The sequence below is a fragment of the Clostridioides sp. ZZV15-6598 genome, from assembly GCF_020657705.1.
GTDB classification, from domain to species: Bacteria; Bacillota; Clostridia; order Peptostreptococcales; family Peptostreptococcaceae; genus Clostridioides; species Clostridioides difficile_F.
Window position 1 is genome coordinate 1 of the sequence record NZ_JAGWCS010000029.1, and the last position, 40755, is coordinate 40755.

A 40755-nucleotide genomic window follows, 5' to 3' on the forward strand; every position below is an offset into this window, starting at 1 on the left:
ATATAAGGAGCAATTATTGTGCAGAAGTTAAATCGGTTTAACTTGAAGGGATATAAAAATGGATAATATAATAAGTATATTGAATGATGTTGTTTTTTTAGATATAGAAGTTAGTGGATTAGACTATTTAAATTCAGAAATTTTAGAAGTTGGAGCTGTTAAAATTAAAGATTGGAAAGCTGAGACATATCAATCATTAATAAAAAATAAAGCTGAAGTGCCAATAGAAGTATTTTCGCTATGTGATAATCTTAAAAAAAATGATTTAGAAGACGCCTTTAATCTAGAAATGGTAGAAGAAGAGTTAAGAAATTTTGTAGGAGATAGTCTGATTATATGTCATGATTTAAGTTTTAAAAGAAAGTTTTTTGAGTACTATATGCCAAAGCTAAAAAATAAATTTATTGATTCAATTGAGTTGGCAGTCATTTTAGAGCCATATCATAAGGATTACAGTTTAGGATATTTAAAAAGTATTTTAACTAGCGATAAATCTGAGACCAAGAATAGAGCTTTATCAGATGCTATTGATACTATAAATATTGTAAATTCTCTTTTAATAAGGTTTAATAATCATGAGAAAACTAATTTGGAACCATTAAGTTTTAAAATAAATTCATATCTAAATAAGTTTAATCTTGGAAAATGGGAATGGAGTAAATTTTTAGAAGAGGCAAACTATGATTTATCTCATGATGTAAGTATTATAAAAAAATATGAGGAGTTTAATCCAAAAGAAGAAAATGTAAAAGAGAAAGAAACTTTAAAAATTTTACGTGAGCAAGAAAAGAAATATGAAGAATTATTGAAATATAAGCATATCTGGGAGAGTAAAGAAGGATTTACATATGAATATAGACCTGGTCAGTATGAGCTTACTAAGGCAATACGAGAATTGTTTAGAAATAGTGAAGATGACGAAAAAATTGCGTGTATAGAGGCACCAACAGGAATAGGAAAAAGTGTCGGATACTTATTGCCAGCTATATTAGAAGCTAGAATTAACAAAAAAAGATTACTAATTTCTACTGATACAAAAGAATTGCAGATACAATTGATAAATAAAGATATTCCAAATGTGTTAAATTCTTTAGGGTTAAATGGTAAAGTAAGTTATGGATATATAAAGGGAAAAAACAACTATATATGTATAGATAGATTAGAAGCATATATAGCAGATTATGAGTCTCAAGAACCCACTAAAGAAGAAATATTATCTTTAATATTTTTAGAAAGATTAGTTGAAGGTGGTAAATATGGAGATATAGAAGAAATAAATTATTGGGTGCTAGATAACTTCAAGGAAATAAATACTCACTTAAGAAATATAAGTTGTGACCCAAATATGTGTAAACCTAAAAAATGTAAAAAAGATTGTCTATATAAAAACAGGACAGAAGAGTTAAAAGATGAACATATAACAGTAATAAACCACTCTTTATTAGCTAAATGGCCATATAAAGATGAAAAGCCTTTAGAAAACATAATAGTAGATGAGGCACATAATTTAACTGAAAAAGGGTATGATTTTTTTTCAAGTATCATAAATTCAAAGTCTTTAAGATACTTATTACAAGAAATTTATCCTTATGAATTTATACAAGATAGCAGTTTTATGTATAAAAAGTCTAATAGAAACATGAAGAAAATAAAGGCTTTTGATAAGTTTTATCATATATTAAAAATTGAAAGAAAAGATAAACAAAAGATTGCTAGGAGCATAAATCTTATTCTTGAAGAAATAGATTCAATATTAGCATTTGGAAATTGTAGTGAATATGGTAATATAAGCAATTATAATCTAAGATGGGAGTTAAATTTACAAATAGATGAAGTTGCAGGGAAAGTAAAAAAAGATGATATAGATACTGAAGTTAGCTATAGATTGTATAGTGAAAAGATAAAACTAAGTTGTGAAAAAATAATAAAAAATTTAGTTTCAATAATAATTGTAATTTATAGGAATATTGATGATGATAGTATAGATAAAGAAGCAGATATATATAAGTTTGGAAAAGCAAAGACAAGAGATTTAGAGGATATAAAAATTGTTTTTGAAATTTTCTTGGAGTATGATGAGAATGACGATTATGCAAGAATAGTTGAAATTGAAAAGAATTATAATGATTTTGAATTTAGAGTAGTTCCATTAAAAATAGCAGATTTGTTTGAAGAAAATATTTTATCTCAGTTAGAGAAAGGAATATTTTTATCAGCAACCTTAAGTTTATCTCAAAATATGTCTTATTTTAAAAATACATTGGGAATAGATAGGGTTAAGAATATAGAAAAAATTATAGAACCAATTTTTGATTATAAGAATATGGTTTCTGTAGTCGCATTTTCTGATATTTGTGAGTATAAAAATACTGAATTTCCAAATGAAATAAGTAAAATTATATCGAATATATCACGTATTACAGAAGGACATACATTAGCTCTTTTTAATAGTAAAAATAGACAAGAAAAAACTTATGAGATATTAAAAAAATACTTGCATGGTTTAAATTTAGAAATTTATGCTAATAAAAAAGGTGTTCGACATCTTAATGATTTGAATAGAAAGTGTGTAGTACTTGGTTCAAAAGGATGTTTTGAAGGCGTAGATATTCCAGGCGATGGTTTGGTATGTGTAACTTTGGACAAGCTTCCTAATTTAAACCCTAAAGACCCTTTGTATTATACTATAATGAAGAAGTATGATATAGATTATTATAGTATAAATTATCCGCAGATGACTATAAAAGTAAAGCAAGCTATGGGAAGACTTTTAAGAAGTAAATATGATTATGGATGCTTTGTGATTTTTGATGTTGGTACTAATATAAGCACATTAAAAAGGCTAGAGCAAGATTTGCATGGTTGTAAAATTTTAAAGATGAATAGTAATGATTTTTATAATTATGCAAAACAACACTTAAATAAATCTAGAAGTCGAATACTAAAATCTGTTATATTTGATACTATCAAAGCATTACAGGTCAATACTAAAATAGATAATGATGAAGTTGATAAAAATACTATAAAAAAAGATATCAATGAAAATATAAGGCAAAGAGCCGTAAAAGGAGAGGTATATCATATAGATATTGAAAATAAAGATATGAAAGTAAAATATTTTGATAAAAATTACCTGATAAATCTAGATGTATTTATGAGAGAAAAACATAAAAACTAATGGTGGGAGTGATATATTTGGCAAAACAAAAGTTTTATGCTGTAAAAAAGGGCAAAAAAAATGGAATATATGATACATGGGATGAGTGTAAAAAACAAGTAAATGGATTTTCAGGAGCTGAATACAAGAGTTTTGCTACATTACAGGAAGCAAAAGAGTATGTTTATGGGGTAACAAAACCAATATTTAAGGAAGATGAAGAATTTATAGAGGCATATGTTGATGGTAGTTATGAGCATTCCATAAAGATGTATGGTTCAGGTGTTGTAATTCTAAAGAATAATGAAGTTATAAAAACTTATAGTAAAAAGGGAGAAGAACAAACTCTAGTAGGTATGAGAAATGTGGCTGGTGAGATAGAAGCTTCTAAAATTGCAATGCAGTACTGTATTGATAATAATATTCAAAACCTGATTTTATATTTTGATTATGAAGGTATTGAAAAGTGGTGCACTGGAGTTTGGAAAACAAACAAAGAAGGAACTATAGCATATAAAAACTTTTATGATAGTATCAAAACTGAGTTAAATGTCAAATTTATGAAAGTTAAAGCCCATTCTGGAAATAAATACAATGAAGAAGCTGATAAGTTGGCCAAAAAAGCTATTGGTCTATAATTATAAATTAGTATACAGTTAAAAAATTGTTTACTTATAATAAAAAAAGCAAGATTGTATTATAATAAGATAAGTTTCTGATTTCAAAATAATTGATATTATTATCAATTAAATACAGCTCATTTAATATAATGCAATCTGCTTTTTTATAGGGCAAAATTATAAAGTTTTATATTATATCTAATTAGAATTGACCGTAAATACCTTCAAGTTCTTCTTTTAACAATTCAGGGTCATTTATACCAATAGACATAGTTCTAGCTAATATATTTGCCTGGTCATAAGTTGATGTCCAAGAGAATACACCACCTAAACAGTTTTTAAGCACATATTGAGTTTTTAAGAATATAGATAATGAATCATCATATGACATTGCAAATTCTCCATCTTTAACTAAATATGGAACCTGAGCAACTCTATCAAATCTATATTCATATCCATTTTTATTTATATAATCTTTTCTAAGTTCATCATAAGTTCTTGTTATAGTAGCACCTAATCTTCCGTAAAATGGAAGACCAAGAAGGATTTTTTCAGAAGGCATTCCAGCATTTTCAAGGTTTCTAACCATCGCATCAACACTATATCCTGGTAAGGATAGGTCTGAATCAAAAAGGTTTGCTTGATGTTTTCTACCATTTGGTCCTGTTTCACCTGCTGTGAAATCATAACTCATAAGATTAAAATAATCTATTATTGGAGCTATTTTATCTATTTCAGCACTTGAGTTTATATATCCCATATCTCCTGTTCCAGCTACACTAAGCCATTTCTCATCTCCTATAACATCTCTTATAGCTGTTAGTAAAAGTGTGAAATTTTCTCTATCTTGAGGTCTTGACTTTATACCAGCTGCACTACTTCCAGGATATTCCCAGTCTATATCAACTCCATCTAAAGCATATTCATTTATCATTTGATTGACTTGTCTTGCAAAGTTATATCTAGATGTAGGAGTCAAAGCTGCATCAGAGAATCCCTCAGCTCCCCAACCACCAATGGCTACAATTACTTTTAAGCTAGGTTTTTCAGCTTTAAGTGCAAGTAATTGGTTTAAGAATCTAGGATAAGGAATAAATAAATTACCATATTGGTCTATTTCAGCAAATGCGAAAATAACTGCATCTAATAACTGTGCGTCTACATTAGTTGGATTACCAAGAACATATTCCATTACAATTGGATTTATATCTGGACAATTTATATTTTCAACTATTGGATTATATGGGTCATTTATTTGTGGTCTAACTAATTTCTTTGAGTCTTTTAATGTTTTCATAGCTATTTTTTTAGAATTTTTTTCACTTGTATAATCATAATTTTTGTAATTTTGTTTATAGAAATCTTCATAGCTATTGTCTTCTTTATCGCATTTATCATAGCTATTATCCTCTTTACTACATTTATCATATTTGTATTTTATTTCATCGCAGGATTTATCTTTAAGTTTATCTTGTTTGGAGTTATGAATTTTGTTAGTATTTTTAGTATGTTTTTGTTCACAATTACAACTATCTTTAACATCCTTATTGCATTCTTGTTTGTGGTCATGAGTTTTGTTTATACATTTAATATTTTCTTGTTCGTAATCATTTTCAATATTTTTAGTATGTTCTTTTTTACAACCATAAGTATCCTCAATATTTTTAGTATATTCTTCATCTGTGTAATTATCTGGAACAAAACATAAATACCAATCCATACATGAATACTTTTTATTACAACTATTTACCCTGTTTTTTAACTCTTTATAGTTTTTAGGATATGGTAAAATAACAGGCATTCCAGGGAACCAGTTTGCGGGAGTAACTACATTATCTCTATCACTAGTTTGAAGAGCATCTACTATTCTAAGTATTTCTGGTATATTTCTGCCTGTAGTCAATGGATAATAAAGAATAGTTCTTAATATTTGATTATTATCTATAATAAATACAGAACGAATAGTAGATGTATCACTCATTGGTTTTGATATCATGCCATATAATTTGGCAATTCTCATATCTCTATCTTCTATGATAGGGAATGGGATTTCTACACCTGTAAGTAAAAACATATTGTACATCCAAGCTAAATGAGAACTATTGCTATCAACACTTAGGCCGATTAATTCCGTATTTCTCTTCTTAAATTCATCATAATATTTAGCAAAGCATAAAAATTCAGTAGTACAAACTGGTGTAAAATCACCAGGATGTGAAAATAAAACAACCCAATTACCTTTGTAATCAGACAGTCTAATAGGGCCATCTGTTGTGTTGGCTTTAAAATCAGGAGCCTTGGATCCTAAACTTGGCAAATTTGGCATGTAAATCACCCCTCAATAAATTATCATTTATTTCATTCTATTAATTAGCACAGATTAGTGTTACTATTTTATTAAAATGAAGGAATACTAATGTCAAAAAAAGATATTTATTAAAAATATTTAATATTTTCGTAATATAAATGACAATAATAATTGCTATTTTTTTACTAATTTGGTATAGTAATGGATAAGGGGTAGTGTCAATATTAGTGATTATACGAGGTGATTGAATTGAAAAAAATTCTAAGAATTTTAGTTATCTCCATGATGATATGTTTTGCAATGACTTTTGCATTAGTATTAATAAATTCAGTTATGGGAGTACATGTAGGATTGGATTATTATTTTTTAATGGCGAGTGTGCTTACAGTATGCTTAACTACAGGAATTGTTTTATGCAATGCTAGAAAAATATTTGCTAACAAAACTATACATACAACAAGAATGAAAAATGTCAGTGCTAATAAAAAACAAAAAAGTCATTCTAGGGATATAAAAAGAAAGATATCATAATTTATGTAAAGGAAATATTTATGTATAAAATAATGATTGGTAGGTAAAATAAAAACACGATTTAACTTGTGTTTTTATTTTTTTTCAGGAATTATGATATAATAACCAATAAGAAATTTAGTTTATCATAAATATAAATATTGCTAAATAGAGAGGGAACTATAATGAATTTTAGAGATTTATTTGAAAAAACTGTAGATTTTATTGATGAAAAAAGAAAATCTATAGTAGCAGTTTCATTATCAGCATTAGGTGTACTTGTTTTAATCATAGTATTTTTCTTAAGTAGTAATGAATTCAGTGTAGGAAATGAAGCAAATGAGTTGTTAAAAATTGTAGAGAAAAGACAATACTCTATTGCTGTAGATTACTATGCAAGTGTAGATAAAAAGTTTTCTGATTCAAAAATGGAAAGGTTTAACAAATCCGTTTCTAAAAAAATAAATAAATTATTATTAAATAGTGGTGATAAATATTTAGATGGAGATATAAGTCAAGAAAGTTTTATTGGACTAATAAATACAGTAAAATCATTAGATAAAATAAATATAAATGTAGATGATTTAATAACTCAAGCTGATAGAGTTGGAGAAATGTATAAAGAAGAAAATATTACTTACAATGTGGCAATTGCTTACATAAATACTATTTCAATTTTAAATGGTATAGGTGGTAATTTAGATGTATACAAACAAAATGTAGAAACAATTAAGGAATCTAGAGATGTTTATGAATCTGCAGTAAAAGACCAAAAAATATATAAGTATTATGATGCTATTGAAAAATATAATAAAGTATTAAAAGAAGACGAAAAATATTACAACCTAGCTCAAAACGCTAAAAAGCAATGTGTTGAAGAAATGTATGATTACTATATAAGTAAAGCAGAAGAAGCAAACACTTCTGGTGATTATGAGAAAGCATTACAGTATATAGACTATCTAAAAGAAGACTATTCAGATGATGAAAAGATACAAAGTTTAGAGAAGAAATATAAAAAGAATTTATCATTGTATACTTTAACATCTGACGACATTATAAATATAATCTCTAAAAAAAGTGGGAAAGAAAAGGCAAATCTATCTATAAACTCACTTCCACAAATGGTAAAAAACGATAAATACTATTATGCTGAGGTATATGAGTATGATAAATTAATAAATGAGGTTTTAATAAGCGCAAAAACTAAAGATTTATATTCGTATAAAGATGGCAAAAAAGATTATAAGGTAGATTATGGAGAAGGATATTTTAGAATATTAGAAGATGGAAGTTATCAATTTGGTATTACTAAAGATAAAGCTAAATTTGTGTTGACTAATACTCTTGATGAAAAAGAAAATAAATATAAAAAGATTGATATATTGGATATAGAAAAAGCTGATAAATATGTGAAAAGTAAAAAAAGTTTAGAAGAATTGTTTGGAAAACAAAAAAATATTTATTATTATGCTGTAGTGAATAAAGGATTATTTAGAGGAAAAGAAGTTTATGCTATCAACATATACAATGAAAAAATATATTCTATATCAGAAAAAGGATTAAGTGAATATTAGTTATTTATATTGATAATGTTAAATTATTATATAATTAAAAAGTTTTTGGGTTTTTAAGGCGTATTATGTAGTAATATAATAGTAGGTGTATATATAAATAATTTTATTGTAAGGAGAAGTAAGGGATGATTAATGTGAACAAAAAGCTAGTTATAGCTATTGGAGCTGTAGCATTATTATTAGTAGTATTTGTAGGTATAATGTGCATGCAGTTCAAAGGGGAGAAAATAGCAAAAAACACATATGTTAATGGCATAAGTATTGGAGGATTAACTAAATCGCAGGCTAAGCAGGAGTTAGTTAAAAAATACAATTTAGATAATGTTGAATTTAACTACAACGATAGAAATTGGAAAGTTAAAAGTCAAGACTTAAATTTATCTGCTGATTTGGATAAAACTGTAGAAAATGCATATAATTTAAATAGAAAGAATGGTTTCTTTAGCAACCTATCAAAAACTATTTTAGCAAATTTTGGTAAAAAGAGTGATTTAGTAGTAGTAACAAATTATGATAAAAATAAGTTAAAAACAGAAATGGAAAAGATAGCTAAAGAAATAGATGTAGAGGTAAAAGATGCAACGATTGATATAAGTAGTGAAAAGGTAAAAGTTGTGCCAGATTCTGATGGACTTAAAATGGATATTTCTAAGAGTATGAATAGTTTTGATAGTCAAGTAAAAAAAGGGAAGTATACAAATAAGTTAGTAGTAAAAGCTACTCCAGCAAAAATAAAAAAAGAGCAACTTGCTAATATAGACACAAATTTAGGTAAATATGCAACAACATTTAAAACTTCTCAAGTAAATAGAAGTATAAATATAAAATTAGCAACAGATAGTATAAGTAATATTTTACTTATGCCAGGAGAAACTTTTTCGTTTAATGAACTTACAGGAAAAAGAAGCAAAGCAAATGGATATAAAAGTGCTCCTGTTATAGTAGAGGGAGAAATGGAAGAAGATTATGGTGGAGGAGTTTGTCAAGTTTCATCAACACTATATAATTCTGTTTTATATGCAGGCTTAGAAATTACTAATGTAAAAAATCATACAATACCATCAAGTTATGTTCCAAAAGGAAGAGATGCTACTGTTGCAGACAGCGGAATAGATTTCTTATTTAAAAACAATCTTAAGCATCCAATTTACATAAAAAATTACGTTTCAGGAAATCAAATTGTTTGCAATATATATGGAAGTGCAGAGGATAAACAAAATATAACAATATCAACAAAATTAGATGGCGTCTCACAAACTACAATGAAGAGAGTCAATGATTCTTCAATGCCTAAAGGAAAAGAAAAAGTAGATAAGAGTGGAAGAAATGCATACTCTGTATCAACATATAGAACATTTAATGATGCAAATGGCAAGAAAATTAAAACTGAAAAAATAGCTAATTCATATTATCCTAAGAAGGAAGGTATTATATTAGTTGGAACTATGGAACCAAAACCAGAAGAAAAGCCAAAGACAGATGAAAATAAAGATAATCAAAATACAAATAACCAAAATACGAATAATAAACCAAAACCAGAAACACCACCAACTGATAATAAACCTAGTGAGACACAACCACAACCACAAGCTTAAAGTTCTCAAGAATAGGATTTATGTAGAGTATTAAAAAATATAAATCTAAATAGGAGGGATTACTTTGAATTTAAATAATATAACTAATTACGTTCAAAGTATTTGCGAGAATATTTCTAATGTGTTAGATGTAGATGTTACTTTAGTTACAAAAGATTTGACTAGGATAGCAGGAACAGGAATATTCAGAGGTAAAATAGGAGAAACAATATCAGAGAAATCTGTGTATTCTCTTGTTTTAAAAGATGGAAAATCCTATGTTATAAATAAGGAAATAGAAGAGAACTGTAATAAATGTGCAAATAGAGAAAACTGTAAAGAGTTAGCAGATATATGTACTCCTGTTAAAATGGGAGAACACATACTTGGAATATTGGGTATAGCTGCATTTAATGAAGAGCAAAAAGAAAAGATACTTTCAAAAGATAAGGAGTTAACCGCTTTTGTAAGTAGTATGTCTGATTTAATATCTTTTAAATTGGATGAACTATATAAACAAGAGGTTAAGACTATGGATGACCTTGAAAGAGAAGCTATAGAAAATGCTATCAAAAAATATGGTAGTAATACAGAAGGAATGAAAAAAGTAGCAGAAGCATTGAATATAGGTATAGCTACACTTTATAGGAAAGTAAAAAAATTCAACATTAAAAGTTAGCAATATTGTAAAAAAGGTAACCTTTTCATAAAAAGAATTGGATTACCTTTTTTATTATGAGGATAATGGCAAAAAATGTATAGTTTTGACTTGACATATTAAATATGTTATCTTAAATATATATTTTGAAGTGGAGGTGAGTATTATTTTAGTGAAAGATATAAAACAAGATATAGAAAACATGCCTAGAAAAATTTTAGATATATCTTTGATAGAAGAAAATAAAAGCGATTTGACTTTTTTTAACATAGAAGAAGAAGATGGTGATGAGACACTAAAAGCATTAAAACAAAGTTATGTGACTACAAATTATAAAGAAGAGACACTTTTAAATTTACAAGGAGCTTTGAAGTCAAAGTCAGACACAACATCAAAGGAGTTAAAATTAGAATCATATAAGAGGTACAATAATGCATTGGATTTAGCATATAAAGACTATATAACTAGTGCTGTTAATATGGTAAATAAAGCTTTAGAAATAAATCCTAAAGATATTGATATATTAAATCTTAGAGGGCTTCTAAAGTTATTAAAATGCGACTTTGCTAAAGCATTTGAGAGTTTTTATACTGCTCTATGTTATGAAAATAATCATATATCAAGGAAATATGTTAATTTAATTTCATCTGAGGACTTTAAAACATTTTTAGGCAGATACAATCATTCTATAAGGTTTATAAATGAAGAAATGAATTATGAGTCAATACATATTTTGGAGAATATAGTAGAGGAAGAACCACAACTAATAGAACCATATGTAATTTTATCTTTATTGTATGATAAGCTAGGTAATGTAAAAAAAAGAGAAGGATATTTGGACAGACTCAAAGAGATAGATAAAGATAATCCAGTATTTGAAAAAGAAGAAGAAAAACAAGAAGATACAAGTAAAAAAGAAGAAGAAAAACGAGTTAAAAAGAAAAAGAAAAATAGATTACCATATATTGTAGTTGCTTGTATTGTAATTGCAATGGGTGTATATTTTATTCAAAGTAAAAAGAGAATAGAAACCTTGAATAATCAAATAAGTAAGAAAGATGAGAAGTTAAATGAAACTGACAAAAAACTGGGTGAAACAAATGAAGAATTGGAAAAAACAAGTAAAGAGTTAGATGAAGCTAAAAATAAGGAACCAGAAAAAGAAATAACTGTAGCTAATGAGGAAGATTTATACTATAAGGCTTTGGACTTAAAGAAAAATCAAGAGTATGAAAAAGCAATAGATAGTTTTAAAAGTATAGTTTCTTCAGGCAAAACTAAAAAGTATATTTCTGAATCAATATATCAATTAGCAATAACAAATAAAGCATTGGGAAATAAGGATGAAGCTATAAAGTATTATAAGAAGTATATAAATACTTATACTAAAAATGACCAGTACTATGATGACTCATACTATGAGTTAGGCATGCTTTATTATGATAATGGAGATTTAGAAAATGCAAAAAAAACTTTTTATAGTTTAAGAAGTGAAGTTCCAGACAGTATGTATAACAATTCAAAAATAAAAGAAATTTTAAGCAAAAAATAGATTTATATAATTAAGTTTTTTGAAACAACCAAGTATGTATTTTATTAAATTAAAATAAAAATAAATTTAAAGAGAGATTGTATTAAATCATAACTTTCTATTTGAAGAAAGATATTTGCTTGTTGATAAAACTACAAATATATGGTTTGAAACAATCTCTTTAGTTTTTGGAGGTGGAAAATGAAAGTTTTCAATCAATTAGTAATAATTTTATGTATATGGGTAATAGGAGAGTATATAAGCTCATTTATACAAGGTGCTATACTTATTCCTGGGAGTATAGTTGGCATGCTATTATTATTCCTATTGCTACAATTTAAAGTGTTGGATTTAAGTAGTATAGAAAATATAAGTGGATTTTTCCTTGATAATATGGCTGTATTTTTTATACCAGCAGGAGTATCACTTATAAAATCACTAGACCTAATAAAAGAAAATGTATTGGTACTTTTGTTAGTTATATGTCTAAGTACACTAGTTGTAATGTATACCACTGGAATTATAGTGGAAAAGATGATAAAAAAGAAGGAAGAAGGACAAAAGAATGTATAATGTATTACAAACGCCAGTATTTGGCATAATAATAACAATTGTATTTTTTAATTTAGGTAGATACATTCAGCGAAAAACAAATAATCCTATATGTAACCCTATGTTAATTGCGATTGTAGGAATCATATTATTTCTAAGCATAACAAAAATTCCGTATGAAAACTACAAGATAGGAGCAGATAGCATAAATTTCTTTTTAGGACCTGTTACAGTAGTGCTTGCAGTTCCACTTTATAAGCAGTTTGAATTATTTAAAAAGCATATGCTTGAGATTGTTATAGGAATAGGTTGTGGCATAATAATTTCTTTTGTATCTGTATTAGTAATTGGTAAAATAGCTAATTCAGATGTAAGTATAATAAATTCACTTATTCCAAAATCTATAACAACACCAATGGGAATATCTTTGGCAAATTCTTTAAATGGTGTAGAGTCAATAACAGTAGTAGCTATAATTTTTACAGGTATTTTTGGTGGTATGGTTGCTTCTACTGTATTTAAACTTGGAAATATAAATCATCCAGTTGCTAAAGGAATTGCACTTGGGACATCGGCACATGCTCTGGGGACAACTAAAGCTTTTGAACTTGGAGAAGTAGAAGGAGCGATGAGTGGAGTTTCTATTGGGGTTTCTGGTACAATTACAGTAATATTAATCCCAATTATAATGAATTTTATATAAAAATATAAAATAAAAATAGGTATCTTGAATACTTAAAACAAAATAAAATAAAAAAATTTAAAAATAAAAACTGAATGAAAAAAATGCAAATAATGAAATAAAAAAATCATGTGCTGAAATTATAAAAACAAAAATTTCATTTAAGAATTAATTGTGAATAAAGAATTATATGGTTAAGTTTACTAAAATACTATAAAAATAAATATTTAAGAAAAAATACTATAAATTTACTATATTGCAAGTTACATAATATATAGTATCATATTGTGCTAGAAGAATTTTAATTTTAAGCATAAATGAGAGAATTTAAGTACTTTGAAATTTTGGAATATGAAAAAATACACTAGACATATATATAAAAGGTACTATAATAGATGATGTAATAGATGACAGTTCAAGAAATTCTATGAAAAAATTTGCTTGAAATATTATCTATTACATCAGTAATAATATATATAAAAGTAAGTTTTTAAAATTCTAAAGATTTAGAAGGATTGAAGGGAGAAAGAAATGAGTGAAGTTAAGAATACCCTACAAAAACATCCAGCTTTAAGATATTTAACAATGCTACTGGGGATGTTGATGACATCTATAGGAATAAATGGGTTCTTAAGACCAGCACATCTATTAAGTGGAGGTGCTACAGGTATAGCAACATCTATAAACTATTTGACAAATATCAATGTGGGTCTATTAACATTTTTAATCAATATTCCAATATTTATTTTAGGTTTTATATACCTAGAAAAAGAATTTTGTATTTCAAGTTTATTAAATATGATTGTATTTTCATTATTATTAGGTGCAACTCAGGAAGTAAGTAATATCATACCTATCAATGATATATTACTTCAAAGTGTGTATGGAGGTATATTATCTGGTTTAGGAGTTGGTATTGTATTTAGAACTAGGTCTTCCCAAGGTGGTACAGACATCATAGCTGCAATACTAAAAATTAAGAAAAATATAGAGATGAAAGATACTGCTTTAGCAATAAATGGTTTAATAGTGCTTACAGGAAGTTTTTTATTTGGCTTGGATTTAGCATTATATACTCTCATAGGATTATTTCTAAATGCATATTCAATGACTTTTATTAAAGATGCAATGAATTATCAAAAATCTGTTATGGTAATGTCAACTGAAGTCGATTTGATAGCAGAAGACATAATGAAAAGTTTAGTTAGAGGTGTAACTTTCTTAGATGCAGAGGGTGCATACACTCATCAGAAAAAGAAGATTATATATACAATAGTTTCATCAAATGAGATACCAAAGATAAAGGATATAGCTTTAAAATATGATAAAAAAGCATTTATATCTGTAAATGATGTTACAGAGGTAAAAGGAAGAGGATTTAAAGCAAAAGACTTATAAACTATAAAAATATAAGCTGAGGATTTATAATATGTAAATTTATATATTATAGTTCTCAGCTTCCTTTATTTTAAAATATAATAAATTATGGCTTATTTACTATTTGTGTATCACTTTCAAAGATATTATTTTAAAATTAAAATTGAAAAAATTACTCAATATGTAGAAAACATGACCAATATTAGGATATAATAAATTTAATAGATTTAATAAAATATCTATGAATAACGTTGGAGGAATGGCATTATGAATTTATCTAAAGAATATGTTGATTTGTATGATAATTATTTAAAATATATAAATGAAGTAAATAAAGAGATTAAAAGCATAAAAAATATGAAAAAACGTGTTTTAAAAAAGGGCGATTTTGCATCAGAAAGTGAAGTTTTGGAATTAGAAGGAAAAACAATTCGTGATATAGACGATGTTGATACAAAAAAGCCAAAAAACAAAATATATAAATTTTCTAATGGAGATGTATATGTAGGAAAGTTTTTAGAAGGAAAGATGGAAGGGCAAGGCTCATATACCTTTTTTGTAGATGAAGGAACTGATATGGAGTACATAGGAGAATTTAAACAAGATAAAAAAAATGGAAAAGGAAATTTTGTATTTTCAAACGGTAATGAGTATATAGGTTATTTTGAGGAAGACATGATGAATGGTATTGGGAATATGCTCTATAATAGTAAAGATGAATACATTGGAACTTGGAAGAATGGTAAGAAAGATGGAAAAGGCATTTATAAGTGGAATGATGGGTGTATATATGCAGGAGAATTTAAAGGTGGGAAGATGGAGGGATATGGTATTTGCTATACTAGTGAAGGAGAAATACTTTATGAAGGAGAATGGAAAAATAATTTGATTCATGGAAAAGGAACTTACATATGGGAAAAGGGAAAGAAGTATGTAGGAGAGTTTATGCATGGTAAAAAACATGGCCAAGGTACTTTTTATCTAAATAATGAATTGGTTTATGAAGGAACTTGGAAATTTGATAAGCCATCTATCTTTGATAGAACTTTAGATGAAATATTTTCATTAAGATTGTAGCTTTATCTATTAATAGGTAAAGCTTTTTTATAATACTTATTAAATAAAAAAATATAAATATATGTTAATGGGATTTAATTAGTATATATTATCAGTATTAATACATGATAATGTATATATTAGAAATTTTTAGTAAAGCTTTTTAAAGGAGGAATATATTGAAAAAATTAATTGCTTTAGTATTAGTAATACTTATTGTTTTATTTTATAGTCCAGAATTATTGAGAGAAGTAGATGATTTGAAGGAAGAATTTTTTCAAAGTGAAATATGGAATGAGTTTTTAGACAAAATAAACTTAAGTGATAATTCAAAGAAAAAGGAAGATGATAAAAATCAAAACTCACAATTAGATAATAATGGAGAGCATAATTTAAACGAGACTAATATAAAAAATTTTGAAAAACTAAATTTAGGAGAAAACTTAAATCAAGTTTTAGCTAATATTGGTAAGCCAGGTAGAATTGATACTAGTGAATATGGATTTGACTGGTATATATACAATCAATATGGAAAAGATTTTGCAATGGTTGGTATTGAAAATGATGAAGTAGTTGCACTTTACAGCAACTCTATGGACTCAAGTGAAAATAAAGATATAAAAATAAATCAAGATAGACAGACAGTAAGAAACAAGATTACTCCATTAAAATATAAGAAAAAAGGAAATACTAGATATATAATAAATTCAGAAAATCAATATGATATAATAAATAAGGAAGGTAAATATATTACAATTTTCTACGATATTCATGAAAAAAATAGAGTTTGTTCATATTTAATAATTGATAAAAGCACAGAAGATGAGTTTAAAGAATTATATCCAACTGATAAAGAAGAACTTAAAAAATGTTTTGAATTTGAAATTATAGACCTTGTAAATAGTGTTAGAAATCAAAGAGGATTGAATTCACTAAGATACAGTGAACAAGCTACTTTGAGTTCAAGAAAACACAGTGAAGATATGAGAGATAATAATTTTTTTGACCATATAAATAAAAAAGATGAAACTCCATTTGATAGAATGAAAAGAGAAGGAATAATATATACTTCAGCAGGAGAAAACATAGCAGCAGGACAGATTAATGCAATATATGCACATGAAGCTTGGATGAATTCAGAAGGACATAGAAAAAATATTTTGGGGAATTATAATAATATTGGAGTTGGAGTAATATTTGGAGGAAGTTATAAAACGTACTACACTCAAAATTTTTATAAATAACTAAAATATTTGAAAGGAAGTTTAAAAATGACACCAGGGAAAAAAAAGACAATATTTAAGTGTTTAATAGCAGTAGTTTTGTTTTGTGGAATAATACTAATAGCTAATTTTAGTAAAGTTTCTGCTTTGATGACGGACACAAATGAAAATATTTTAATTAAACATGGTTCAAGGGAAAAGAAACTAATAGCAATTACCTTTGATGATGGACCTCATCCTAAAGAAACTGGTCAAGTTTTGGATGTGTTAAAGAAGTATAATGTAAAGGCTACATTCTTTATAGCTGGAAAACATGCGCAGTGGTATAAAGAACCATTGGTAAGAGCAAGTAAAGAAGGGCATGAAATAGGAAATCATACTTTTAATCATCCTGATATAAGCAATTTAACTTCTAGTCAAATTGAAGAGGAGATTGTTAAGTGTGAAGAAATTTTAAAGAAAGTTACTGGAAAGAAACCTACATTATTTAGACCACCATTTGGGAGTTACAGAGAAAAGGATTTAGTAGAAATTGCAAAAAAGCATGATTATAAAGTAGTCTTATGGACAGGAGTAGATGTGAGGGATTGGAAAAATCCTGGAGCTAATAGTATCGCAGATAAAATAATTAATAAGGTACAAAATGGAGATATAATACTTTTACATGATTATGCAACTGATGATACTGTTAAAGCTTTGGATATATTTATTCCAAAAATGATAGAAAAGGGATTTAAATTTGTAACAGTTTCTGAATTAATGAAATAATTTTTTTGGGGGGGAGATTTATAGTATGATTCTCATGATAGACAATTACGATTCTTTTGTGTATAACTTGGTGCAATACATAGAAGAATTGGGGGAAAGAGTTATAGTAAAAAGAAATAATGAAATAACATTAAGAGATATTGAAGAACTAAATCCAGAGGTAATTGTGTTATCTCCAGGTCCATGTTCTCCAAAAGAAGCTGGAATTTGTATAGATATTGTTGAATACTTTAAAGGTAAGAAGCCTATACTAGGAATTTGTTTAGGTCACCAAACTATTGGACATGTTTTTGGTGGTAATATCATAAAAGCACAACAGCCTGTTCATGGAAAGGTATACAGTATAAACCATGTTAATAAGGGAGTTTTTAGTGGCCTTAAAAATCCCTTAAATGTCACTAGGTATCATTCCCTTATAATTGATTCTAATACAGTTCCAGAAGAACTTGAAGTTACCGCAACAACAAATAAAGGTGAAATAATGGGAATTAGACATAAGGAGTATTTAATAGAAGGAGTACAATTTCATCCAGAGGCTATTTTATCAGAGTATGGTCATGAAATGCTGAAAAACTTTATAAAAGAAGCTAGGGAAAGGATACATAGATAAAATGATAAGAGAAATAAAAACTAAATTAAATTCTTTTGAGATATTTACTATTTTTAGAAATGAAAAGGATAGTTTTATATTAGATAGTGCTATGGACAAAGAAAAATTAGGAAGATATTCTTTTATAAGTAGCCAGCCATTTAAAGTGTTAAGATATAAAAATACTGATGAAAATCCATTAGAAAATTTGAAAAAAGAATTAGATAAATATAAAGTTACAAATGAAACTAACTTACCATTTATAGGTGGAGCTGTAGGATATTTGTCTTATGATTTGGGAAATTATATAGAAAAATTACCTAGAACTGCTATAGATGATATTGAGATGCCTGATATGTATTTTGGATTTTATAACCATGTTATAGTAATAGACCATTTAAAGGAAAAAACTTACATAGCCACTCCAGAGATAGATATAAAAGTAGAAGAAAAAATAATAACTGATATAGAAGAAAAAATATTGAGAGAAGAGAAAAAAGGAATAGATAATATATGTTATCAAGAAAAAGATATAAAACCTATTCAACTTAAATCGAACTTTACAAAGGAAGAATTTAAAAATGCAGTTCAAAATGTTAGAGAGTACATAAGACAAGGTGACATATATCAAGCTAATTTGACACAAAGGTTCAGCGGAGAAACAGAACTTACAAGTTTTGAGTTATATAGAGATTTAAGAAGATTTAGTCCAGCACCATTTGGAGCATTTTTAAATTTTGAAGAAGCACATATATTATCAAATTCTCCAGAGAGATTTATAAGATGTATTGATAAAAGAATAGAGGCAAGACCAATAAAAGGCACTCGACCAAGAGGTAAAAATAAGGAAGAAGATTTAAAGCTTCAAGAGGAACTTAAAAATAGTGAAAAAGATAGAGCAGAGCTACTTATGATAGTGGATTTAGAAAGAAATGATATTGGTAGAATCTCTAAAACTGGAAGTGTCAAAGTTCCAGAGTTGTTTGTAATTGAACCTTATGCAAATGTAAATCATTTGGTTTCAACAGTTGTAGGGGAACTAAAAGATGATAAGAGTGCTACGGATATAATAAAAGCAACTTTTCCAGGGGGTTCTATAACAGGAGCACCTAAAATTAGAGCAATGGAAATTATAGATGAACTGGAACCAACACAGAGAAATGTATATACTGGTTCAATTGGATATATAGGTTTTAATGGTGATATGGATTTTAATATAGCAATTAGAACTATAATAAAAAAAGATAAAAAAGTATACTTTCAAGTTGGAGGAGGTATGACTTGGGATTCTGACACAGATGAAGAATACCAAGAAACACTAGATAAAGCAAAATCTATAATGAAAGCCTTGAGGGGATATTATGAAGAATAATTTAAGCTTTAATAGTAGCTTGAGTAAATTTGGAATTGGGTTATTTGAGACTATTAAAATTAAAGATGGTATAGCTATAGATTTAAATACACATATAGATAGGATGCTCAATTCAATAACATGTTTGGATTTGAATATAAATTATGAAAAGAGATTCCTAATAGATGAAATTGTTAAATACATAAATAAAGAAAATATTATTAATAAAGCACTTAGGATTACAGTTTTTGATGAAGGTTACAATATATCTATTAGAGAAATTCCATATAATAAAGAAGTATATAATAAAGGTTTTAAATTGACTATATCACCCATAATTAGAGGTGATAGCTTAATCTATAGACATAAGACTACTAATTATTTTGAAAATATATATACTAAAAATATTGCAAATAAGAATGGATATAATGATGGGATATTTATAAATTCAGATGGTGTAATTTTGGAGTGTTCTATGAGCAATATATTTTTTATAAGAGGAAGTAAAGTATATACACCCAGTAGTAAATTACCAATTTTGAATGGAACAATTAAAAAAAGGATTATAAAGATTTGTGACGAATTACATATAGAGTTGGTGGAAAATGAAATTAACATATCAGAAATTAGTAGTTTTGATTTTGTTTTTGTCACAAATAGTCTTATGGGAGCGATGAAAGTTACAGAAATTGACAAGACAGAATTTGGCAAAGAAAATGTTGTTTTTAATAAAATAATAGAGTGTTTGTAATAAATTAAAATATTAACAATTTATTGGAGATAAGAGATGGTAAGTCATACTTATAAAGTATATAGTGAAAATATTAAAAAAATAATAGACAATCCAAATACGTTAGCAGTATTTTTAGTGGGTTCTAGTAAAGATGTAGATTTTAGTTTTTATGATGTAGAAATTAATGATATTGATGTATTTGTTTTTGTAAAAGAAGGGGAAAAACAAGAGCGAGTACTGTTTGAGCAAAAGGGAATAGAATTTGATATAAATTACTTTTCAAAAGAGGGTGTAAAAAAATTATTATCAGATAGAGAGTACTTCTTTGTGAAAGAGATGAAAGATGCTAAAGTTCTATTTGATATAGAGAATATATCCAATACTATAAAAGATATGAGCAGAGATATTTACTTAAAGGGTCCTAGTAAATTGTCTTTAGAAGAGAAGTCTTTTTTGAAACAAGATATAGGAACAAAAATATCAAAGTTGAAAAATAAAGAAAAATTTGATGTTTTTGAATATCATTTTTTGACGAATTTATATTTAAAAGATATAATAATTGGGTACTTTAATATAAATGATAAATGGGTACCAAAAGATAAAAAATTGCTAAAAGTTTTGAAAAAAGAAAATAATGAGCTTTTTAACCTAGTATCAAAGGTAAGTGAAAATTATGACTATCAAAAACTTTTAGATGTTTATAATTATATTTTTAAAGAAATTGAGACAAAAAAGATTATAAAATTAATCTTCTAGTCACGAGTCAATGGGGGGAGTTTAAATGAATAAAGTAGATAAAGAAAAAATACAACATGCAGTAAGAGAAATATTAGAAGCAATTGGTGAAGACCCAGATAGAGAAGGTTTAATAGAGACTCCAAATAGAGTTGCTAGAATGTATGAAGAGATATTTTCTGGTCTTAGTGAAGAACCAAGAGACCATTTAAAAGTTCTTTTTGCAGATGAAAAGCATGAAGAGTTAGTATTAGTAAAAGACATTCCATTTTATTCATGCTGTGAGCATCATTTAGTTCCTTTTTTCGGAAAGGCACATATAGCTTATTTACCAAAAGGTGGAAGACTTACAGGACTTTCTAAGCTTGCCAGAGTAATAGATACATTAGCAAAAAGACCTCAACTACAAGAAAGAATTACTAAAAATGCAGCAGATATAATAATGGAAGAGTTACAACCTTATGGTGTTTTAGTAGTAGTGGAAGCTGAACATATGTGTATGACAATGAGAGGTGTAAAAAAACCTGGTTCAAAAACTGTTACATCAGCAGTTAGAGGTATATTTGAAAAAGATATTGCATCAAGAGCTGAGGCTATGAGCTTAATTACTATGAAGTAGTAAATTATTGTAGATAATAATGTTTGATAAGATATAAATTTTAATTTAAGGGAGTGTCATTAACTGTGTTTGATTATGGTAAAAGAACTTATATAATGGGTATATTAAATGTAACTCCAGATAGTTTTTCGGATGGAGGAGACTTTAGTAATTTAGACATAGCAATAAAACATGCAAAAGAAATGGTTGAACAAGGTGCTGATATAATTGACTTAGGTGGTGAATCTACACGTCCAGGTCATAACTATGTGGATTCAGAGGAAGAACTAAGAAGAGTAATCCCTGTGATAAAAAAACTTAAAAAAGAATTAGATATACCAATATCAATAGATACTTACAAGGCAGATGTTGCAGAAGAAGCCCTAAAATTAGGTGTCACTATGGTAAATGATGTTTGGGGACTTAGAAGAGATAAGAACATGGCTTCTGTAGTAGGAAAATATGATGCAGAAGTATGTATAATGCATAATCAAGATGGGACAAACTATGACAAAGATATAATGGAGTCAATAAAAGACTTCTTTAAAGAGAGCATAGAAATGGCAATAGACTGTGGTGTAAAAAAAGAAAAAATAGTTCTTGATCCAGGGATAGGGTTTGGGAAGACATTTGAGCAAAATATAGAAGTACTAAGAAGATTAAATGAATTGAAAGAATTAGACTATCCTATTTTACTTGGTACATCTCGAAAATCAGTAATAGGAAAAGTACTTCCAGTTGAACCTAAAAAGAGATTGGAAGGCACAATAGCTACTACTGTACTTGGAATAAGAGATGGTGTAGATATAGTTAGAGTGCATGATGTTTATGAAAATTTAATGGCAGCTAAAATGACTGATGCAATATATAGAAAGTAGGTGTAGTATTATGGATAAAATATTACTTAGTAATCTAGGATTCTATGGATATCATGGTGTACTTAAAGAAGAAAATTTTCTGGGTCAGAAATTTTTTGTCGACATGGAACTTTATGTTGATTCAAGAGAAGCAGGACTTAGTGATGATATAAATAAATCTGTAAACTATGCTGAAGTTTATAGTGTTGTTAAGGATATTACAGAAAATAAACAATTTAATCTTTTGGAGGCTTTGGCAGAGAATATTGCTGAAGAAGTCTTAAATAAATTTAACCTTGTAAATGGAGTTATGGTCAGGGTTAGAAAGCCAGAAGCTCCTGTAAATGGAATTTATGACTACTTTGGTGTTGAGATAAGGAGAACAAGAGATGAATAAGGCTTATTTGGGAATAGGGACTAATATGGGCAATAGATTTGATAATTTATCAAAAGCATGTGAACTTTTGAGAAATAGTGATTCTATATATGAAGTAAAAGAATCAAAATTATATGAAACAAAGCCATGGGGATATACAGAACAAGCAGATTTTCTAAATATGTGTGTAGAGATAGAAACAGAATTTGAACCTTATGAGTTGTTAGAATATTGTCAAGGAATAGAGGAAGAATTGCATAGAGAGAGAATAGTACATTGGGGTCCAAGAACTATCGATGTAGATATACTATTTTTTAATGATGTAGTTTCAACTGATGAAAAATTACTAATACCACATCCAAGGATTCAAGATAGAGCTTTTGTTTTGATACCACTTATGGATTTGAATGAGGAACTTTTAATAAATAAAAAATCAATAAAAGAATATTTAAACCTCCTATCTGCTAAAGAAATAGAAGAAGTAAAGGAGCTTGTAGGTTATGAGAAAAAACCTATTTAATGATAATTCAAAGATAGTGATAAATACAAATAATAAAAAAATAACTGTAAAAGAAGATAAACTTGTAATAGCTGGGCCATGTGCAATAGAAAGTTATGAGCAACTTTTAAAGACTGCTAAATTTGTAAAAAGTCATGGCGCAAATATTTTAAGAGGAGGAGCATATAAGCCAAGAACATCACCAAACTCATTTCAAGGATTAAAAAAAGAAGGTCTTGAAATATTAAAAGCAGTTAAAGAAGAGGTTGGTATAGCTGTTATTACAGAACTTATGGATATAAGGGATATGGATGAATTATATAGTGTCAGTGATATAATTCAAATTGGCTCAAGAAATATGCAAAACTTTACTCTTTTAAGTGAAATCGGAAAACAAAATAAGCCTGTTATGTTAAAAAGAGGAATCGCATCAACAATTACTGAATGGATAGGTGCAGCAGAATATATAGCAATAGAAGGAAATAGTGATATTATAATGTGTGAGAGAGGTATAAGAACCTACAATGATTATACTAGAAATACATTAGACTTAGCTGCTGTACCAATTATTCAAAAAGAAACGGGACTTCCTGTTGTAGTAGACCCAAGTCATGCTACTGGAGTTAGATATTTAGTAAAACCTATGTCAATGGCATCACTTGCATGTGGAGCAGATGGAATAATGGTAGAAGTTCATCCAGACCCAGAAAATGCTCTATCAGATGGGATTCAATCTCTCTGCTTTGATGAATTTGAAGATTTGATGAAATCAATTAGTGTTTATTAAAAAGAGGCAAGAGCCTCTTTTTTATTCGTGATAGTTTTTGATGTAAATTTATAAGTTAATAGATATATAATTTAAGAGTTAGATTATTTGACATAAATAAAAATTTAATATTGATGGAATTAACATAAAAAATAAAAATTTTTTGATTAATAAGAAGGATATCAATAAAAAAAGTCGAATTCTGTATATTGAGTGATTGACAAATTTAGAATATAGTGTAGAATAGAAATGTTAACACAAAAAATTACACCAGAAGGTGATAATATGAATGATATAAAAGACATTATCGAAGAAATAAAAGCTAGATGTGATATAGCAAGTATAATATCTGAATATATGAGTATAAAACAATCTGGAGCTAATTATAAAGGATTATGTCCATTTCATGGGGAAAAAACTCCATCTTTTTATATAAATACATCAAAACAAATTTATAAGTGTTTTGGTTGTGGTGAAGGTGGAGATGTGATAAATTTTGTCATGAAAATGGAAAATTTAGATTTTATGGATGCTGTAAAAATTTTAGCAAATAAATGCGGTATAGAAATTAATACCAACATGAATGAAGAAACTAGAATGAAAATAGAGAAATCTAAAAAGTTTCAAGATATTCATACAGAAGCTGCTAGATTTTATCTTTCAAACTTATTAGGAAGTAAAAATCTTGGGTATGAATATTTAAGGATTAGAGGATTAGATGATAAAATAATTAAAAAATTTGGTCTAGGATTTTCTTTGGATTCATGGAATTCTCTTATGAATACTCTTATTAATAAAGGGTATACAAAACAAGATTTACTGGAATGCGGTCTAATTGCAAGAAATAGAGATGGAACTAATTGCTATGATAAATTTAGAAATAGAGTTATGTTTCCTATATTTGATTATAGAGGAAATATAATTGGCTTTGGAGGAAGAGTACTAGATGATTCTTTACCAAAATACTTAAATTCTCCAGACACATTAATTTTTAATAAAAAACAAAACTTATATGGACTAAATTTTGCTAGAAAAAATTTAGATAATAAAACTATAGTCTTAGTTGAAGGATATATGGATTTAATTTCACTTTATCAGTATGGTATAAGAAATGTAGTAGCAACCCTTGGAACAGCCTTGACTGAACAACAAGGTATTTTGATAAAAAGATATGCGGATACTGCTATTATATCTTATGACTCTGATGAAGCTGGAATAAAAGCGACTTTAAGAGCTATAGATATACTTATTAAATTAGGTATTACTGTAAAAGTTTTGGATTTGAAAGATTCTAAAGACCCAGATGAATTTGTAAGAAAGTACGGACTTAGTGATTATAAAAAGGCAATGGATGTTTCTACTCACTACATAAAATATAAAATAGATCATCTTAAAAAAGAATTCAATATTCAAAAAGATGAAGAACGAGTGAAGTTTGCAAAAGAAGCTTCTAAGATTATAAAACAATTGACAAGTCCTGTAGAAATTGATTTTTATACAAAATATTTAAGCAATCAAATAGATATTAATGTCGAGTCTATAAAAAGGGAAGTATATGGTAAAAACTACAATAAACCATATAATAACAAAAACCAGAAAAAGATAGAAGAAAAAGTAATTGAAAAAGTCGAAGTTAGACAAGATGGAAAACAATTAGTTGAAGAAACTCTAATAAAAATAATGTTAGAAGACAAAAAAATTAGAGAAATAGCGTTACTTAAGGTAGAAGAAAGTGATTTTTTATTGAATGAAAGTAAAGAAATTTTAAATTACATGATTAAAAATCAAGAATTGGACAAAATAACTATTGACAAATTGAAAAGTTTAAACATATCCGAAGAATACTTAAAAGAATTAAATTCAATTTCTTTGAATAGTATAAACTTAGAGAACACAAAAGAAATAGAAGGAATAATAACAAATATCAGAAAGAACTCATTAGAAGAACAAATTAATAACTTGTTGAAAGAACAACAGGAATTAGAAAATAATAATGATATGAAAGAGGTAGATGGTAGAGTTATGGAAATTGCTTTAAAAATAGTTGAGATAAATAAAATTTTAAAAAGCTTGTAGAGAAAGGAGGTTTGAGTGTGGAAAATAAGTCGAATAAAAAAGAGTTAAAAAAAGTTACCGCTAAGACATTAATAGAAAAAGGAAAAAAGCAGGGTTCATTGACGCTTGCAGAAATAATGGAAGCTTTTTCTGAAACTGAACTTGATAAGGATCAGGTAGAAAATCTTTATGAAACTTTAGGTAATTTGGGAATAGAAATAACAGAAACAAAGAACTATAAAGCTGATATAGACTTTTCGGCTACTGATGACGATTTAAATATGAGCCACATAGATGAAGATGCAGAAGTAATTTCACATGAAGACTCTTCTGCAATAGAAATAGAAACTGTGGATTTATCATTGCCAAAAGGGATAAGTATAGACGACCCTGTTAGAATGTACTTGAAAGAAATAGGAAAAATTCCTCTACTTAAGCCACATGAAGAGGTAGAATTTGCTAGAAGAATGCATGAAGGCGATGAGATAGCAAAGCAAAGATTAGTTGAAGCGAACTTAAGACTAGTTGTAAGTATAGCAAAAAGATATGTAGGTAGAGGTATGCTTTTCTTAGACTTAATACAAGAGGGAAATTTAGGTCTTATAAAAGCTGTTGAAAAATTTGACTATACAAAGGGATATAAGTTTAGTACTTATGCAACATGGTGGATAAGACAAGCTATAACACGTGCTATAGCAGACCAAGCGAGAACTATAAGAATACCAGTGCATATGGTAGAGACTATAAATAAATTAATAAGAGTATCAAGACAATTGCTTCAAGAACTTGGAAGAGACCCAAAACCAGAAGAAATTGCAAAAGAAATGGAAATGACAGAAGATAAAGTAAGAGAGATAATGAAAATAGCTCAAGACCCTGTATCTTTAGAAACTCCAATAGGAGAAGAAGAGGATAGTCATTTAGGAGACTTTATTCCAGATGATGATGCACCAGCTCCAGCTGAGGCAGCAGCATATTCATTACTTAAAGAACAAATAGAAGATGTACTTGGCTCATTAAATGATAGAGAGCAAAAAGTATTAAAACTTAGATTTGGTCTTGAGGATGGAAGAGCTAGAACTCTTGAAGAAGTTGGAAAAGAGTTTGATGTAACTAGAGAAAGAATAAGACAAATAGAAGCAAAAGCACTAAGAAAATTAAGACATCCAAGTAGATCAAAAAAACTTAGAGATTATTTAGATTAAAAAGATACATCATTAATGTTTTTGTAATAAAGGCCATGGGATAAGTGATATCTCATGGCTATTTTGTGGTAGAGATTTTATATTATTTTTTATCTTGGTTTTAGTTTAAAATCAAGAACAAATAAAAGAATTGAAAGGAGATATATCTTTGAAACTAACAGATAGATTATTAAAAATAGCATCATTGGTGTCAGATGGTAAAAAGATAGCTGATGTAGGAACGGACCATGGATACATACCAGTTTATTTGCTAAAGGAGGAAAGAGTTCCATTTGCAGTGTTGGCAGATGTCAATAAAGGACCTCTTGACAATGCACGAAAAGAGGTCATACAGAACAATCTTTTAGAGAAAGTTGATTTACGATTGGGTTCTGGTATAGAGGTACTTGAAATAGGTGAAGTTGAAGAAGTAATAATTGCTGGTATGGGGGGTATATTGATAAGTGAACTTCTAGAAGCTAAAAAAGAAGTAGCACATAGTATAGAAAAATTGATATTACAGCCTATGCAGGCACAAGAAGAGCTTAGACGCTATCTTCTGAATAATGGTTATGAAATTTTAAAAGAGGTTTTAGTGAGAGAAGATTTTAGGATATATGAAATAATAGTTGCCAAATATACAGGTAAAAATACTATAATAGAAGATGAGATACAATTTGAAGTTGGAATAAAACTTTTAGAAAATAAAGATTCTCTTTTTTATGACTTTATAGAAAAAAAAATCAAAACATATAGTGCTATAGTTAATCAACTAGAAGGTAAAAATGGAGAAGAAATAGATAAGAAGAGAGAAAAAAGTAAAATGGCAATAAGAAAACTTGAAAATTTAATAAAATAAATAGGAGGTAAATATGTTACTGAAGAGTCTTACTAGAAAAATTGAAAAAAAATATCCTCTAAGTTTAGCTGAAGATTGGGATAATGTAGGTCTTATAGTTGGAGACTTTGATATGGATGTAAAAAAGATTCTGGTATCCTTAGAAGCCAATGAAAATGTAATCAATGAAGCTATATCTCAAAATATTGATTTAATTGTTACACATCATCCTTTTATATTTGGAAAAATTAATAAGATTAATAGCGCAGACTTAAAAGGTAGACTTATACAAAAACTCATTAAAAATGATATAGCACTTTATTCTATGCATACCAATTTTGACATAGCATTTGATGGTTTAAATGATTATTTTATGGAAATTATGGAATTTAATAATTCAAAGGTTTTAGATGTAACTGAAAGTGAGACTTTATACAAACTTGCAGTATATGTTCCATGTAATTATTCAGAAGTGTTGAGAAAGGCTCTAAGTAATTCAGGGGCAGGTTATATAGGAAACTATAGTAACTGTACATTTTCAATAGAAGGAGAAGGCCGATTTAAGCCATTAGAAGGCTCTAATCCGTTCCTTGGAAGTATAAATGATATAGAAAGTGTAAATGAGGTTAAAATTGAAACTGTAGTACCACAGAAGCATTTAGGTGGGGTGATAAGTTCTATGCTAGATGCACATCCTTATGAAGAAGTTGCTTATGATTTGTACAAGTTAGAGAATAAAGGAAAAACATTTGGACTAGGTAGAATAAGTAAACTTGATGAAAGTACAACATTAGAAAATCTTTCTAATAAAATAAAAGAAAAATTAAATATGAAGCATATAAGGGTAGTTGGAAATCTTAATACAGAGATAACAAAAATTGCTGTTGTAACAGGAGCTGGTTCTGATTTTGTGAAAAAGGCTAAGAGACAAGGAGCAGATGTTCTAATAACTGGTGATGTAAAATATCATGAGGCACAAGATGCGCTTGACATGGGAATGTGTATAGTTGATTGTGGGCATTTTGATACAGAAGATATATTTAAACATGTTATGAAGAGGTTTTTGGATGAATTTGAAGAGATTGAAGTAATAAAAAGCAATGTATATTTAAATCCATTTAGTATCATTTAATGATGCTTGATAATAAAAATACTATATAAAAAATAAATTTGATTTTGAGTAGGGGGATAAAAATGAAAGTAGCAGTAATTTTTCATAGTGTTTGTGGGAGTACATATTTATTAGCTCGAGAGTATAAAAAGGTACTTGAAGAAATGAACATAGAGGTAGATATATTTAAAGTAAGTGATGAAGTTGCAAAAACACTTCCTCAGTATTATTTGATAAATTCAAAGGAATATAAAGATGAATTTGAAAGTATAAATGTAATTAAATCTGGAAAAGAATTACTAGATTATGATGCAATATTTATGGGTTCACCAACATATTATGGAAATGTATCTGGTCAAATGAAGATGTTTATGGACAGTTTTTCTGATGTATGGGTAGGAGCACCTTTAAGTGGAAAAATATTTGGTTGTTTTGTTACAGCAGGCTCACAACGTGGAGGAGGAGAACTGGCTTTACAATCAATGAATATATTTGCTCAGCATATGGGGATGACGCTTTTATCAGTTCCATGTACAGCAAGAGGAGGTCATCCAGCATATGGAATACTTCATATAGCAGGAGATAATTCTGATATAAGACCAAGTGATGATGTTAAGTTTGGTATAAGAGATTATCTAAATAATCTTAGTATATATAAAAAATAGATATACATTTATTAAATCGAAAGTTGCTTTATAAATAGGAGGATAGCAAAATGCATTTTGAAAGGTTAAGGACATATGAAGATAAATTGTATTTAGATGCAATAAAGTTATACAACATAAGCTTCCCTTTTCATGAACAGAGAAAACCATCTTTACAAGCAGAAATTATGAATTATGAGGAATATCAATTTAACTTGATTTATGATGAAAAAGATATGGTTGGTATCCTTTTATGTTGGGAGACAGAGAGTTTTATCTATGTGGAACATTTCTGTATCAAGCCTCAGATGCGTAATAAAAAGTATGGGAAAAGAGCTTTGGAGCTGTTAAACCAGCGAGGAAAAACTGTTATTTTGGAAATAGACCCTCCTATTAATGAAATTTCCATCAGTCGAAAAGGTTTTTATGAGAGAGGTGGATATAAGGCAAATAATTTTGAACACATTCATCCTCCATACCATGAAAAATTTAAAGGGCATCAGTTAATTGTGATGTCTTATCCAGAAAAGTTGACAGAAGTTGAGTATGGTAATTTTAACCAGTATTTAAGAACGACCATAATGGGAGAATAATTTCCAGTTTGTAGGGCTAATTTATTAGTGGCAAGAAGAGCAGAGTGATACACACTTCTGCTTTTACTTGCAAGAGAGTCTTCAGCTATTTAGCTTGTATCAATACTGTAAATATCACTATATTGCCAGATTTTAGCAATTGATGTCATTCTTTAATTCTAATACATAGATGCTCACTGTTGCTAGCCTTCTATTCTTCAAACAAGCTATGTGGAACTTGTAAAGTTCGGCATAGTAAACTTATAATTAAGAGCTTCTGTTCTTCCTTACTTACTTCAGCAAATGATTTATCATGCAATAACCCGCTGAGACCTTTTAGCAAAAATGGTGTAAGCCATTTAGATTCACTTAAGTCTTTTTTATCTGCTAATTTTAATATTTCAATAATCATTATTCTAAAAGAGGGTTTCATTGACTCTAAGGTTAAATCATGAATAGATGATAAAACAGACCAATGAATAGCTCCATCTGATAACTTTGAAAATTCATCCATTCCACTGTCATAGCATGCTATAAGTTGTTTTAATTTCATTCTTGGGGAAATCGTGTCGGATTTGTGGCTCATTAACTTAGACGTTCGTTCACCTTGCATTTTCATAAAGAGTTTTAAAGCTTCATCAAATAATTCTTGTTTGGAAGAAAAGTAATGATAAAACATTCCAACTTCTCCACCAACCTCATTTAATATCATACGAATAGAGGTGCTTTCATACCCGTTTTTTAGAAACAACTGTAAAGCACATTTAAGTATTTCTTCTCTTTTACCACCTTCTAAAATAGGTTTTCGTGCCATTTATTCAATCCTCCTTTAAACAGAATATTATTCTGCTTAAAGGATATCACAATGTATAAATAGCGTCAACAATGAAAAGAATAATGTTTTTATAATTATTATTTTTAGACAAGTAATATGTTCTATTTTATTCAGCAATATTGTATGTGCATGAGTATATAAAAGAAACATTGAGCAACAAAATATAAAGCTAAGTACAAAAAGGCAAAAAAGAGGGCTAAAGCCCTCAGTTTCCTATATTTTAATCTTTAATCTTTAAATCTCTAAAATCAACATTAGTAAATCCTGTCAGTGAAATATCAATTTGATTTTTTCTTGTACCATTTTTATACTCAAATCCGTTAGGTGTTCTAGAAAAATAATCTGGGTAATTAATTAGACCATATTTAAGAAATTCTTTATCTGTTGCGAATAGAGAAATAGTGCTATTTTTGTATTGATTTTTTGAAGTAAATTCAATACTTGAATCTTTGGCAGTAACATTTATTGTATCATTACAATTTTCGGGTAAATCATAACTAAAGCTACCATCAATCACATTTACATCCATACTGCATTTTATATTTGGCATATGGAGTTGAACATAACTAGAATTGCCCATTTTAGCTGTTTTCCCTGATATAGATACAACCCATTTTCCGTTTTGTTCTGTAATTTTAATATTGTAGTATTGCTTGTTGTAATTTGCTATTATTTTGTTGGATGAGGCTGGTAGTATTTCTACTCCTCCATTGTAGACGTCTAAAGAAACCTTCAGGTTTTGTACATTGTGAGGTAAGCTATCACTGCTTTTTTGTGAGTCTGCACCTGCATTGGGATTAGTAGAGGTATTGAAATTTTCTCTATTGCTGATATAACTATCACCATGTATTTGTGATGATGTATGGATTTCTAAAGCTGTTGCTCCTGTTGATAACATAGTTATTATCAAAAATGTAATAATGAGTAAAAACTTTGGTTTTTTCTTGAATTTCATAATTATTTTCAACCTTTCTTTAAATAATTACTTACTTTTTTTGAGAATTTTAGTGGCAAAAAAATTCTACAATTGACTTTAGTATTTAACATATGTATGACTGTATTATTTTTCAGTTTTTATATAAGTGTAGAAAAAATTTATGTCAGCCTGGATACAAGTAACTTTATTTTATATTTACATAAGTATTGAGGAAGTTCTTTAAAGTGTTTTGGGAATTTTCAATTAATAAATATAATGAGAAATAAATATACCTAAAGTGGCCATACATATAGCCACTTTGTTATATGGTATAGATTATTATAAACGAGAAGCTTTACCAGAAATATGGTCTATTTCTATTTTAACTACAGTTGTCAAATTTATATCTTTTTCTATGTATTTCATACCTTCTTCAATAAAGCCCTTAGAATATTTTTTTATTATTTCTACAAGAGCATTTTTCTTTTCCTCGTTGTCTACTGTTGAAGCTTTTCCAAACACTACAGCACTAGCATATGTAGTACTAAATTTATCTGGAAGAACACTTTCATTAGTCACTACTAAGAAAGAAACCTTGTTATTTGCTGAGATATTATCTAATTTATGTCCATTTCTTGCGCAATGAAAATATATAGAATCATTAAAGTATACATAATTTACAGCAACTCCATAAGGGTAGCCATTTTCACTTATAGTAGAAAAAGTACCAAATTCACCATTTTTTAATACTTCTATAGTATCTTCTTTTGTCATTTCTCTCTTTTTTAATCTCATTTCTCTAAACATAATATCATCCTTCCTAATTTAATATTTAAATAAAAGTTTAAAGCATTTATAAAAATTATTCTACACTTTTTGTAAATTTTAAACAAAATAAAAAATACAGTTGACAATTATAAAAATTTAGAATATTATAATAGCAACAGCAAATTAAAAATCCTATGACAAGGAAGAGTAATTATGTTTAGCTTCAACATAGAGAGCTGAGGATGGTGGAATCTTAGCAAGAAGGAATATAGTGAATGGACCTTAGAGGAATAAATTGAAATCATATTTTATGAGAGTAGACTTTATCGTCAGTCGCACGTTACAGCGAATATGGTATGTAAGTACCTGATAATGAGATGTATAAGAATTAAGTTTTAAGCTTATTTTTTATATAATTTAGGTGGCAACGCGGATAATCTCCGTCCTATTGATTTAGGACGGAGTTTTTTATTTTGCAAAAACTATTAATAAAGAAAATATATAATTTAAAATAAAAGGTGGTGAAAGAGATGTTATGAACTTCTAAAGCTAAAGAGAATGATATGGAAAATTGGCGCGAAAATGAAATAAACATTAAACAAATTAGGGGGAAATATTACAATGAAAACAAATACAAAAAAATTAACTTTAAATGCGATACTTTTAGCTATGGGATTATTAATACATCAACTTACACCTGCTATAGGACTTCCAATGCAACCAGATATATCACTAGCAATGATGTTTATAATAATGATATTAAATAAGGATGATTATAAGATTTGTTTGGTAGCAGGAATTGTAACAGGAATCTTTGCAGCACTAACAACTAAATTTCCAGGTGGTCAGATTCCAAATATACTTGACAAAACTATTACAATAAATATAATGTTCATGATAATGTATATAATTTATAAATTACCATTTATGAAAAGATTAAGTAGTAAAAAACAAGATTTAATAGCAGCAACAATAATATTCCCAGTAGGAACAATTATAAGTGGAACTCTATTTTTACTAATTGCTCAAGCTATAGTAGGTCTTCCTGGAGGTTCATTCACAGCATTATTTATGGTAGCAGTGGCACCAGCAATATTGATAAACTTAATAGCTGGTATGCTATTATTTAAAGTTGTAAGTATGTCTATAAGAAGAGTAAGTTATCAAGGATAAGGTTATATTTTATAAGCATATGATAAAAATAAATAATAAATTAATAAAGAGGTATTAAGTTAAATGTAATCTTAATACCTCTTTTTAAATTAAATTATAACAATATCAAAGACCTATTTTATATGTGGTAAGGAGATAGTAGTGAGTGTATCTTTAGAGTCTCAACCAGACAACAAAACTTATCTAATAAGCAAACAATTAAGGCTTCCTTGTATCTAGGAGGTCTAACAGTAAGTGGCCACATATGTTTTAAAATAATATCTGTTTCTTTTTCATTTATTTGAAAGAATAAATTTGCGTTTTTTAGTGCTTCTTTAGGATGAGTAAAACCATGTAATCCTTTTCTATCACCTTTATAATGCCAGTCATAAAGGAAAAAATCATGCAGTAAAGCCCCTCTAATAACGCTTTGAATCTCAACATTTAAATGCAATTTTTTACATAATAGATAACTATAATATGCTACTGATAAACTGTGTTCAAGACATGAAACATTGCCATGATGAGGAAATGTTCTCATAAGTTGTACTTTTTCAGATGAAAGTATCTCAGAAGCACAATCATTAAAGTATTTAATTTCAGTTTTTGACAACATTATGCAAATCTCCATTCCTAGTAATATATAAATACTATATTTCAATGATAATATGAAATATTTCTTATCTTACAAAATATAATACCCAATAATACAAGTAAGATACCTTTTATGGTATTTAAAGTAAAAGAGATTTTATAACACTAACAAGTGAAAAAATTAAAAAAACAGCTATAAGAATGTATAATATCTTTCCAATAGGATTTCCAAAATTTATAGTCCATCCTATACCAAATCTTTTATCAACCATAAGTGATGGGTCATTTGGATTATTATATATAATACCTGCCATCCAGTATTTTTCATCATTATCTGGAGTATAGGAAGAATTAGATTTTAAATTTGGAGAATTAATATACGTTACTATTAAATAAATTATAACTAAAAGCATCATTATACTTGTAATAGTCAATAAATTTGCATTTGTTTTTACTGATGAAAAAATCATAAAAAATTGTACCATCATCATAGTCATCAATATAAAAAACAAATAACCAATTTTATTTAGGTATTTAATGTTTTTATTTTTACTCTCTTTAATTTTATTTGTATCTATCTTAATTCTTGATTTTATAGCTCCAATAGAAGTTATATATAATAAAGCCATTATACAAAACTCAAGGCCTACTAATTTAAACACTCCAAGATAGGATTTTTCTATAAATCTGTCAGGTTGTCCTGTTATAGTAGAATGAGTAGTAATTAAATCTGGTAGTTGATTATAGTTAAGTAGTATAAAAACACTTATTCCAAAAGTAAGTAATATTAGTACTAAATATAATATCTTAAATTTTTTTATTATTTTATTTTTTTCATTTATAAAATCCATATCTATTACCAATTTTGAATCTGTATTTTTCTTACTTGAATTAGAGCAAATTTTGGATTTAGTCACTTTAACTTTTTTATGAATATAAATATATAATATACCTTCATATAGTATAAATCCTATAATACTAATAGCATAAGAAAATTCTACTTTATTAAACATAAAAATCAGAGCTGAAAGCAAAATAAAAATTAAAATAAATCCTAAAGATAAAAGTTTTTTGAATTTTTTATCAAGGACTATAAACTCAGGATAATTTCTATGTTCTTGATTTATTGAAACACCATAAATCTGATTTTTGCCAACAAGGTATGGCATAAAATAAAAAGCAGCATACATCAAAATTAAGGTTGAAAATATTGTAAAACATTCAATCTTATTCATAGTATTTCACCTCATACTTATCAAATAAATTTTTACTTAACGTCAGAAATTCTTCTTTATTGATACCTGATAAATAGGATTTTGCCACTAAAAGTTCTAAATCAAGTCTATTTTTTTTGCGAGTTGAGTTTTCTGTTTCCATTGGAAGTTGAGCAACAATTGCACCTTTTCTTCTATCAATATTTAAGAATCCTTCTTCCTTTAATTCATTATAAGATTTATTTACAGTATGTAGATTTACACCAATATTTTCAGCCATACTTCTTACAGATGGAAGTGATTCATTTATTTTCAATTCTCCTGAAGCTATAGCTTTAGTTATCTCTTCTTTAATTTGTACATAAATAGACTTATCGCTATTAAAATCTAAATTTAAAATCATAAAAAACCTCCATAATATCGTTATAAGTAAAAATACTTGTTATATATATAGTATAACATAAAAAGCGTTATCAAGTACAAAATATAAATTTATATTCTACAAGATGATTTATATTACTTGTAAAAATTGTAATTTAAAAATAACATAATTTTTATCAAAATAATACAGATACTATCTATAAATAGAAATCAGAAAGGAGAAAAAATATGTTAACATATTTAATTAAAAGACAAATGAATAAAAAAGATGATGGAATGAGTAAGCCAATGATGTTTGCAGGAGCCGTGATTACAGGAGTGGGTGCATATGCAACATATAGGATGATAAAAAACATTAAGTCTAAATCTCAAATGTCTCAAATGATTGATACAGAGTATTATGGAAATAATCAATACAATGACTATAAATATGATGAATTTGGTTATGAATGTGATTGTAGTGATAAAAAACAAGATTACGAATATGAAGAATTAAAAAAAAAAGTAAGAGAGTTTAATTCAAGAAGAATAAATTGTGAAAATTGTCCACATGTTTCTCAAGAAGAAATGATGCATTATGTAAATAGTGTTAAAAATGATAAAAAAGATATTGATTTACATGAAGATGACAAAAAAAATAATATTTATAAAGAAGAAGAATATAAAAAATATGAGGAAGAATAAAGTAAGCTTTAAATAGTGAAACAGATGAGAATGCTAGTTTATATAAAATTAAATATCTAAAATGTGAGTTGTAGCTTAACTTGAGAAAAATCTATATTATTTCTAAAATAGTTAAGTGTCAACTTGCATTTTTATTTTTATGTTTTTTATTAATTGTTTGTGACCATTTTGTAATTCTAAATATATTTTAGTATCTAAAACAATTGTGTATAATAAAAGTGGTATATGTAAATAGTTTTAAATTAAAATGTGAAGAAGGGAACTAGTTATGTTAAAGTTATTGATAGTTGAGGATGACAGCACTATCTCTTTTGGAATAAAGTATGCATTGGAGCAAGAGGGATTTAGTGTAGATATATCAAAGGATTTATCAAGTGGGAGAGAAATGATATCTTCTAATGAATATAGTATGGTACTGATGGACGTAATGTTACCAGATGGAACAGGATATGAATTTTGTGAGTATATAAGAAAGTTTTCTCAGATTCCTATAATATTTTTAACTGCTTGTGATGAAGAAGTAAACATTGTCATGGGTCTTGATATAGGTGGGGATGATTATATAACAAAGCCTTTTAGAATTAGAGAATTAATATCGAGGATAAAAGCTGTTTTAAGAAGAAAAGGTGATGCTATAGAAGAAAATAAGAAGATACTCAAATTTAGAGATTTAAATATATATACATTAGAAGCTAGAGTATATAAAAATGACAAAGAAATATTTCTGACATCTGTTGAATATAAGCTTCTTTTAATTCTTATACAGAATAAAAATACAGTTTTGAGTAGAACTCAAATATTAGAAAAGCTTTGGGATGTAACTTATGATTTTGTTAGCGATAATACTTTAACTGTTTATATAAAAAGACTTAGAGAAAAAATAGGAGATGATCTATGTAAACCAATTTACATAGAAACTGTAAGAGGACTAGGTTATAAATGGATAGGAAGTGAAAATAATGTTTCTATATAATCCTGAAGTAAAGAACTTTTTTAGTAAATATATTATTTTGATGCTGATGGTAATTTTTCTATCAACTGGATTTAGCTTAATCAATATAAATACAACTAAAAATATGATTGTAAAAAATAATCAAGCTATAATAGGCACTTTAGTTAACAAATATCCAAAACTAGAAAGTGATATAGTAGATATAATAACTCAAGGAAAGTCTATGGAAAATGTAGAATTTGGCGAGAAAATATTAAGTAAGTATAACTATGATAAAACTATTAAAGTAAATTCTGAGCCTCTTACTTCTAAATTACTTTCAAATACTATAAAAATAAATATAATCTTAGTTTGTATAATTTTTGTGTTGATATTTATGTTGATGATTAAATACTTTAAAGCTATGTATAATGATTTATCAGATATGACTAAGTATGTTTACTATAGTTCAGAGGGAAAAGAATTTGATATGAAAAATAGAAATCAAGAAGGGCAGATAGGTCTTCTAAAAACAGAGTTATTGAAGATGACAACAATTCTTAATGAAAAAGTTGAACTTTTAAAATCAGAAAAAATATTTTTAAATAATACAATTTCAGATATATCACATCAGTTGAAAACTCCTATGACTTCCTTAATTATACTAAGCGATTTATTATATAATGATGTACCATATGAAGTAAAAATAGACTTTTTAGACAAGATAAAAAATCAACTAAACCGTATGGACTGGTTGATTAAAAGTATGCTTAAATTATCAAAAGTAGAAGCTAAAGTTATAAAGTTTAAGAGAGAAAAAATAAAGTTTAGTGAACTTATACATAAAGCAATGCAACCAATGAAAATACCTATGGAGATTAAAAATCAAAAGTTAAACATAGAAGGAAATGGTGATGTATCTTATGTTGGTGATATTGATTGGTCAGTGGAGGCTTTAGTAAATATAATAAAAAACTGTATAGAGCATACTCCAGAGTTTGGAAATATAAGTATAATTTACAAAGAAAATCCACTATTTTCAGAACTAATAATAGAAGATGATGGCGAAGGAATAGATAAGAAAGATATACCACATATTTTTAAACGTTTCTATAGAGGTAAAAGTAGTGCAAAAGAGGATAGTGTAGGTATAGGACTTGCAATGGCAAAATCCATAATAGAAAGCCAAAATGGGGATATTTATGTAAATAGTGAAAAAGGTAAAGGAACAGAATTTCATATAGCATTTCATAAGATATACGATGAGAATAGTGACTAATCTGTAATATTTAATTCACTTTATAGTAATAGCTTGAGTCTAATATATGAAGTATAGAATATAAATATTGGAGGTAGTTATGGAGATTTTAAGAGTGGAAAATCTAACTAAAAGTTATGGTAAAAATGAAACAAAAGTCGATGCAATAAAAAATGTAAGTTTGTCTATCAAAAAAGGTGAGTTTATAGCAATAACAGGTCCAAGTGGAAGCGGAAAGAGTACGTTATTACACTTATTGGGAGGTGTTGATAGACCGACTAGTGGTAATGTTTATATAAATGATGTAGATATATATAATCTAAAAACTAAGGATTTAGCAATCTTTAGAAGAAGAAATATAGGTCTTATATATCAATTCTATAATTTAATTCCTGTGTTAAATGTCAAAGAAAATATATTACTTCCAGCAGAGCTTGATAATAGAAAGATTGATAAAGAATACTTGAATGATTTAATGAAAACATTGGGTCTAAGCGATAGAGAAAATCATCTTCCTAATCAATTATCAGGAGGTCAACAACAAAGAACATCTATAGGACGTGCCTTAATTAATAGACCATCTATAGTATTAGCAGATGAACCAACAGGTAATTTAGATAGCAAAAACTCAAAAGAAATACTAGAACTATTAAAAGTATCCGTAAAAAAATACAATCAGACATTAATAATGATAACTCATGACAAAAACATAGCACTTCAGGCTGATAGGATTATAGGCATAGAAGACGGAATTATAAAAAGTGATGAGGTGATGTAAATGAATCTATATACATCTCTAACTGTTAGATATCTAAAACAAAATAAAAGACGAACTATTGTAACTATAATTGGAATAATACTTTCAACTGCATTAATTTGTGGTATAGGTAACATATTTGAAAGTTTTATGGATTATCAAATAAGAGAGACCATAAAAAATGATGGAAGTTATCATGCTAAATTCTACAATGTAAACAAAAAAAATATAGACTATGTAACAAAATCAGCTGAGATAAAAAGTTATGCACTTACTAATCAACTTGGATACTCTAGAATAGAAGATACTGTAAATGGTATATTAAGCGTTAAGCAATATGATAAAAATGCTATGGAAGGATATAGAGTTTCTATAAAGGAAGGTCGATTCCCAGCTAAAGATGGAGAAATTATTTTAAGTGAAAACATAGTTAATCTTATGGAGAAAAAGCTAAAAGTAGGAGATAAGATAAGCTTAAAAGTAGGCGACATGTTTGATAGCAATAATAAAAAAATTGATGATATGAGTGTATTTCATGAAGGAGATTATATTGCAAATGAAAAAGAAAAGACATTCAAAATTGTAGGTATAATCAAAAGACCAGGATTTGAACTCATTGACCAAGTTGCTACTGGTTTAACTTACTTTAATCCTATAGATAATAACAAAGATACAGTTAATATATCAATAACAGCAAAAAATCCTAAAGATATATATAAAATAACAAGAAAAATAAGTAATAATGTATATACAAATAAAGATAG

41 protein-coding genes and 1 other annotated feature are annotated in these 40755 nt (G+C 27.5%); of the genes, 34 read left to right on the forward strand and 7 right to left on the reverse strand.

Annotation, left to right across the window (positions count from 1 at the left end):
• Nucleotides 1-58 precede the first annotated feature (58 nt).
• Both KGF50_RS07855 and KGF50_RS07860 read left to right on the forward strand, forming a co-directional pair.
• Nucleotides 59-3178, forward strand: coding sequence for a helicase C-terminal domain-containing protein (locus tag KGF50_RS07855; RefSeq protein ID WP_227847551.1), 3120 nt, complete (start codon nucleotides 59-61; stop codon nucleotides 3176-3178).
• Nucleotides 3179-3195: 17 nt separating this feature from the next.
• Entirely contained in the window at nucleotides 3196-3795 is a 600-nt protein-coding gene (locus tag KGF50_RS07860; protein ID WP_227847552.1) for a ribonuclease H family protein, read from the forward strand.
• Nucleotides 3796-3979: 184 nt separating this feature from the next.
• Here KGF50_RS07860 and KGF50_RS07865 read toward each other — a convergent pair whose 3' ends face one another.
• Nucleotides 3980-6103 (reverse strand): peroxiredoxin, encoded by a 2124-nt coding sequence (locus tag KGF50_RS07865; RefSeq protein ID WP_227847553.1) that lies wholly within the window; start codon nucleotides 6101-6103, stop codon nucleotides 3980-3982.
• Between the two features lie 264 nt (nucleotides 6104-6367).
• Here KGF50_RS07865 and KGF50_RS07870 point away from each other — a divergent pair, with 264 nt between their 5' ends.
• The 26 genes from KGF50_RS07870 (at nucleotide 6368) to KGF50_RS07995 (ending at nucleotide 30522) form a co-directional block, all read left to right on the forward strand.
• Nucleotides 6368-6616 carry a hypothetical protein gene (locus KGF50_RS07870; protein ID WP_413926809.1) on the forward strand — a complete coding sequence of 83 codons (249 nt, stop codon included), beginning with the start codon at nucleotides 6368-6370 and terminating at the stop codon, nucleotides 6614-6616.
• A 164-nt stretch (nucleotides 6617-6780) separates the two neighbouring features.
• The gene (locus tag KGF50_RS07875; protein WP_227847555.1) at nucleotides 6781-8172 is read left to right on the forward strand and encodes a UbiD family decarboxylase; all 1392 of its coding nucleotides are present in this window, start codon (nucleotides 6781-6783) and stop codon (nucleotides 8170-8172) included.
• Nucleotides 8173-8297: 125 nt separating this feature from the next.
• Nucleotides 8298-9767 carry a VanW family protein gene (locus tag KGF50_RS07880; protein ID WP_227847556.1) on the forward strand — a complete coding sequence of 490 codons (1470 nt, stop codon included), beginning with the start codon at nucleotides 8298-8300 and terminating at the stop codon, nucleotides 9765-9767.
• Between the two features lie 64 nt (nucleotides 9768-9831).
• A complete protein-coding gene (locus KGF50_RS07885) occupies nucleotides 9832-10425 on the forward strand; it encodes a helix-turn-helix domain-containing protein (protein WP_227847557.1) in 594 nt (197 codons plus the stop codon).
• A gap of 181 nt (nucleotides 10426-10606) precedes the next feature.
• Nucleotides 10607-11956 (forward strand): tetratricopeptide repeat protein, encoded by a 1350-nt coding sequence (locus KGF50_RS07890; protein ID WP_255654805.1) that lies wholly within the window; start codon nucleotides 10607-10609, stop codon nucleotides 11954-11956.
• Between the two features lie 180 nt (nucleotides 11957-12136).
• Nucleotides 12137-12508 (forward strand): CidA/LrgA family protein, encoded by a 372-nt coding sequence (locus tag KGF50_RS07895; RefSeq protein ID WP_227841475.1) that lies wholly within the window; start codon nucleotides 12137-12139, stop codon nucleotides 12506-12508.
• Complete coding sequence (locus tag KGF50_RS07900) at nucleotides 12501-13190, forward strand: LrgB family protein (protein ID WP_227847559.1); 690 nt, start codon at nucleotides 12501-12503, stop codon at nucleotides 13188-13190. Before KGF50_RS07895 ends, KGF50_RS07900 begins: the two co-directional genes overlap by 8 nt.
• A 510-nt stretch (nucleotides 13191-13700) precedes the next feature.
• Entirely contained in the window at nucleotides 13701-14567 is an 867-nt protein-coding gene (locus tag KGF50_RS07905; protein ID WP_227847560.1) for a YitT family protein, read from the forward strand.
• A 246-nt stretch (nucleotides 14568-14813) separates the two neighbouring features.
• On the forward strand, nucleotides 14814-15623 hold the full coding sequence (locus KGF50_RS07910) for a hypothetical protein (protein ID WP_227847561.1): 810 nt from the start codon (nucleotides 14814-14816) through the stop codon (nucleotides 15621-15623).
• Between the two features lie 158 nt (nucleotides 15624-15781).
• The gene (locus KGF50_RS07915) at nucleotides 15782-16846 is read left to right on the forward strand and encodes a CAP-associated domain-containing protein (protein WP_227847562.1); all 1065 of its coding nucleotides are present in this window, start codon (nucleotides 15782-15784) and stop codon (nucleotides 16844-16846) included.
• 27 nt (nucleotides 16847-16873) lie between these two features.
• Nucleotides 16874-17593 (forward strand): polysaccharide deacetylase family protein, encoded by a 720-nt coding sequence (locus KGF50_RS07920; protein WP_227847563.1) that lies wholly within the window; start codon nucleotides 16874-16876, stop codon nucleotides 17591-17593.
• A 25-nt stretch (nucleotides 17594-17618) separates the two neighbouring features.
• Nucleotides 17619-18203 carry an aminodeoxychorismate/anthranilate synthase component II gene (locus KGF50_RS07925; RefSeq protein WP_227847564.1) on the forward strand — a complete coding sequence of 195 codons (585 nt, stop codon included), beginning with the start codon at nucleotides 17619-17621 and terminating at the stop codon, nucleotides 18201-18203.
• 1 nt (nucleotide 18204) lies between these two features.
• Nucleotides 18205-19554, forward strand: coding sequence for an aminodeoxychorismate synthase component I (gene pabB, locus KGF50_RS07930; protein WP_227847565.1), 1350 nt, complete (start codon nucleotides 18205-18207; stop codon nucleotides 19552-19554).
• Complete coding sequence (locus KGF50_RS07935; RefSeq protein ID WP_227847566.1) at nucleotides 19544-20284, forward strand: aminotransferase class IV; 741 nt, start codon at nucleotides 19544-19546, stop codon at nucleotides 20282-20284. The genes pabB and KGF50_RS07935 overlap by 11 nt, the downstream gene beginning before the upstream one ends.
• Nucleotides 20285-20320: 36 nt before the next feature.
• Nucleotides 20321-21022 carry a hypothetical protein gene (locus KGF50_RS07940; RefSeq protein ID WP_227847567.1) on the forward strand — a complete coding sequence of 234 codons (702 nt, stop codon included), beginning with the start codon at nucleotides 20321-20323 and terminating at the stop codon, nucleotides 21020-21022.
• A 25-nt stretch (nucleotides 21023-21047) separates the two neighbouring features.
• Nucleotides 21048-21620: a GTP cyclohydrolase I FolE gene (gene folE, locus KGF50_RS07945; RefSeq protein ID WP_003429416.1), complete on the forward strand. Its 573-nt coding sequence runs from the start codon at nucleotides 21048-21050 to the stop codon at nucleotides 21618-21620.
• A gap of 65 nt (nucleotides 21621-21685) precedes the next feature.
• A complete protein-coding gene (folP, locus tag KGF50_RS07950) occupies nucleotides 21686-22477 on the forward strand; it encodes a dihydropteroate synthase (RefSeq protein ID WP_227847568.1) in 792 nt (263 codons plus the stop codon).
• 10 nt (nucleotides 22478-22487) lie between these two features.
• Nucleotides 22488-22853 carry a dihydroneopterin aldolase gene (gene folB, locus KGF50_RS07955; protein WP_227432804.1) on the forward strand — a complete coding sequence of 122 codons (366 nt, stop codon included), beginning with the start codon at nucleotides 22488-22490 and terminating at the stop codon, nucleotides 22851-22853.
• Nucleotides 22846-23352: a 2-amino-4-hydroxy-6-hydroxymethyldihydropteridine diphosphokinase gene (folK, locus tag KGF50_RS07960; RefSeq protein WP_227847569.1), complete on the forward strand. Its 507-nt coding sequence runs from the start codon at nucleotides 22846-22848 to the stop codon at nucleotides 23350-23352. Before folB ends, folK begins: the two co-directional genes overlap by 8 nt.
• The gene (gene aroF / locus KGF50_RS07965) at nucleotides 23333-24118 is read left to right on the forward strand and encodes a 3-deoxy-7-phosphoheptulonate synthase (RefSeq protein ID WP_227847570.1); all 786 of its coding nucleotides are present in this window, start codon (nucleotides 23333-23335) and stop codon (nucleotides 24116-24118) included. The genes folK and aroF overlap by 20 nt, the downstream gene beginning before the upstream one ends.
• 228 nt (nucleotides 24119-24346) lie before the next feature.
• Entirely contained in the window at nucleotides 24347-26173 is a 1827-nt protein-coding gene (dnaG, locus tag KGF50_RS07970; protein ID WP_413926808.1) for a DNA primase, read from the forward strand.
• Nucleotides 26174-26190: 17 nt separating this feature from the next.
• Nucleotides 26191-27357 carry an RNA polymerase sigma factor RpoD gene (gene rpoD / locus KGF50_RS07975; protein WP_227432810.1) on the forward strand — a complete coding sequence of 389 codons (1167 nt, stop codon included), beginning with the start codon at nucleotides 26191-26193 and terminating at the stop codon, nucleotides 27355-27357.
• A gap of 148 nt (nucleotides 27358-27505) precedes the next feature.
• Nucleotides 27506-28195, forward strand: coding sequence for a class I SAM-dependent methyltransferase (locus KGF50_RS07980; protein WP_227847571.1), 690 nt, complete (start codon nucleotides 27506-27508; stop codon nucleotides 28193-28195).
• Nucleotides 28196-28208: 13 nt separating this feature from the next.
• A complete protein-coding gene (locus KGF50_RS07985; protein WP_227847572.1) occupies nucleotides 28209-29306 on the forward strand; it encodes a Nif3-like dinuclear metal center hexameric protein in 1098 nt (365 codons plus the stop codon).
• 62 nt (nucleotides 29307-29368) lie between these two features.
• On the forward strand, nucleotides 29369-29950 hold the full coding sequence (locus KGF50_RS07990) for an NAD(P)H-dependent oxidoreductase (RefSeq protein WP_227847573.1): 582 nt from the start codon (nucleotides 29369-29371) through the stop codon (nucleotides 29948-29950).
• A 50-nt stretch (nucleotides 29951-30000) separates the two neighbouring features.
• Nucleotides 30001-30522, forward strand: a complete 522-nt coding sequence (locus KGF50_RS07995; RefSeq protein WP_227847574.1) for a GNAT family N-acetyltransferase — start codon at nucleotides 30001-30003, stop codon at nucleotides 30520-30522.
• Between the two features lie 190 nt (nucleotides 30523-30712).
• On the opposite strand, the gene KGF50_RS08000 is transcribed toward KGF50_RS07995, so the two are convergent.
• From KGF50_RS08000 to KGF50_RS08010, 3 genes are all read right to left on the reverse strand, one after another.
• A complete protein-coding gene (locus tag KGF50_RS08000) occupies nucleotides 30713-31315 on the reverse strand; it encodes a TetR/AcrR family transcriptional regulator (protein ID WP_227847575.1) in 603 nt (200 codons plus the stop codon).
• A gap of 241 nt (nucleotides 31316-31556) precedes the next feature.
• A complete protein-coding gene (locus KGF50_RS08005) occupies nucleotides 31557-32291 on the reverse strand; it encodes a hypothetical protein (protein WP_227847576.1) in 735 nt (244 codons plus the stop codon).
• A 300-nt stretch (nucleotides 32292-32591) separates the two neighbouring features.
• Entirely contained in the window at nucleotides 32592-33059 is a 468-nt protein-coding gene (locus KGF50_RS08010) for a pyridoxamine 5'-phosphate oxidase family protein (protein ID WP_227847577.1), read from the reverse strand.
• A 146-nt stretch (nucleotides 33060-33205) separates the two neighbouring features.
• Nucleotides 33206-33471: a binding site (T-box leader), on the forward strand.
• A 170-nt stretch (nucleotides 33472-33641) separates the two neighbouring features.
• Between KGF50_RS08010 and KGF50_RS08015 the strand changes: the two genes are divergently transcribed.
• Nucleotides 33642-34193, forward strand: a complete 552-nt coding sequence (locus tag KGF50_RS08015) for a tryptophan transporter (protein WP_227847578.1) — start codon at nucleotides 33642-33644, stop codon at nucleotides 34191-34193.
• 118 nt (nucleotides 34194-34311) lie between these two features.
• On the opposite strand, the gene KGF50_RS08020 is transcribed toward KGF50_RS08015, so the two are convergent.
• From KGF50_RS08020 to KGF50_RS08030, 3 genes are all read right to left on the reverse strand, one after another.
• Nucleotides 34312-34788, reverse strand: a complete 477-nt coding sequence (locus KGF50_RS08020; RefSeq protein ID WP_227847579.1) for an HD domain-containing protein — start codon at nucleotides 34786-34788, stop codon at nucleotides 34312-34314.
• Nucleotides 34789-34906: 118 nt separating this feature from the next.
• On the reverse strand, nucleotides 34907-36001 hold the full coding sequence (locus KGF50_RS08025) for a DUF5808 domain-containing protein (protein ID WP_227847580.1): 1095 nt from the start codon (nucleotides 35999-36001) through the stop codon (nucleotides 34907-34909).
• Nucleotides 35994-36383, reverse strand: a complete 390-nt coding sequence (locus tag KGF50_RS08030; RefSeq protein WP_227847581.1) for a GntR family transcriptional regulator — start codon at nucleotides 36381-36383, stop codon at nucleotides 35994-35996. The genes KGF50_RS08025 and KGF50_RS08030 overlap by 8 nt, the downstream gene beginning before the upstream one ends.
• 206 nt (nucleotides 36384-36589) lie before the next feature.
• Here KGF50_RS08030 and KGF50_RS08035 point away from each other — a divergent pair, with 206 nt between their 5' ends.
• From KGF50_RS08035 to KGF50_RS08055, 5 genes are all read left to right on the forward strand, one after another.
• Nucleotides 36590-37045 (forward strand): hypothetical protein, encoded by a 456-nt coding sequence (locus KGF50_RS08035; RefSeq protein ID WP_227432827.1) that lies wholly within the window; start codon nucleotides 36590-36592, stop codon nucleotides 37043-37045.
• A 268-nt stretch (nucleotides 37046-37313) separates the two neighbouring features.
• Nucleotides 37314-38018 (forward strand): response regulator transcription factor, encoded by a 705-nt coding sequence (locus KGF50_RS08040; protein ID WP_227847582.1) that lies wholly within the window; start codon nucleotides 37314-37316, stop codon nucleotides 38016-38018.
• Entirely contained in the window at nucleotides 38005-39255 is a 1251-nt protein-coding gene (locus KGF50_RS08045) for a sensor histidine kinase (RefSeq protein ID WP_227847583.1), read from the forward strand. The genes KGF50_RS08040 and KGF50_RS08045 overlap by 14 nt, the downstream gene beginning before the upstream one ends.
• A gap of 79 nt (nucleotides 39256-39334) precedes the next feature.
• The gene (locus KGF50_RS08050) at nucleotides 39335-40012 is read left to right on the forward strand and encodes an ABC transporter ATP-binding protein (RefSeq protein ID WP_227847584.1); all 678 of its coding nucleotides are present in this window, start codon (nucleotides 39335-39337) and stop codon (nucleotides 40010-40012) included.
• Nucleotides 40013-40755: ABC transporter permease (locus KGF50_RS08055; RefSeq protein WP_227847585.1), on the forward strand; the 743-nt coding region annotated here is incomplete at its 3' end.

Coding starts and splice junctions, on each gene's coding strand:
- KGF50_RS08015 (WP_227847578.1), top strand. CDS start 33,642: ATGAAAACAAATACAAAAAAATTAACTTTAAATGCGATACTTTTAGCT.
- dnaG (WP_413926808.1), top strand. CDS start 24,347: ATGTTAACACAAAAAATTACACCAGAAGGTGATAATATGAATGATATA.
- KGF50_RS07870 (WP_413926809.1), top strand. CDS start 6,368: ATGATGATATGTTTTGCAATGACTTTTGCATTAGTATTAATAAATTCA.
- pabB (WP_227847565.1), top strand. CDS start 18,205: ATGATAAGAGAAATAAAAACTAAATTAAATTCTTTTGAGATATTTACT.
- KGF50_RS08025 (WP_227847580.1), bottom strand. CDS start 36,001: ATGAATAAGATTGAATGTTTTACAATATTTTCAACCTTAATTTTGATG.
- KGF50_RS07925 (WP_227847564.1), top strand. CDS start 17,619: ATGATTCTCATGATAGACAATTACGATTCTTTTGTGTATAACTTGGTG.
- KGF50_RS07905 (WP_227847560.1), top strand. CDS start 13,701: ATGAGTGAAGTTAAGAATACCCTACAAAAACATCCAGCTTTAAGATAT.
- KGF50_RS07875 (WP_227847555.1), top strand. CDS start 6,781: ATGAATTTTAGAGATTTATTTGAAAAAACTGTAGATTTTATTGATGAA.
- KGF50_RS07995 (WP_227847574.1), top strand. CDS start 30,001: ATGCATTTTGAAAGGTTAAGGACATATGAAGATAAATTGTATTTAGAT.
- KGF50_RS08050 (WP_227847584.1), top strand. CDS start 39,335: ATGGAGATTTTAAGAGTGGAAAATCTAACTAAAAGTTATGGTAAAAAT.
- KGF50_RS07890 (WP_255654805.1), top strand. CDS start 10,607: ATGCCTAGAAAAATTTTAGATATATCTTTGATAGAAGAAAATAAAAGC.
- KGF50_RS08045 (WP_227847583.1), top strand. CDS start 38,005: ATGTTTCTATATAATCCTGAAGTAAAGAACTTTTTTAGTAAATATATT.
- KGF50_RS08005 (WP_227847576.1), bottom strand. CDS start 32,291: ATGAAATTCAAGAAAAAACCAAAGTTTTTACTCATTATTACATTTTTG.
- KGF50_RS07895 (WP_227841475.1), top strand. CDS start 12,137: ATGAAAGTTTTCAATCAATTAGTAATAATTTTATGTATATGGGTAATA.
- folE (WP_003429416.1), top strand. CDS start 21,048: ATGAATAAAGTAGATAAAGAAAAAATACAACATGCAGTAAGAGAAATA.
- KGF50_RS07985 (WP_227847572.1), top strand. CDS start 28,209: ATGTTACTGAAGAGTCTTACTAGAAAAATTGAAAAAAAATATCCTCTA.
- KGF50_RS07940 (WP_227847567.1), top strand. CDS start 20,321: ATGGTAAGTCATACTTATAAAGTATATAGTGAAAATATTAAAAAAATA.
- KGF50_RS07900 (WP_227847559.1), top strand. CDS start 12,501: ATGTATAATGTATTACAAACGCCAGTATTTGGCATAATAATAACAATT.
- aroF (WP_227847570.1), top strand. CDS start 23,333: ATGAGAAAAAACCTATTTAATGATAATTCAAAGATAGTGATAAATACA.
- KGF50_RS07855 (WP_227847551.1), top strand. CDS start 59: ATGGATAATATAATAAGTATATTGAATGATGTTGTTTTTTTAGATATA.
- KGF50_RS08000 (WP_227847575.1), bottom strand. CDS start 31,315: ATGGCACGAAAACCTATTTTAGAAGGTGGTAAAAGAGAAGAAATACTT.
- KGF50_RS08010 (WP_227847577.1), bottom strand. CDS start 33,059: ATGTTTAGAGAAATGAGATTAAAAAAGAGAGAAATGACAAAAGAAGAT.
- KGF50_RS07910 (WP_227847561.1), top strand. CDS start 14,814: ATGAATTTATCTAAAGAATATGTTGATTTGTATGATAATTATTTAAAA.
- KGF50_RS07935 (WP_227847566.1), top strand. CDS start 19,544: ATGAAGAATAATTTAAGCTTTAATAGTAGCTTGAGTAAATTTGGAATT.
- KGF50_RS07880 (WP_227847556.1), top strand. CDS start 8,298: ATGATTAATGTGAACAAAAAGCTAGTTATAGCTATTGGAGCTGTAGCA.
- KGF50_RS08035 (WP_227432827.1), top strand. CDS start 36,590: ATGTTAACATATTTAATTAAAAGACAAATGAATAAAAAAGATGATGGA.
- folB (WP_227432804.1), top strand. CDS start 22,488: ATGGATAAAATATTACTTAGTAATCTAGGATTCTATGGATATCATGGT.
- KGF50_RS07920 (WP_227847563.1), top strand. CDS start 16,874: ATGACACCAGGGAAAAAAAAGACAATATTTAAGTGTTTAATAGCAGTA.
- KGF50_RS07865 (WP_227847553.1), bottom strand. CDS start 6,103: ATGCCAAATTTGCCAAGTTTAGGATCCAAGGCTCCTGATTTTAAAGCC.
- KGF50_RS08030 (WP_227847581.1), bottom strand. CDS start 36,383: ATGATTTTAAATTTAGATTTTAATAGCGATAAGTCTATTTATGTACAA.
- KGF50_RS08020 (WP_227847579.1), bottom strand. CDS start 34,788: ATGTTGTCAAAAACTGAAATTAAATACTTTAATGATTGTGCTTCTGAG.
- KGF50_RS08040 (WP_227847582.1), top strand. CDS start 37,314: ATGTTAAAGTTATTGATAGTTGAGGATGACAGCACTATCTCTTTTGGA.
- folK (WP_227847569.1), top strand. CDS start 22,846: ATGAATAAGGCTTATTTGGGAATAGGGACTAATATGGGCAATAGATTT.
- KGF50_RS07990 (WP_227847573.1), top strand. CDS start 29,369: ATGAAAGTAGCAGTAATTTTTCATAGTGTTTGTGGGAGTACATATTTA.